Origin of the sequence: Paucihalobacter sp. (genome assembly GCF_036825875.1) — a bacterium.
GTDB lineage: Bacteria > Bacteroidota > Bacteroidia > Flavobacteriales > Flavobacteriaceae > Paucihalobacter.
In genome coordinates this window covers 1-49302 of record NZ_DAISXK010000018.1, presented here as the reverse complement: position 1 = coordinate 49302, position 49302 = coordinate 1, and the positions used below count along the sequence as shown (strand labels likewise).

The following is a 49302-nucleotide window of genomic DNA, read 5'->3' as shown; positions in this document are numbered from 1 at the left end:
GAGCAAATCATTACAGGCAACCAAAGAAGAAATAAAAAAGGCGAAGGCATAACAATGTATATAAAAAATAGGCGGAATAGTAATAAAATCAAGGTTTGTGGCTCGTGTCAAACTTTGTGCTTAACCGAAAGTTTCGTGCTTCGAAATCGCCTACTTTTCATATACTAAACGTTGTGCTTCATTGCTCCTACGCTGAAGCTGCTGAGTAGAGACTATAATCAACCAATAACAATGATAAAATTTTTTAGAGGGCCGAACGTTAAGCAATGGTCTAGTAGACCTTTGATAGTGAAGAGCCAGCTTGAGTGAGGACTTTAAATAACCATGATATGATTAAATTCTTTAGGCGAATTAGACAAAATTTACTAGCAAAAGGTAAAACGGTTCAGTATTTCAAATATGCTGTCGGCGAAATTGTTCTTGTGTTTATTGGGATTTTGATTGCTTTGCAAGTAAATAACTGTAATGAAGACCGAAAGACCAAAGCCTTAGTGCCATAGATATAAATAACAAAGACAACCACCTTAAAATAAAGTAACTTAAGATAAAAAGTTAGTGTGATTTTTAACACAAAAGCATTTAAAGTAAATGGCTAAAGTAATCCAATTTATAAATTACACGTAAGACCTTCACAACAATGTAATGCGTTTTAAAAATGGAATCCAGCTAAATGAATTATATTTATAACATCAACTTAAACCAATTATACTATGGGCATTTTTTTGGGATTTAAAACAACAAGATGAATTACAAAAACAAGAAAACAAAGCAAACAGCCTTGAAGAGCGCATAGTACTGCTTGAAACAGAGTTAGCCAATACAAGAGCATTACTGCGCAAAACGCTGGCAGCACTAGAAACACAACTCACTAAAGACATTGATGGTGATGGTAAAATGGGGTAACCATAAACAATAATAATGGATACAAAAAACAATTATCTTTATAGTGGCTGCCGCTTTAATACTACGTGTGATTATTAAAGTAATAGTGCGGTATCTCAAAGAGGTTAAAAATACAGATGACATGTTGTAATTGTGATGACTTAATGAGTTGTTGCAAAAAAATAAGATCTAAAATTCTTACTTTAGGTGTGGCATTACATTAAAAAAAGCCTGATACTTTAAATTAGTTATAATAAATAATTTAACTATGAAATATTTGATAACCTTAGTGCTTTTGTCAGTTATTAATACTGCATTTGCACAAAATAACACTAAAATCGACACACTAGATACCAATCCAAATTACGACAAAGCCTTGGCCGAAAAACTAGGTGCAGACGATTATGGTATGAAGCGTTACTTTTTAGTAATTTTAAAAACAGGCACCAATACCACCACCAATCAGGAACTCATCACCACCAGTTTTAAAGGTCATATGGAAAATATCAATCACCTGGTAAAAATTGGTAAGCTTATTGTTGCTGGTCCGTTAGGCAAAAACAACGATGGTTACAGAGGCATTTTTATTCTAGATAATGTAAACTCTATAGATGAAGCTAAAGAACTTTTGCTAACAGACTTGGCCATTAAAAACGGACTTTTAGATTACGATATTTATAACTGGTACGGTTCAGCTGCTTTGCCGGAATATTTGTCATTTTCTGATAAAATTTGGAAGTTAAAACCATAAGACATGGCTACATTAAAAACACAACCCAACAATGTTAATGTTCTTGACTTTTTGAATTCTGTAGAAAATGAACAACGACAAGAAGATTGCAAAATACTATTAGAACTTTTCACTGAATTAACAAACGAAATACCCAAAATGTGGGGAGAAAGCATTGTTGGTTTTGGTAGTTATCATTATAAATATGATAGCGGACGTGAAGGCGACTGGTTCCTAACCGGGTTTTCGCCAAGAAAACAAAACCTTACCATTTACATCATTGCAGGTTTTAACGAATACAATGATATTTTACAAAAACTTGGAAAGTTTAAAACAAGTTCATCCTGCCTGTATGTAAACAAACTATCAGATATCGATATAGATCAACTTAAAATGCTTGTTAAAAAATCTGTTGATACTATAAAAAAGCAATACAACTAAATAATTATCGTATTCAGTTTTTAGATACGCGTAATTAACAAGCCTTAAAAGAATTGGTTCCAATTCTATAATACTTTTAACAGCAATAAATATCAACCTGCATTGAGTTTGGAGACCTAAAATAGCCCATCGTCTTTATTTACAAATGCAGCTTCCAATAAAAGTTTTGTATCTTTATGAGCAACTGCGGGTTAACTAAAACCGAATGCTTGATGAAAAAGATATTTAAACGTCTTATCCTGATTGTAGTCATACTGCTCGTCACGATTTTTGCAGTCTTTAAGCTTTCACCCTATCCTTCCGTGTGGTTAATTAGATATGGTTTTGACAAAGAAGCCATTAAAGTAAATGCTGCCTTAGAACAACAGGTTCCCGATGGTATTGAAACTATTAACAATATACAATATGATATATCTGATAATGATGCTTTTTTAGATGTTTATTTTCATAACGATAGCATTACATCTAAAAAGCAATTACCAGTAATCGTGTGGACGCATGGTGGCGGATTAATTTCAGGAGATAAAAGTCAGATAAGCAATTATTGTAAAATTTTGGCTTCAAAGGGTTTTGTGGTGATATCTATAGATTATACCATTGCCCCTGCAGGCAAATATCCAAAACCCATACAACAACTCAATAAGGCATTGGCCTTTATTTCCGCCAATGCCAAAAATTTACATGCAGACACCTCCTTTTTTATTCTTGCCGGCGATTCTGCCGGTTCCATGATAGCTTCGGCCACAGCCAATATTATAACCAATCCCGATTATGCCAAAATAACTCAGGTTGAACCGGGTCTAGAACCCCAGCAATTAAAAGGCTTGCTGCTATACTGTGGCATTTATAATATAGATAACACAAGCACAGAAGGTGCTTTTGGCACTTTTTTAGAAACCGTTAAATGGGTGTATTTTGGAAAAAAAGACATCACAGATGATAACTATGCAAACACAGCTTTTGTAACCAATTTTCTTACAAGTGGCTTTCCTCCTACCTTTATTTCGGCAGGCAATGAAGATCCTTTGTTACCCCAATCCAAACTTTTAGCCGGCAAGCTATCTGCGCTCAATGTATCAATAGATACCCTATTTTTTCCAAAAAATCACGTACCGGCGTTGGGGCATGAATACCAGTTTACGCTTGATGATTCAGGTGAAATGGCACTCAAAAGATCTGTTGAGTTTATACAAAGCTTGAAGAATTCAACCGAAACATCAGAAACCAATGGCAGATAAGGAGTATTAATTAATTTAAACTGAGGTTTTATTTCTAACTTTAACCATTAACTTAATCAAAACATCACATCATGAAACATTATATTATTATTTTAATCTGTTTAGGTTCCTTTGGTCTCCTGAAGGCGCAATCCGTCATTGGCGCATGGGAAGGTAATTACACTGCAGAAGATGGTATTCCGTTAAAAAGCGTGGTAATTTTTGCTGACGGCTATCAAGTACTCACCACTTACAACGCCAGGACAGGTGAATTTTTAAATACCAATGGCGGTACCTGGAGTTTAGAAGATAACATAATGAGCGAACTGGTTGAATTTAATACCGAAGCTCCTGAAACCGTAGGTGAAACTTTTAGTTTTGAAGTATCAATTACAGATACCACCTTACAAATTGTTGGAACGGAAATGCAATTCAAACGCATAGACAGCGGTGCACCCGGAGCGCTGCAAGGCGCCTGGCTTATGAGTGGCAGAATGCGCGATGGCGAAACCGAGATGCGCAATACCAATACACCCAGAAAAACCATGAAAATACTATCGGGTACACGTTTTCAATGGATTGCCTACAACACCGAAACCAAACAATTTATGGGCACCGGTGGCGGTACTTACATCACCAAAGATGGCATCTATACTGAAAATATCGAATTCTTTTCAAGAGACATCAGCCGAGTTGGCGCCAGCTTAGAATTTAATTACGAACTAAAAGATGGCAACTGGCACCATTCCGGACTTTCAAGCAAAGGCGACCCTATTTATGAAATTTGGAGTTTGAGGGAGTAAGTCATTAACAATTAATACCTGATTACGGCTTTATTTTTTTATTTTATCGAAGTGCCTCATGTACTGTGCCTCAAGGCACATTTAAAAAACATGACGAAACAACTTTCTATTAATATATGACAAAAACACTGTGGATATTTAAACAGGAAGATCTGTTTTGTCTTTAGCCCTAGATCGTGTCTGATTTTCCTCGATTTACCCTTTAGGGCAAGGGCAAAATATCGAGGAACATATCTCAATTCAATTTTTGTCATTTACTAATCAATTCCCTAATTAATTTAATCTTCTCAACGTATAATGTGACCATTATCATTTTTAATGATATAATAATACCTACACCACCCTTTAAGCTTGGTTATAGTTCTACAAATTTGTAAATTAGTGGCAATATCAATGGCAGCCTGTTTTACTGTTATTGCAATTGATTGAGCTACTTATTTAACCGATAAATATTAAACAACTTGAAAACAAAACAAACCATTTTAGTCCCTACCGATTTTTCTGAAAGAGCCAATAATGCCCTCGATCAAGCTATTCATTTAGCAAGTAAAATCAATGCCGAACTCGTTATTTATCACGTCTATCATCGCCCATTGGCTGAAGAAAGTCACAAGTTCACCCTTACAGATTTGGAAAAAAAGATCGACAAGCAATTCAAGCAATTAGTCGAAAATATTCCGGGATTGAAAAAAATTCCGCATGCATTCAAAAAAGAATTAGGAGTGTCTGTCGACAATATTGCCAATAAGGTAAATAGTAATGGTATCGATATGCTAGTGATGGCCACAAAAGGCGCCAAAGGGATTAATGAAATTTGGGGCACTAAAACAGCGAAAATCATCAAAATGATTGAAACACCTGTTATTGTAATTCCCGATAACACAAGTTTAAAGCATATAAAGAAAGTGGCATTAGCTTGTGATTACAGTTTAAAGATCAATGATGATTCCATTGTATTTCTAACAAATTTGGGTCAAAAATTAGGGTTTTCAATAGATGTGGTTACCTTAAATCGTGAGGAAAAAACCATGACCAAAAAAGAACATGAAAATCGCGATCATTTAATAAAGCAAATGAGCAATGTAAAAACTTCTTTTGCATTTACTCAGCATCCTCATATTGATAAAGGTATTATGGAGTATTCTAAGGCAAATAATATCGATGCCGTTGTCGTACTGTCTAAAAACTACTCATTTATTGAGAGCTTGTTTCATGAAAGTCTCACCGATAAAATGGTTTTTAACAGCCCCATTCCTTTAATGGTAATTTAATATCAACAATATGAGCAGTAGTATTAATAATCTTGAAAAGCTAACCGATCAAATCTATCAAGAAGGTATCGAAAAGGCTGAGAAGCAATCAAAAAAAATGCTTCAAATAGCCGAAACTGAGAAGGCTGTAATACTACAAAATGCAAAGGCTGAAGCAGATGGTATTTTGGAAGAAGCCCGGCGCGCAGCAATCAGACTAAAGAAAAGCGTAGAAAGTGAATTAGAACTTAAAGCCAAACAATTTATTAGTGACCTTAAAGTAAAAATAGAAGGTTTACTGTCTAAAAAAATTATTGAAACTACCACGAAAGAAGCCCTTGCCGATGTGAGTTTTATGCAATCGGCTATTTCTGATGTTTTAAAAAATTGGAAAGACACCAATGACCTCGAACTCATTTTGCCCAAAGGCTTGGAAGATAAACTTAGTGGTGCTTTTACCCGAAGAATTAAGGAAGTTACGCCCAATATGACCGTTAGCTTTGAAGGTAGTTTAAACGGCGGTTTTCGAATTGCCAGAAAAGCCGACAATTATCAGATTTCCTTTAGTGATGATGACTTCATAGAGATTTTTAGAACTTACCTTTCTGAGCAAACCAATAAGGTTTTATTTAAAGTACCGGAATGAACTACTACTATCTCATATCTAGCCTTCCTGATATGTCTCCACAGATGGATTCGTCAAACTTAGACTTTGATGACCTTTTCGATATGATTAGACGAAACCTCACCAAGAAGGATAAAAAATTATTGAGGTACCTAATCTATCCGAATGATATAAATAACCTGTTGTCAATACTTTGTCAAGAGTACAAAGCCTTTCCAACAGCACCATTTAAAAAACCAAGCGTATTCAATCTTGAAGACATAAAAGCATACAAATTAAGCCGAAAAAACTTTCCCGATTTTATGAACGATTTTCTGGCAGAAAATGAAGATCGATTGGCGAACATGAATCCAAGAGACATGGAAGATGCCATAATAGACAGGTTTTACAATGAAGTATTTGGTTTAGATAATACCTTTTTATCCAATTACTTTACTTTTGTTAGGGAATTAAAATCACTTATTGCAGCGTTTCACTTCAATACCTATGATTTCCTTTCCCAACCCAACATTCATGATGCCGACAGGTTAATTTTGCAAGTTGGCCCGGATCGGTCACCTTCTGCTTTAGTCACAAAAGATTATCCTTATTTAAATGCACTTATTAAAGTATTATCCGAAAATAAACCTGAAAAAATAGAGCGCTTTATAGATACGGTGATATGGGATTTTTTGGAAGAAAAAACCCAAGGCTTGTTTGGTACTGAAGATGTTTTCGCCTATACCATCAAACTACAAATCATACAGCGTTGGGCAATTATTGATTCATCAAATGGCCAGGAATGCTTTGAAAAGCTACTTCATAAAATTATTAACGATGTAACATCTACAAAAACTCCAGCGATATGAATACAGGAAAAGTAACTGGCGTAATTTCCAACCTTATTTTTATTGAGGCTCACGGAGCGGTTACCCAAAATGAAATATGCCTGATTCACACCGAAAATAAACGGTTGATGGCAGAGGTGATCCGTATTACAGGAACACAAGTCTCTGCGCAGCTTTTTGAAACTAGCATGACTATTAAAATGGGTAGTTTGGTAGATTTCACCGGCCGATTGCTGGAAGTTGAATTGGGTCCGGGTATACTTTCTAAAAAATACGACGGACTTCAAAACGACCTCACAAAAATGAGTGGTTTGTTTATTGATATGGGCCAAACCACACCGCCTTTAGACAGCGACGTTTATTACAGCTTCACCCCTTTAATTAAAGCAGGAGAAACCGTGCATGCCGGCGATTGGCTAGGCAGCGTGAAAGAAAACTGGATTGACCATAAAATAATGGTGCCATTTACACTAAAAGGCACTTATACTGTAGAATCGGTTGTTAAAAAAGGTGACTACCTCATCAATGATGTTATGGCTGTCTTATCTTCGGAAAAGGGAGAAAAAATTGAAGTTACTATGGTACAAAAGTGGCCAGTTAAGAGAGCCATCAGAACCTTTCGACAAAAAATAAGACCCAACAAAATTCTTCAAACCGGTTTACGCGTTATCGATACACTCAACCCAATAGCCGAAGGCGGAACAGGTTATATTCCTGGTCCATTTGGAACCGGAAAAACAGTGTTGCAACAAGCCATAGCTAAAAACAGTAAGGCCGATATTTTAATTATGGTAGCTTGTGGCGAACGCGCCAATGAAGTGGTAGAAATTTTTACAGAGTTCCCCAAACTTACTGACCCCGATACAGGAAGAACTTTAGACGAAAAAACCACCATTATTTGTAACACTTCCAATATGCCAGTAGCCGCTCGGGAAGCTTCGGTTTACGTGGGAATGACGTTGGCAGAATATTATCGCGCTATGGGCCTAAAAGTATTGATTCTGGCCGATAGTACCTCCAGATGGGCACAGGCACTGCGGGAAATGTCCAACAGAATGGAAGAACTCCCTGGACCCGACGCTTTTCCTGTAGAACTTCCGGCTACCATAGCCAATTTCTACAGCCGTGCCGGACTTACCGAACTTAACAACGGCGCCTGGGGATCTGTTACATTTATTGGTACTGTGTCTCCGGCAGGAGGTAATTTTAAAGAACCCGTAACCGAATCTACTAGTAAAGTGGCACGATGCTTTTATGCATTGTCTCAGAAACGTGCCGATGCCAAAAGATATCCCGCTATTGACCCCATTGCCTCCTATTCCAAGTATTTAGATTATCCAGAATTTGTTGAAAACACCGATACATCTATACAGAAAGGCTGGGTGGCAAAGGTAAAAAAATGCAAAGACCTAATCCGTAATGGATTGGAAGCCAGAGATCAAATCAGCATTTTAGGAGATGATGCCGTACCAGTTGAGTATCATGTTGTTTTTTGGAAAAGTGAAATGATTGATTTTGCGCTCATTCAACAAGATTCGTTTGATGACGTAGACATGAACACCTCGCTAGAAAGGCAACAGTACATGTTTAATAAGCTCATGGAAATAGGATACATGGAATTTCATTTCTCTGAATTTGAAGAAGTAGGTACTTTTTTTAAACAAATCATCAATATCCTCAAACAAATGAATTATTCTCCTTTTGATTCCTCCCAATTTAAAAAACATCATAAGGAACTCGAGAAGGCTCTGCAAAACATGAGAGAAAAAACCCTAACAGAATTATAAAAAATATGGGATTTAAGCGTATTTATACTAAAATTTCAAATATCACAAAGGCCACCTGCACTTTAAAGGCTGAAGGTGCACGTTATGGTGAGTTAGCAAGAGTTAATGGTATGCCTGCGCAAGTTATTAGCGTGCTTGGAGACAATGTAACTGTACAGGTGTTTTCTGGAACAGAAGGTGTTTCCTCTCATTCTGAAGTGATTTTTAGCGGTTCGCCGCCTTCGTTAAAAGTAAGCGACTTGCTTGCTGGCAGATTTCTGAATGGTTACGGAGAACCTATTGATGGCGGTCCCGAACTTCGCGGCGAAGATAGAGTTATCAAGGGAAATGCGGTTAACCCCGTAAAGCGTTCACAGCCTTCTACCTTATTAGCAACAGGTATTGCAGGCATCGACCTCAACAACACCTTAGTTACAGGACAAAAAATACCGTTTTTTGCAAATCCAGATCAGCCTTACAATCAGGTGCTGGCTGAAGTAGCCATGCGTGCTGAAGCCGATAAAATTATTTTGGGCGGTATGGGCTTGTCTAATGACGATTACCTATTTTTTAAAAATACCTTTACCAAAGCCGGTGTACTTAATAAAATTGTTTGCTTTATCAATACTTCTGAAAATCCGCCGTTAGAGCGCCTTCTCATACCCGATATGGCCTGTACAGCTGCGGAATATTTTGCCAATGACCAAAAACAAAAAGTACTGGTTTTAATTACTGATATGACGCTTTACGCCGATGCTTTAGCGATTGTAGCTAATAAAATGGATCAAATTCCCTCTAAAGATTCCATGCCTGGTTCACTGTACAGTGACTTGGCCAGTATCTATGAAAAATCAGTTCAATTTGCCCATGGCGGTTCTATCACCATCATAGCCGTTACCACCTTAAATGAAGGTGATATTACCCATGCCATACCCGATAATACAGGTTACATTACCGAAGGGCAATTGTTTTTGAAGCAAGACGCCGATATTGGCAAGGTAATTATAGATCCGTTTCGCAGCCTATCAAGACTGAAGCAAAATGTGATAGGTAAAAAGACCCGTGAAGACCATCCGCAGGTGATGAATGCGCTGGTTAGACTTTATGCCGATGCTATGGATGCCAAGACCAAAAAAGAAAATGGATTTGACCTTAACGAATACGACAAGCGCTGTTTGGACTTCGCAAAGGAATATTCTAGGAAATTACTAGCTGTAGATGTTAATATTCCCATCGACCAAATGCTCGACACAGGATGGGAACTCTTGCAAACCTATTTCAAAAAATTTGAAGTGGGCATCAAAGAAGAATTTATAGAACAGTACTGGCATGAAGAGCAAACTATAAACGCTTCATAACATGGCATTAAAATTTCACTATAATAAAACCACTGTGCAACTGTTTAAGCGGCAACTTGCTATTAGGCAGAAGGCTTTGCCCATTCTGAAAAATAAAGAAACGGCCCTGCGTTTAGAGGTAGTGAAACTTATGAATGAACTAGAGAAAATAAGCCAGCAGAGAGAGAAACTCAAAGCCAGATTAGACAATTACGAGGCTTTTTGGGCGGCGTTTCCTGAAGTCCTCGTGATGGACAACATAGAAACGTTTAAGAAAAAAGTAATTGGCGTAAATGTTCCTGAAATTAAATCAATTAAATTTAGAATTGTTGATGTTAGCTGGTGGCGTATGCCTGCTTGGGTACCCGGCGGCATAGCCTTGTTGAAAGAGGTCATCACGCTCAATATAAAAGCTGATATTTTGCAACAACAAATTGACATTCTGGATTTAGCAAGAAAAAAAACGACCCAAAAAGTCAACCTCTATGAAAAAGTGCAAATTCCAGAATATGAAGATGCTATACTGAAGATTAAGCGCTTTTTAGAAGACAAGGAAAACATCTCAAAAGCTGCACAGAAAATTGTAAAGAAACGAAAAGAGAGCAAAGCCGCATGACAGCTTCATTTAAAAAATTGACCTTACTTGTCTTTCATCGGCAACGGCTGCAAATCACAGAAATGCTGCAGAAGATTGGTGTGTTGCATATTGAATTCAACAAAGATTTTCACAGCGACGCTTTAGATGTACTACAACAGGACAAGAATAGGCTCATTAAGGCGATTGACATCATCGAGGCACATGAGAGCAAAAAAACAAGTAAGTCTCACAAAGCGCAAGAACCAGTTAATTATGCAGTTAATGATGTACTTGATCTAAAGCATCGCATGGATGCTAATGTTCTTCAAAAAGAATCACTCTTGAAGGATAAGCTGCAACGCATACCATGGGGCGATTTTGATTTAAGTAAAATTCAACGTCTAAGAGCGAGCGGCATTAAGGTTAAGCTATGTATCGCTACCAAAAAAGAATACGACACCTATGATTTTGGTTCGCTAATTCATAGGTTGGTACAAATTACTTCCAATCAGGTTTATTTTGTGGTTATTGGCAAACCGGAGAAACCAATTCCATTTGAGTCGGTTAAAGTACCAGAACGCACATTATCAGAACTTATAAAGTTTGAAGAAACATTGCAAAAAGAAAATGAAAAGATACAACAAGAAATCGCATCCTATTCAAGTTGCTTAACCAACCTAAAAGCTGAATTAACAAACCTTGAAAACCAGTTGGCCTTTGCCATGGCACAAGGCAGTTATTACGAGCATAAAAAAGGAGCCATTTTATCACTCATTGGCTGGTTTCCTGCTGCCATGGAAACTGATTTAATCAAATACTTAAAAACCGAACAATTATCCTATGCCATAGAAACCCCAAAACCGGAAAATGAAGTGCCGGTAAAGCTTCAGAATAACAAGTATTCAAAGCTGTTTGAACCTATTACAAAAATTTTCGAGTTGCCCAATTACTACGAATGGGATCCAACACCGCTCATTGCTGTCTTCTACCCTATCATGTTTGCTTACTGTCTTGGCGATGCGGGTTACGGGCTCATTTTCTTTGCAGCTTCGCTTATAGGTTGGTTTGGCTTTTTAAAACTTACCAAAAGCTTGGCATTGATGGGCATGATACTGGGACTGATGACCACGGTTATGGGATTAGTAAAGTCCGGCAGCGTTTTTGGTATTCCCACCAATTCAGAACAATGGGAACTTTTTCAAATGCTAGGTAAATACGTGCTGATACCCGATGATCGTGATTTTATGTTCAATGCCTTTAATGTGGCTTTAATGATTGGTGTGGTACAAATCTTTCTGGGGATCTTCGTTTCAATTTATAATAAACTGCGCTTTGATCACTATACCAAGGCCATTTCCCAAATTGGCAAACTGTGCATCGTTACTGGTCTTATCTGGATTTTTTTGGCAGACATGCAAGAGATTACCGCACTGCAACACTTTGGAATGATGCGCAATATATTGTTGATAGGCGGTGTGCTATTGGTACTCTTTTTTCACGATATGGAGCAAGCTTTGCCAGCCAGAGCTGCCACCGGTTTGTTACCACTCTTTTTTATTTTCACGGGCGTATTGGGTGATGTATTGTCTTATGTGCGATTATTTGCATTAGGGGTAGCTTCTTCAGTTCTTGGCTTGGTGGTCAACCAAATAGGTATGCAAATTATGGAGAATAGCTGGTGGGGCGTTCTCATTGGGGTAGTTTTCCTATTATTTGGCCATACCCTTAATTTTTGTATCGCAGTGCTGGGATCGTTTGTGCATCCGCTTAGATTAACCTTTGTAGAATTTTACAACAATGCCCAATTTAAAGGCGGCGGCAAAGCCTACCAACCATTTAAAAAACAACCTATAGAATCTTAATAACACATTTATGGAAACATTACCTTTAACACTCGCATTTATTGGCATCGGACTCTTAGTAGGCCTATCAGGATGTGGTAGTGCCATGGGCACCGCCATTGGCGCACAAGCCACCGTTGGTGCTTTAAAAAAGCGTCCGGAATCTTTCGGTTCGTTTATTGTACTTAGTGCACTTCCTGGTACCCAGGGGCTCTATGGCTTTGCCGGATTCTTTATTTTACAGGATTTAATTAGTCCCGAAATGACCTTGTTACAAGGCGCCGGAATTCTTGGTGGCGGTTTGGCACTTGGTATTGCCGGATTGATATCAGGCATGTATCAGGGCAAAGTTTGTGCCAGCAGTATTGATAGCATTGGTTCAGGAAACGATGTATTTGGCCGTGCATTGATTTTGGCAGTTTTCCCAGAACTTTACGCCATCATCGCGTTTGCATCGCTGTTTTTGATTCGGGGGATATTATAGCGCTTATCTTGTTTTTTTATTTAGAGATGATAAAAGTGAATAGAATTTATTCAAATAGATGGTCGGGATTTAGAAAAAATCGAAAGGCAAAACTGAAATTACTATCTCTATACTTAAACCAATTAAAGCACTAAAAATGTGATTGTGTTAAACCTTTAGGGCACATAAATAACCATTATGCCTCTATTTTATTATTTTATAAATAGATCCAAAACGCGACTGTTAAACACCCCATTCACCGTTAAAACTTTAGCTTTTTTGCGTAACTTTCACTCCTATTAAAATTAACGAACCATGCTAAAATACCTATATCTATTAATGGCAGTGCTTTTTTGCAGCTGCAACAGTAACACCAGCAGCCCTGAAGCCGCCAGTTTAATTATCAAAAACGGCAGTATTTATAATGCTAACGACTCACAACCTAATGCCAAAATCATAGCCGTTAAGGATGATATCATTATTTACGTTGGCGATGACGAATCCCAAATTCCAAAGAATGACAACACACAGGTCATAGACTTAAATGGTAAAACCCTTACACCGGGCTTTATCGAAGGACATGGCCATATACTAGGCATTGGCTATAATGAATTAAATATTGATTTACTCAATGTTAAAAATTATGACGAACTATTAGAACTGGTAGAAGATGCGGTTGCCAAAGCAGAACCAGGCCAATGGATTGTTGGTCGTGGCTGGCATCAAAGTAAATGGACACCACAACCCGAAAATTTAGTGAAGGGTTTTCAAACACACAACAACTTAAGTGCTATAAGTCCTGATAATCCTATTTTGTTAAGTCATGCCAGTGGTCATGCCTCTTTTGCCAATGCCAAAGCAATGGAAATTGCAGGAGTTACTGCTTCAACAGTAAGAGAACTATCTGAAACACTTAAAGAAGGAGAAGGCGGTGAAATCATTATCGATACTGACGGAAATCCAACAGGTATATTTACCGAGCGTGCCACTGGATTGGTTGCTAAATTCATTCCTAAAAATGACCGTGATCAAGATAAAAAAGCGCTGAAAATGGCGCAAGAAGCCTGCTTAAAATTGGGTATTACAGGGTTTCATGATGCTGGACAAAATCGTCAGGTCATTGATTTACTTCAAGAACTTAAAGCGGAAGACGAATTACCAGTGCGTATGTACGTTATGCTAACTGGTTTTGATGAAAGTTTACTCAATGAGTGGTACCAAAAAGGCCCTATGATTGACAGTGCTAAACATACTTTGGACATTAGATCCATTAAACTAAATTGTGATGGTGCATTGGGTTCTCGCGGCGCGTGGCTATTGGAACCATATTCAGACCGAGAAGGACATTATGGACATGAAACCTTACCCATGACTTTTGTAGAAAGCACTTCAAAAAAAGCACTTCAAAGTGGGTTTCAAGTTTGTGCTCATGCCATTGGTGATCGTGCGAATCGTGAAATTCTAGATCGCTATGAAATCGCATTTAATAACTATCGAGAAAAAGCAAATAATCATAGATTTAGAATAGAACACGCTCAACACCTTAACCCAGAAGACATTGGAAGATTTGCTGAGTTAGGTGTTATCCCCGCAATGCAGGCCATTCACATGGCATCGGACAGGCCTTGGGCAATAGACCGTTTAGGCGAGCAGCGCATTATTGAAGGCGCTTATGTATGGCAAAAACTGCTTAAAACAGGAGTGAAAATTGTAAATGGCACAGATGCACCAGTTGAGCCATTAGATCCCTTACCAAGTTTTTACGCTTCAGTTTCTCGAAGAACTTTAGCTGGCACACCCGAAGGTGGTTACGAACCAGACCAAAAAATGACCAGAGATCAAGCCTTAAAGTCTTATACCATTTGGCCGGCTTACGGAGCCTTTATGGAAAATGAAAAAGGCACGATTGAAGTTGGTAAATTGGCCGATTTCACGGTATTTGATAAAGATATCATGACCATTTCTGAAGACGACATTTTGAAAACCAAAGTAAGTATGACCATCATTGGTGGTAAGGTAAAATACCAAGCTAATTAATTTAAAAAACACATCATGAGGCGATTGTCAATTTTTAACCTGATTCTATTTATCTCCTTCGGAATTTATGCCCAAACCGATGAAGCCACCGTTCGAGAAACCGTAAAAAAGGAAATAATTGAAGGTCATATATATTTTCTTTCTGACGACTTATTAAAAGGTCGGGAAACCGGAACAGCCGAAAATAAAATAGCAGCTTCATATCTGGCCAATACACTCAGGAGTTACGGTGTGCTACCAAATCCGAAAACCGGTAACTTTTATCAGGAAGTAAAACTTAAAAAGACATCGCCACCAAAGGATGTTAAGGTTTCTATAAACAATCAATTAATGGCCAATTACGCTGTTTTAAATGCAGCAAAACTAAAGGGAAATGAATCGGTTGCTTTTTTAGGATACGGTTTAGAAGCAGATTATAACAATCAAAATGTGAAAGGCAAATTGCTAATTTTAAAAAGTGGCAGTGCTGAAACCTCTGATTCAAGGGCTGCTTTCAGGCTAAGACAAAAAAAACAAGAACTAGCTCAAGAACATGGTGCCATAGGAATTGTTGAGTTACTAGATACAGGTGCGCAAATGTGGGGATATATTGAACATAATTTTAACACAAGCCGGTTGACCTTAGATGAAGCTGAAACCACAGAAAGTAATGATTTTGCCTATTTATGGATTTTAGATGAAGGGAGTGAAATTGCAAATTCCTTTAAACCAAACACCAGTGTAAAGGCTTCAGTTTCAATGAGTGCAGAAATCTCGGAAGCCATTGTTGATTATAACGTTATTGGAATGGTTGAAGGTACCGATCCCAAATTAAAAAATGAATTTATAATTTACTCAGCGCACTACGATCACGTTGGTATTGGCGACCCTGACGAAACTGGTGATACCATTTACAACGGTGCACGCGATAATGCTGTGGGAACGGTAACCGTATTGAGTATGGCTGAAAATTTAGCCAAATACCCAACCAAGCGCTCTGCCCTATTTATTTTGTTTACAGGTGAAGAAAAGGGTTTATTAGGCAGTAAGTTTTACGTTGAAAATCCCGTATTACCTTTAGAACAAATGGTGTTTTGTTTTAATAGTGATAATGCTGGATACAATGATACCTCATTGGCAACAATTGTAGGATTAAACCGAACCACGGCCACCGAGCACATTACAAGTGCTGCCGAAACCTTCGGACTCAGAGCAACCGACGATCCAGCACCTGAACAAGGTTTATTTGACCGAAGCGACAACGTACATTTTGCGAACAAAGGAATTCCTGCACCCACGTTTTCGATGGGATTTACATCATTTAGTGGCGATGTTACCAAATACTATCACCGTCCGAATGACGAAGCCGATTCCCTCGACTACAACTACCTTTATAAGTTTTTTCAAGCTTATGTGATGTCTGGTAGAAATATTGGCAATGCTTTAGAAACGCCGTTTTGGGTTGAAGGTGATAAATATGAGGCGGCAGGAAAAATGTTGTATAAAAGCGATTAATTAATTTGCTGAATTAATTATTTTTTTTAATTGTAACAGTTTGTCTTAGAGGTGAATTAAGCCAGTATTTATCTGTGTTTTCGGATAAATTTCTTTTTGAAAACTCGATTGGTATGTCATTCACCATCAAAGGTGTATTTTCGGGAATTTCTTTTTCAGGAAAAACTTCTTGTATAAATAGCTCTCTAAATTGATATGCTATAACAAGTCTAGGCTCATATATTTCTCTTCCATCTAAATCCTTAATTTTACGCATTTTAAAGCTAAGGTCTTTAGTATTAAAACTTCTTTGATCAAATCCATCTCTAAAAAACGGTCGGACAATTAATTCTAAGGATGCGTTACTTCTATTAATGATTTCATCAATGTACAACTTTTGATTGCCGTACTTAATGTTAAAACAACCCTTTCTAACCGAATTTAAATTAATATTTTTATTAAATGTGATTCGAAATTTATATTCGTCAGGGTAGAAACTTATATCTTCTTCACTCAATATATTTTTATCCATCATTATAAATCTATTGTTGAAGGTGATATAATTCAGATACATTTTGTCATTTTGGCGTCTGTATTCAATATTTAAGTTGAACAAGGCATTGTCCTTATCATCATCAAATACTTCATAATTAAATCTGTGAATGGAATAATCTTTAAGTGAAATTAAAATATTTCCGAATGCTTTATGACTTGATCCTGAAACTCTCGGATATGTTTCAAATCTAATTTGCACCAAGGGTTCATCATTTAAATAAATTATGCCGTTCCTCCTTGAATTATGATTATTTAAAAAATAAGATTTAAAAACGTAAACAAACGAAAAGGTGGCTACATTATAATTTCTTATAAGATTGTGAACATTTAAAATTGTTAACTCGTTGCCTCCATTCGGTCTGATAGCTGCATTTTGAATGAACTTAACTTCTCTATCGTATGGAACTGTGTAGGTGCTGTCTTGTTTAAATTCATTATTCTGCTGATAGGAATAAATGCTCGCCTTAAAGCTTTCATAAGCCTCATCTTCAAACCTAATGCCCCTATCAAACATTTCAACTATTCCTTCATTTAAGTTATAATACTCATCATTTACTATTTGATAGTCTCTATAATAACCTAGCACCGATGAAGGTAATGCACTCAAATTTGTTTGAATATTTTTTATTGCTAAATAAATAATTTCATCTGCCGTAAGCGTTCTAGCAGCTTTAACCAAAGCGGAAGCTTGGTCAACTCGCCTGCGTTTCGCTGGATCATTAGCTATGACAATAGCGTTTAATTCTTCTACATTGGGTTTCAAATAGAAGATATTGATTTGATTAGGTGTCAATTCAGAAACAATAAGTTCAATAGATTCATAACCAATACTGGTGATTGAGAATATGGCGTTGAAGTTCTTAAAAGCGAATGGTATTCTAAATTCTCCTTCAGCATCTGCAATTAAGCCTTGTTTGGAGTCTTTTAATCGAATTGTAGCAAAAGATATAGGTTCTTCATTGGATTGATCTTTAAGGGCGACTTCATAATAATCCTTGGTTTGTGCGTTTAGAGAAAAGCCTATTAAACTAAACATTAAAATTGCAAGGATAAATCTGTGCATGAACCTGTTTTGTGTTTAGTTGTTTATTTTCCCTGTGAAAAAACTAAGATTTGAATTAATTGGATTTCCTGACGCTCTCCGAAACGAAGCTATCTGCCCACTATGCCATATAGCATCGGAAATTGGACCGTTGATATTAAACCAAAACGGCATTTCTCTATTACTGAACTTAAGGTTGTGATTGGTTAAATCAGAAGTTTCTCTTAAAATATCAGCGGCAGTTTTAAGATTTATCAATGTTCGACTTCGTAAGGTTTTGTAATCTAAATCACTGGTATTAAAAATTTGGTTTTCTTTCCTCAATGCCGCATTCAGTATTGTGTTTGAAAGCGCATAAATATGTTCAATAGTTTGATAAGTGCTTCTTGAATCTTCTGATGGTTGGTAAGCTAAATCTGTATCGATTAAACCTTCAGTGGCCCAATAAAAACGAAATCCTAAACCGTCAATCATTCTTGCAACAACAGCACCTGCAGTATAGGTTTCGGGGTAGTCAGGTATTTCTTGATAAGGAAGACTAGTTTCGTTATTTTGTGCTTTCATATTACTCCCGAGTAAAATTAAAAGTATTACAAGAATTTTTAAATTACACATATGCTTAAAAACTTGAAGTAAGAAATGTTTCTATTTTATGCATCAAAAATCAGTCCTTAATCGGCGTCAAAGCTTCATTTTTTACAATTCCATACGCGTCAAACAAATAAACCAAAGCCGTCATAGTGGCTGCACCAAGTTCTAGTTCGCGTTTGTTAACATGCTCAAAAGTATCGTTGGCTGCGTGGTGGTGATCAAAATAGCGTTGCGAATCGGGTCTCAATCCTGCTAAAACATTGGTTTCTGATTTTAATGGGCCCACATCAGCACCACTACCTCCTTTTTCAAAAAAGTGAATGAGATAAGGCTTAAATAGCGTTTGCCAACTTAAAACCTGTTGAAAATTGGCTTCATCAGCCTGAAATGAAAAGCCTCGCGGCGTAAAGCCACCAGCGTCACTTTCTAGAGCAAAAATATGATTTTCACCTTTGCGCTTGGCTTCTTCAGCATATTTCGTTGCACCTCGCAAACCATTTTCTTCGTTCATAAATAATACAACTCTTAGAGTTCGTTTCGGTTGTAAATTCAAAACCTTCATCAATCTTAAAACTTCTATAGATTGCACCACACCAGCACCATCGTCGTGTGCGCCATCCCCTAAATCCCATGAATCGAGATGGCCACCAACTAAGATATATTCGTCCGGAAATTCGCTACCAGTAATTTCACCAATCACATTATACGATTCAACATCGGGAAGTTGTTGGCAGTTTTGCTTAAAATAGAATTCCAGTTTTGGATTCAAAGACAACATACCGGAGAGTTTTTCGGCATCGTTAGTACTTATAGCCGCCGAAGGTATACGCTGACTATTTGGTAAATCGCCATAACTCATGGTGCCTGTATGTGGATAATCATCCATACGTAGATTTACTGAACGCACAATTACACCAGCTGCTTTATATTTGGCTGCTTCCATGGCGCCTGCATAACGTTGGTCTACACAACCACCGTAAGCCTCAAAGGTTTGAATTAAATCGGGCTGCATAGGTCTATTGTAAAATACAATTTTACCTTCAATATTTTCAAGGCCTAAAGTTTCCAGATCTTCAAAAGACTTTACTTCAACAACTTGAGCTTTCAACCCTAATGCTGCCGTTGCAACAGAGCCACCAAGCGCACAAATATTAACGTCAATCCTATTTCCTGGAGAAGTTTCGATATAGGCATTTTCTTTGGCACCGCGTATCCATTTGGGTACCATAACGGGCTGCAGCCAAACCTTGTCTAAACCTAATTTTTCTAATTCTACTTTGGTATATTCAACCGCTAACTGGGCATTTACCGATCCTGATAATCTACCTCCTATTCTGTTTGATAAATGATCTAGCCATGCGTAACTTTGACCGTTTGTCAAGGATGTTGCATAAATTGATTTAAAAACGGCGTCATCTGTTTGGGCAGTTGCTGCAAATTGAAAATTGACAAACAGAGAGAAAATAAAGGCTTTGGCATAAAATGTTTTCATAATTTATTCTATAGCGAGTTGTTCTTTATAGTGTTTCAAATTGCCTTTGTCTTCATCACTTAATTCAGGATTTTGAATATCGGTATAGGTTCTCAGTTCATCGAGTAGAATTTTCGCAACAATATATCTAGCGGTTGCCTTATCGTCCGCCGGAATAGTATACCATGGTGCATGAGGCTTTGAAGTTCTGTTAATAGCATCTTCATAATAGGTTTGATATTGGTCCCAAAGTGCGCGTTCCTTTAAATCATCTGAAGAAAATTTCCAGTTTTTACTTGGTTTTTCCAATCTACGCAACAACCTTTGACGCTGTTCTTCTTTTGAAAGATGAAGAAAAAACTTGAATATAATAGTGCCATTCTGAGCGATGTGCTTTTCAAAATTATTGATTTGCTCAAATCGTTCATCCCAAAAAGCATCATCTATTTTTGAAACATCATCAACGCCAGGAATGTTTTCGTTCATAATATAATTTGGTCTCACACGTGTAATTAACACGTTTTCATAATGTGTGCGATTAAATACTCCAAATTTTCCTCGCGCGGGTAAAGCAATATAATGGCGCCACAAGTAATCGTGTTTAAGCTCTAATGGTGTGGGTACTTTAAAACTGTGTACTACAACACCACGGGCGTTAAAATCCTTAAAAACTTCTCTTATTAAACTATCTTTTCCAGAAGTGTCAATTCCTTGTAAACAAAACAACACCGAGTATTTTCCATGGGCATACATCACGTCCTGAAGTTCGCCTAACACTCGCCGAACTTTTTTAAGCTGTTTTTCGGTCGCTTTTTCGCTCATGTCTAAATCGACATAGGTTGGTCTATTCTTTAATTCTATTGGTTGGATGACTTTAAAATCTGGTAGTTTGATATCTTTCATTCTTCTATTTTGTATTCATTAAGCCCAATTTATTTACTAGCAAAAAGTTTTACATCTTCTTCAGAGACTTCATCACCACCGAGGATAATTAAACGTTCTACTACATTACGTAATTCTCTAATATTGCCGGTCCAATCATATTTTTGAAGTAGACTAATTGCTTTAGGCATGAATTTTTTTTGAGTAGAGCCTTGTTCTTCAGAGATTTTGCTAGTGAAAAATTCTATCAACAAAGGGATATCTTCTCGCCTATCATTAAGTGCTGGCACTTCAATTAAAATAACGGCCAATCTGTGATATAAATCCTCGCGGAACTTTCCAGCTTCAATTTCTTCCTTTAAATTTTTATTAGTGGCGGCAATAACTCTCACATCTACTTTAATATCTTTATCGATTCCCACTCGCGAGACTTTACTTTCCTGAAGTGCTCGTAATACTTTGGCTTGTGCTGAAAGACTCATATCGCCAATTTCATCTAAAAAAATAGTGCCTTTGTTGGCCGCTTCAAACTTACCTTCACGGTCTTTAACGGCACTTGTAAATGCGCCTTTGACGTGACCAAACAATTCACTTTCAATAAGTTCGCTTGGTATAGCTGCGCAATTTACTTCTACCATTGGTCCAGAGGAACGTTCACTTTTTTGATGTAACCAATGTGCTACCAATTCTTTACCAGTTCCGTTTGGGCCTGTTATGAGAACACGAGCATCGGTTTGGGCCACCTTATCAATCATTGATTTAATTTTTGAAATGGCTGGACTTTCACCGATCATTTCATAATTTTTAGAAACTTTTTTCTTTAGAATGGTGTTTTCAGTAACTAATTTTTTGGTATCAACCGCAATTCTAACCGTGTTGAGAAGTCGATTTAAGTCTGGTGGTTTCGATATATAATCAAAGGCGCCCAAACGCATTGTTTGAACCGCTGTTTCTAAATCGCCATGACCAGAAATCATAACAAAAGTTGTTTCGGGCTTTATTTTTTTTGCGGCTTCTAATACTTCAACACCATCCATTTTGGGTAGTTTGATGTCGCAAAGTACCAAATCGTAATCGTTATTTTTTATTTTCTCAATTCCTTGAAGGCCATCTTCGGCTTCTTCTACCTGATATTGTGCATTTTCTTCAGTTAAAATTTTCACCAATACACGACGAATGGCTGCTTCATCTTCAATAATAAGTATTTTTGACATGCTTGATTTTTGAGGTCTTTTAAATAATTAATTTGTTTGTTTTAAATATACATCACGTTGCGGGAATGGAATAGTGACTTTGTTTTGAATAAATAATTCGTTGATTCTAAAACGAATATCGCTTTTGGGTAAATTTACAGTGAAACTATCATCGACCGAAAAAACTAGTCTAAAGTCGAGAGAACTTTCCCCGAAATCCATAAATAACACCCCTGGTGGTGGATCTTTAAGCACCTTGGGATGTTCTTCGGCAGCTTGTAATAATATTTTTTTAACCAATACGACATCACTTCCGTAAGCAACGCCAACATCTATACTTTCCCTGGTTAAAATACCATTTTCTGTCCAATTAAACAGAATAGAAGTTAAATATTTATGATTTGGAATTACCAATACCTTATTACTAACGGTAACGGCGCGTGTTGTTCTTAAATTAATTTCAACCACGCGACCAATTTTACCATCAATTTCAATAATATCACCTACATGAACGGATTGATCTACCAAAATGAATATTCCCGAAATTATATCTTGAAAAAAGGTTTGTAAAGCCAAACCAATGCCTACCAAAAGTGCTGCTGAAGCTGCAAGAATTGCCGTTAATTCGGCTCCCATATTTTGAAGTGATATTAAAACAACCACTAAATAGATAAAGAACTGCGTGAAAGAAAAAACCGAATTAAACTTGAGTTTATCCTCGTGAAGAAGCTTTCTTGTGAGGAGCCGTTTTATAAACTTTAAGAAAATACTAATCGCAATGAATAGCACTAGAATTACAATAACTCCTTTTACGGAAATTTTAAAGCTTTCTCCTAACGATACTGAATAATTAAAAAATTCATTAATTGCGTCCATTTAGTACTTTAACCATTTGATGAGTTCTTTATAACTCGGTTTTTTACCATACATTAAAATTCCTACTCTATAAATTTTCGCAGCGAACCAAACTGTGAATATAAAAGTTCCTATTAAAAATAGTAAAGAGACTATTTGCTGCCAAATAGGAACACCGAACGGTATTCGCATAAGCATTACTACAGGTGAAGTAAAAGGAATAAAGGAAAATACTGTTGAAATGGTACCATGTGGATCTTCTATTACGGTGAATACACCCACATAGACTGCTAAAATCAACGGCATTAAAATAGGCATCATAAATTGTTGTGTATCGGTTTCATTATCAACTGCAGCACCAATTGCGGCATATAACGAACTGTATAATAAATATCCGCCAATAAAGAAAAACAGAAATGCAATGACTAAATTAGTTAGCGGTAAATTTTGAATGGCCAAAATTACATTCTGAGCCATATTATCTGCTTGGGGTGTTTGCATGGCTTCTTGCACAGCGGCTGTTTGTGATGCTTGCATTTCCGATATATTCATACCAAAAATGGCAGAACCAACACTTAAAATAATACCACCAAGAACCACCCATATTGCAAATTGTGTGACGCCCGCTAAAGAGGTACCAATTATTTTGCCCATCATTAGTTGAATGGGTTTAACTGAAGAAATAATAACTTCAATAATACGACTGGTTTTTTCTTCAATTACGCTGCGCATAATCATATTACCATAGATTATGATAAACATGAAAAGTAAGTAACCAGCGGCGCCACCAAAGGCCAACTTTAATAAATTATCTATTTTGGAGGATTTTTGTCCGGAAAAACTTTCTTGGTCAATTTCGACTGAAATTTTAGAGGACTTAATTTTTTCGATATCGACACCTTCATTTAAAAGCTGAATATCTGTAAGCGATTTTTCGAGCTTTCCTTCTAAAGAATTCATAATGGTAAGTGATGGAGATTCTTCTGAATAAAATTTAATTCCTTTTGAAATGTCTTTAATTTCAGCGTTTTCAGGAATATATAGCAATCCATAATCTTTGCTCAACTTCACGATTTCTAAAGCCTCATCTAAGCTCACAGCGCTTAAAATATTATACTTTGTGTATGTAGAATTTTCGAAGGCATTTTCTAACAAGCCAGAGGCATCTAATATGGCGATGGTACGTTCTTTATTATTATTGAGTTGTGACAAATACGCTACAACACCAAACAAGGCAACAAAAATGAGCGGACTTAAAATAGTCATAACAATAAACGACTTATTCTTAACCTTGGTGAGATACTCACGCTTTATAATGAGAGATAAATGGTTCATTTTAATTATTTTTTACAGTTTGAATAAAAATGTCGTTAGCCGAAGGGATCACTTCAACAAAATGGTGCACTTCTGCTTTACTAGTTAAAAAAGTCAGTAATTCGTTGGGCGATGATTGCGCGTTTAACCTAATGTTTAATTTTAAATCCTCATTTAGATTTTTAAAAGTTGCTGGAAGCACTTCAAAATGTTGTTCTATTTCGCGTATCACTTCAGATGCATTTGATGTTTGCAAGCCTACTTCGAAGGTATTGGTTTTAAAACTTCTTTTGATATCGGTTAATTTTCCATCTAACACTTTGTTAGATTTATGTATTAGTGCAATATGATCGCATAATTCTTCTACAGATTCCATTCGATGTGTTGAGAATATAACCGTTGCGCCTTCGTCACGCAGTTGTAAAATTTCATCTTTAATAAGATTGGCATTTATGGGATCGAAACCAGAAAATGGCTCATCAAATATCAATAATTTTGGACGGTGTAAAACAGTCACCACAAACTGAATTTTTTGAGCTTGTCCTTTACTTAATTCTTCAATTTTCTTATTCCACCAATCGGAAATATCTAACTTATCAAACCAATATTTAAGGCGTTCTTTGGCTTCCGATTTAGATAATCCTTTTAATTGTGCCAAATACAAAGCTTGTTCTCCTACCTTCATTGATTTGTACAAACCGCGCTCTTCCGGTAAGTAACCGATATCGCGTATGTGCATTGGACTTAAAGGTGCACCGTCTAAAAACACCTCACCAGTATCGGGCATCGTGATTTGATTGATAATTCTTATAAGCGTAGTTTTTCCAGCGCCATTTGGACCAAGAAGTCCAAAAATACTACCGTGAGGAACGGCAATTGAAACATTATTAAGTGCTGTAAATGTTCCAAATTTTTTAGACACATTGTTAGCAACCAAAAGATTGTCCATATATAAAGTTGAATTAATTGTAATATATAAGTCTTGTAAATATATTAATTGTTACTCACTTAACCTGACGAAAATTTAAAAGTTAATCAATTTAAAAAGTGCATAAAAACAAAACCCACCCTTACGTTAATAAGGATGGGAAAAAATTGCTATGAAAAAGAAAAATTACCACTAATTAAATTAGCGATAGTACAAATATACTATTTTTTAATAAATAAGAAGGTTTTAGGAAAACATATCTTTTACTTTTTCAAAAAAGGATTTATCGGTATTATCTGGCTTGGGTTGAAAATGCTCGTCATTTTGCATTTCTTCAAAAAATTCACGTTGTTTCTTGCTTAAGGTCTTTGGTGTCCAAACGTTTACATGAACCAATAAATCTCCCTTTCCGTAGCTATTGATACTACTGATGCCTTTACCTCTTAATCTCAAAATTTTTCCTGACTGCACACCTGGCTCAATTTTGATACGAACTTTACCTGAAACAGTGTCAATTTCTTTAGAGGTTCCTAAAATTGCATCGGGTAAACTTACATATAAATCGTGATGTAAATTATCGCCTTCGCGTTTTAAAGTTGGATGTTCATCCTCCTGAATAACCACTAATAAATCTCCTGCAATACCATTATTTCCTGGGGCGGCATTTCCTTTACCATTTACCTTGAGTTGCATTCCGTCAACAACACCTGCTGGAATTTTAACTGCAACTGTTTCTTCAGAAAAAACCAATCCTAATGCATCCGCATCTGCAGGTTTCTTGTCAATGGTTTGACCAGATCCACCGCAAGTTGTGCATGGCGAAGCAGTTTGCATCCGTCCCAAAATAGTATTGGTAATTCTTGTAATTTGACCTGTACCATTACAAGTTCCACAAGTTTTATAGGTAGTTCCTGGTGCTTGTATTTTGCGTTTAACCTTTAATTTTTTCTCAACACCATTGGCAATTTCTTCTAAAGTAAGCTTTACGCGTATTCTCAAATTACCGCCTTTGGTACGACGTTGTCCGCCTCCAAATCCACCGCCGAATCCAGAAAATCCACCACCGCCGCTAAAAGCGCCACCGAAAATATCGCCGAACTGGCTAAATATGTCATCCATATTCATACCGCCACCACTAAATCCACCTGCACCATCAAAAGCTGCATGACCATATTGATCGTAACGTGCTTTTTTGTCTGGATTGCTCAATACCTCATAAGCTTCGGCAGCCTTTTTGAACATAGCTTCAGCTTCGTGGTCATCAGGGTTTTTGTCTGGGTGATATTTTAGAGCCATTTTTCTGTATGCCCTTTTAATGGCAGTGGCATCCGCACTTTTATCGATTCCTAGAATTTTATAATAATCTTCCTTCATTTGTTTTTCTTATTCGTTTTATGTTTTAAGATTGGGATATCTAAATAAACATGTTCGATTTATTGATTTGGGAAATCGTTTAAATTTCTTACGAAAATTTTTAAATTTAATCTATTGACCAATCACTACTTTTGGAAAGCGGATTACCCTTTCGCCGAGTTTATAACCTTTTTCAACTACATCTACAATTTTACCTTTTAAATCTTCAGAAGGTGCAGGTATCTGGGTTATGGCTTCATGTATATCGGCATTAAAATCATCACCAGCGCTTAATTCAACGGGCTCTAAACCTTTTGTTTTAAGTGTATTGTTTAATTTATTCTTGATCAGTTCAACACCTTTAAGCAAGTCATTATCTCCCGTTTTGGAAATTTCGGCATAAGCACGGTCAAAATCATCTAACACTGGAAGCAAAGATTGAATAACATCTTGACCTGCAGTTTTGAACAACTCTAAACGTTCTTTATTAGTGCGCTTTTTATAATTTTCAAATTCAGCAAAAAGACGCATAAACTTGTCCTTTTCTTTGGCTAATTCTTCATTAAGCTTTGCTTCAATATCTATATTATTTGGCGCTTCTACTTCCTGTTGATTCTCTTCGGAAATTTTTGCTTTTTCTTCTTTTTTTGGCTTTGTTTTACCCATTTTTGATCGGTTTAAATCGTCTCGTTTTAATAGGCAAAAGTACTGCCAATATTAATATAATGTCAAAATGTCACAGCTATTTTTTTCAGCTGATTTTATTTGCTATCTTTTCACCATGCTTAAGCTGTACTTTATAGGTCTTGGTATTTTAATAGTCGCCATTATAGCGAACATAATTATTGGTAAAATTGGCTTAAAGTCTTGGTATGATTTTCTGGAATTATTGACAATTCAAGGTTGGGGTACTTTCAAAATTATCAATTTCTGGGATTATCTTTGGTTGTTTTTTGGATATCCGTTAATCCTGAGTTTAGGATATTTGGCTGGATTAAATTGCTACAAGTTTTTGTTTAATTAATAATGATATCTTTTTTTATGGAAAAATCAGTTTCTGATGCCATTGCTTACCGACGATCTACCAGAGTTTACAAATCTATTGATATTGACACCGAAAAAGTTAAGCAATGTATACAAAATGCAGCTTTGGCTCCTAACAGCAGCAACCTTCAGCTTTGGGAATTTTATCATGTAACCGATAGCGATAAGTTAAAGGCAATTTCAAAGGCTTGTTTTAATCAAAATGCAGCAAAAACTGCTAATCAAATGCTGGTCATTGTAACCCGCAAAGACCTTTGGAAACAACGGGCTAAAGCCAATATTTCATTTTTAGAAGCAGCGTTTGGCAAGACCGAATTAACAGAGAAACTTCAAAAAAGAAAACAGCAAGCCATAAATTATTACAAGAAAATAATTCCAACCATTTATTGGGATTTCTTAGGCATATTTGGATTTATTAAATACGTAATTTTCCAAATTATTGGATTGTTCCGCCCTATTTATCGCCAAACAAGATTAAGTGATATGCGCATCGTAGCGCATAAAAGTGCGGCCTTGGCTGCTGAAAATTTCATGCTGGGTATGGCTGCCATTGGTTATGACACTTGCCCAATGGAAGGTAGTGACACTTTAATGATAAAACGTATTTTAAATCTTCCCTTCGGAGCTGAAATCAATATGGTTATTGGGTGTGGCATTCGAGACGATGCGGGAATTTACGGGCCAAGATTTAGAGTGCCTTTTAAAGATGTTTACTTCAAAATTTAATTGTTTTTAAAATTTTCCAAACCAACTTTTAACCAATCTAAATAGGTTGACGCATTTGGTGTATAGGCCGTTGTTTCATTTAGCAATTCCATATCTGAATTTACCAACACATAAAACGGTTGCGAATTATTTTGAAAGTTGATAGTCTGCAAGGTTGCCCATTTGTCACCAATACTTTTGATGGTTTTCACTTTGCCATTTGCTTTTAAATAATCAAATTGCTCCTCTGGTTCTAGGTCGCGTCGGTCATCTATGTAAAGTGAAATAATAATGTATTCTTCATTTAGAATTTTGTAAACATCCGAGGTGCTCCAAACTTGCTCTTCCATTTTTCGGCAATTCACACAAGCCCATCCTGTAAAGTCAATCATAATTGGTTTGTTAGCTGCTTTGGCCACAGCTACGCCTTTGTCCAAATCTTTATAACATTCCAAACCTAATGGACAATCGGATTCTTTGTCGTAATAACTGTAAAATAATGGTGGCGGGAATCCACTTAATAATTCAAGATTTGCAGCTTTGGTATTACTCAAGCCAGGAATGAGATACACCACAAATGCCAAGGTTAAAATACCGACAGCCATACGACCTTTGCTTATTTTTTGTAAAGGTCCATCGTGTGGGAACTTTATTTTTCCAAATAAATATAAAACCAACCCTATACCTATCAAAATCCATAAACCGATAAAAAGTTCACGTTTTAGGAAGCCCCAATTTTCCACCAAATCGGCATTGGAAAGGAATTTTAGGGCAAGTGCTAATTCTATAAAACCTAATACTACCTTTACCGTATTTAACCATCCACCCGATTTTGGTAAGGAATTAAGCCATTTTGGGAACATAGCAAATAAGGTAAACGGTAATGCCAAGGCCAAACCAAAACCACTCATGCCTAAACTTAATTGTGTAGCACCACCATCGGCTGTTAATGAACTTCCCAAAAGTGAACCTAAAATTGGTCCCGTACAAGAAAATGAAACGATTGCAAGTGTAAGTGCCATGAAAAATATCCCAATTACGCCACCAACTTTGTTGGCTTTACTATCTAGGGCATTACTCCACGAAGCTGGTAAAGTTAATTCGTAATAGCCAAAAAATGAGAACGCAAAAACGAGAAAAATGACAAAGAAAATTATATTTAGAGTAACATTGGTTGAAATATTATTCAAAATTTCAGGATCTAAAGAATCTAATAAATGGAATGGCAAACTCAACAAAACATAAATCAGGAAAATAAAAAAGCCATACAGAACAGAATTCACAAGTCCTTTTTTAGGATCGGATGCGCTTTTGGTAAAAAATGAAACTGTTAGCGGAATCATTGGAAATACACAGGGCGTTAATAAAGCAATTAAACCACCGATAAAGCCAAAAACAAAAATCATAAAACCACTTTCTTGTTTGACGTCTTGTGGTTTAAAGGTATCCCAACCAGTAATATTTAAATTTAAGGCCTCGGAAAGCGCTTTGCTCCTGTCGTCGATATTAGCACTTCCAACTGCAGTGGCTACAAATCCTTCTTTTAAAGGTATGATAATAATATCATCGCCCGTTATGCATTTTTCATCATTACAAGTCATGTAAAATATTTCAACTGTAATACTTTCTAAATCTGAATTTAAAAGTGAAACCGACTGAACGAACTGGGCATCATTGCTAAAATATTTAACATTAACTGCAAACACGTCATCAAAAACGGGATCTGCATCTGGCTCTAACGTTTCTCCTTCTAGAACGTAATTAGTATCGGTATCTAGAAAGGTGAAGCCCGTTGGTAATGGACCCTCGGTAATATGTTGCGAATACAAGTGCCAAGCCTCTTCTATACTCGCATTCAATACAATGTTGTAACTATTTTCAGAAATTTTCTGGGCTGAAGCTGACCATTTAACAGGCTCTAAAATATTGTTTTGATTAAGATTATTACCGCCAAAAAGTGAATTGTTTTCGTTTGTAAGGGAAGTTTGATTTAAAATAAAAATCAATATTTCGGAGTCTGGAGGCAAACATCTTTCATCATCGCAAACCATAAATTCAACTTGGGCAGAAATTGATTCTAAGGCTGGATTGTTGATTTTGACGCGTTGTTTAAATTCAGCTTTGTTAGAAAAATAAGTGATGCGCATATTAAAAATAGGATCATCTATAGTTTCTCCTTCAGGCTCTTCCGTTTTACCGACAAGGGAGTATTCATTTTCAGTGTAAGTGAAATAGGTTGGAATAGGTCCGCCATCAGGCACATTTTGAGAATACAAATGCCAGCCTTTTTCAATCGTGGCTGATGAAATAAGGTAGTATTCGGTATCTGAAATTTTTTCTACTGAAGTCGTCCATTTTACTGGTTCTAAAATTTGGGCATTTAATGGACTAACAATAAAAATCAGGAATACTATAAATAGCTGAGGTAGTTTCATTTGTGATAACTTAAGGAGGCTTTCTGTTTTAATCAAAAATAGAACTTGCTATCTAAACAAGTTCTAAAGATTTCCTAAAATATGAAATAGTTTTAACTTGATGGCTTCTGTTTCACTAGGATTTAGTTTCTAAATCAAATCCCTCGTACTTCCAGCGTGAGATACCACCTTCTAATTCGTATATTTTTTTGAATCCCGCATCTTTTAATTTAGCAGAACATTTAGCGCTGGTACCACCGGAACCACAGTACAATAAAACCGGCTTATTTTTGTCTAGTTTTGAGACTTCTTCATCAAAATTGGGAGAATTAAAATCGATATTTTGTGAATTGGGTATCGATTCTATAGCGTGTGCTTCTGCTGACCTTACATCAACCATCTGAACGGATCTATCCTTTTGAAGCTCTTGCATTTCTTCCGGACTAACAAGTTGTATGTCGCCTTTTTGCTGGTTTAGACAACTGTTGAAGATGAGCATTGTCGAAAACAATAAAATGATTTGATTGATTTTTTGCATGATGATTTTATATTAGATTGATGATATCTCTCCTTGCCAATTCATAATACCGCCTAACAAATTATAAGCCTTGTTGAAACCAATCTGTTCCATGATGGTGCAAGCTTGGGCACTTCTGGCACCAGATCTGCAGTACACATAATACGTTTTTTCTTTATCCAAGGTTTCGAGTTCGTCAATAAAACCTTGACCATTGTGTATATCCATATGTATGGCATTTGGGATAATTCCTTGGTCTACTTCGTCTTGAGTCCTAACGTCTAAAATAACAGCATTATTGTTACTTTCTAATTGCTTTGCCCAATCTTCTTGTGATAAATCTGCCATAATAATTTCAAAATTTAAACAAAATTAAGGTTTTTTTTAACATTTAGGCGTAAAAAAACCCAAGACCTTACATCTTGGGCTTAGGTTTATCAACTATTTAGCTTATACTTTAATAGTACAACCAATAGCTCTTGTTTTAGTTTCCTTTATTTCTTTTCCTGCTAATAGTGCATCTATAGCATCTTCTACATATTTAACATTTACGGCTTTAGCATCTTGATAGTTATCATCTATCGCACCGATGTATCTTACTTCATTACCTTTTTGTGTTTTTTGTAATATATATACGTGTGGCGTTTTAGTTGCTCCATACTGAGGATAAATTTTTTGACCTTCATCCATTAAGTAAGGAAACGTAAAACCTTTGGCTTTTGCTCTGGCTCTCATATGATCCATATCATCTTCGGGTTTTACCGTAGTATTGTTTGGCATGATGGCTATAACTGGGTAACCTTTGGATGCGTACTTTTTATCTAAGGCTACAATTCTGTCTTCGTAAGCTACTGCATAAGGACAGGTGTTGCAAGTGAAAATCACAATAAATCCTTTGGCATCCTTGTAATCAGATAAAGACACCATACTACCATCAATATTTTCAAGATTAAAATTGGTTGCGATATCGCCGATATCATAACCTGGATTATTGCTCATACTCGTGAATGACAGTCCGGCCAAAATACCAATAACCATCAAAAAAGTTTTAATTGTTTTCATTTGTTATGTATTTAAGTTTAAAATTTTCTATTTATTTCTGGTTTAAAAATTGTTGCAACTCGTTTTGTAGTTCTCTCTCAGTAAATGATTTCTCGTAAAACTTGCGTTTTGTCTTGTTGTATATAATGGTGGCAGGAATGGCGCCAGACCAGCTTTCATCTACCTGGGGAATCCAAGTGTTCATATCCATATCGTTTAAGGCAATGACTCGAGATTGGATTTTCTTCGATACGATAAAAGGCTTCAACTTAGATTCAAATTGTTTTGGGAAATCTAAGCTTACTAAAATTACTTCTACTTGATTTGTATTATACGTTTTAGTGATGTCTTCAAAATAAGGTAATTCCTTGACACAAGGTGCACACCAAGTTGCCCAAAAATTGATGATGTATGTTTTGTCTTCGTTTTTATTTAAATAGGGTTTTAGTTCTTCAAAATCAACAATCGTTAATTCCTGCGGTTTATACTCCTGTGCTATCGTTTTCTGGTCGTTACAACCGTAAAAAACAAATAAGATTAAAAGAATTAAGTTTTTCATGAATACACAAAAGATTAGATCAGTAAGGGCTTTAATTTACAATTTATTATGGTTATAAAATTACAGTCTCCTTACCACTCTATTTAAAGTTTAACAAAAAATTATAGTCTCAATTATTTAAAGTCTTAAATATTTTAATACATTTGTATATACAATTGTTGTACATGAAAGAATTAGAAGATATACTAAAAACTAAAAAGATGATGCCGTTATCACGAAAAACGGTGTTAAACGTATTTCATTCTAATTCAATAATTAAAGAGAATTTATTAAATACATTAAAACCATATGATTTATCGATAGAACAATTTAATGTATTGCGAATTTTGAGAGGTCAACAAGGAAATCCAATCAATTTACAGGATATTCAAGACCGTATGATAAATAAAATGAGTAACACGACAAGATTGGTCGATAAATTGATAATTAAAAAATATGTTGAACGCTTTACTTGTGAAAAAAACCGAAGAAAAGTAGAAATTTTTATTACTGAAAATGGTTTTAACATTTTAAAAGAAATCGACCCTATCATCAATAATGCTGAAGAATTAATTACAGCATCCCTCAGTACAGAAGAATTAATTACTTTAAATAAATTATTAAACAAGTTAAAATAAATATTAAAATTAAAAACAATTATTATGAACAAGAACATTTTGAAAAGCGCCTTTGTAGCGGTATTAGCAGTAACATTTTTTTCATTCACTAACATGTTTGTGAAAGAAGTAAACGTAAAAGACAGTAAAATCGTTTGGAAAGGTTACAAAGTAACTGGAGATCACGAAGGCACTATTGGTTTAAAGTCTGGAACTTTAGTATTTGAAGGTGATAAACTAACCGGTGGTAATTTTACCATCGATATGTCATCAATTAACGTCACAGATTTAGAAGGAGATTCTAAAGGCAAATTAGAAGGACACTTAAAATCAGACGACTTTTTTGGTGTTACTACTTACCCAACAGCAAATTTTGTAATTACTGGTGTAAAAGGAACTGCTGGTAAATATATTGTTACAGGAGATTTAACTATCAAAAACAAAACAAATCCACTTACATTTAACATGACGGTTAAGGGAAATGAAGCTAACGCGACCTTAAAAGTAGATCGTTCTAAATTTGATGTAAGATACGGTTCACCAAGCTTTTTTAATAATTTACAAGACAAAGCTATCTATGATGAATTCGATTTAAACGTAACCTTAATGTTTTAATAGCATAAATGATTAATAGCATAAAACTTTAGCTTCAGATTCCTGCGCTTATGCAGGAATCTTTTTTTAAAATTTACTTTGAAAAACTAAAATTCGTTTTATCTTTGACTTTCTTAATTAAACAAATGAATTTAAAAACTAATAATACTTGGTGGTGGTCTTTGCGAAACAATCGTTCGTGAGGAACAGTGCTATGTAATATTTAATCATAAATATAAAGGCTTGTCAATCACGACAAGCCTTTTTTAATTTCAGTTCAATTGGGAATCTAAATAATTACGAAATACTTTCTAAGGTAGAAAGAATGAAAGCAAAATCAAATGAAAACATTTAGTCTTTATACACATCATAAACATATCTTGGCCGATACCATTACACCGGTAAGTATCTACCTAAAAATACGCGATAAATATCCAAATAGTATCCTGTTAGAAAGTAGCGATTACCATGCTAGCGACAATAGTTTTTCTTATATATGTTTCAATCCCATTGCCTCAATTCAGGTAAAAAATGATGTGATATTTCAAACCTATCCTGACAAGAGCACCAAAACATGTTACACTCGAAATGTTGATGTTGTTTCAGAAATTCACAAATTCACGCAACGTTTTAAGGTAAATTCAGACACCGAATTCAAATTTATCAACAATGGTATTTTTGGTTATACCGCTTACGATGCGGTTAAATATTTTGAAGACATTCACATCAGTAAAAAAGCCAATAGTATTGACATACCTGATATTTACTATGCCGTTTATCAGAATATAATCGCCATTAACCACTTCAAAAACGAAGCCTATATTTTCGCCCATTGTTTTGATACCGATCATAATTTAGAGGAAATTTTACAACTTATTCAATCTAAAAATTACGCCTCATACCAATTCGATACCCAAAGCGAAATCATCTCAAATCTCACAGATGAAGCCTATAAAGACAATGTGACGCTGGCAAAAAAACACTGCAATCGCGGTGATGTGTTTCAACTAGTATTGTCAAAAAAATTCTCGCAAAAATTTAAGGGCGATGAGTTTAATGTTTACCGAGCCTTACGAAGCATCAATCCTTCGCCCTATTTGTTCTATTTTGATTATGGCAATTTCAAAATATTCGGAAGCTCTCCAGAAGCACAATTAATTGTAAATAATGGCAATGCCGAAATTCATCCCATAGCAGGAACCTTTAAACGAACCGGCAACGACGAACAAGACGCGCAGTTAGCAAAGCAATTAGCAGCAGACGATAAAGAAAACAGCGAGCATGTGATGTTGGTAGATTTAGCGCGTAACGATTTAAGTCGTCACGGCTCCCAAGTTACCGTTAACACCTACCGAGAAGTTCAGTTTTTTTCGCATGTTATTCATTTGGTGAGTAAAGTAACGGCCAAAAAGCATAATGACAGTTCCACCATGCAGGTAGTGGCCGACACTTTTCCAGCAGGAACCTTAAGTGGCGCGCCAAAACACATGGCCATGCAACTTATTGAAAAATATGAAACCACGAGCAGAACCTATTACGGTGGCGCCATTGGTTTTATGGATTTCAACGGCAATTACAATCACGCGATTATGATAAGAACATTTCTCAGCAAAAACCATCAATTGCATTGGCAAGCTGGCGCTGGAATTGTTGCCAAATCTAATCCAGAAAACGAATTACAAGAAGTTTATAACAAACTAGGCGCATTAACCAAAGCTATTGAACTTGCAAAAAACATATAATATGGGCGTTACCACAAGGGTCGGGCTTTCCGCTATATCTTTTGCTTTAAGGCAAAAGGATGCCGCTGCAATCCCTAACGCAACAACAACCTTAACCCACAAAACAATATGAAGGTATTAGTTATAGATAATTACGACAGTTTCACCTATAATCTGGTGCATTACCTACAAGACTTTAATTGTCAGGTTACCGTAAAACGAAACGACCAACTCAGCCTAGATGAAGTAGAAGCCTTTGATAAAATCCTGCTTTCGCCCGGTCCAGGAATTCCAGACGAAGCTGGATTGTTAAAACCAATCATTGCGCGTTACGCCAGTACTAAAAGTATTTTAGGCGTTTGTTTAGGTCAACAAGCGATTGGCGAAGTTTTTGGTGGCACACTCAGCAATTTAGAAACCGTATATCACGGTGTTGCAACCAAAGTGCATATTACCGTATATGACGAACCGATGTTTAAAAATCTCGAAAAAACTATTGAAGTTGGACGTTACCACTCGTGGGTAGTCGATGCTAATTTACCAGAAGTTTTAGAAGCGACATCGTTTGATGAAAACGGACAAGTAATGTCACTACGACACAAAATCTTCGATGTAAAAGGTGTGCAGTACCATCCAGAATCGGTGTTAACGCCACAGGGTAAGCAAATTTTAAAAAACTGGGTTGAAAGTTAATTAAGACAAAGACAATGAAAGATTTATTAAACAGACTCGTCAACCAAGAGAGTATTTCATCTTCAGAAGCCAAACAAGTACTGGTAAACATTTCTAAAGGCGATTACAACCAAAGTCAAATTGCATCGTTTTTAACGGTGTACATGATGCGAAATATTACCCTTCAAGAATTAAAAGGCTTTAGAGATGCACTTTTAGAATTGTGTATTAGCGTCGATCTTTCGGACTATAATACCATAGATTTATGTGGTACTGGTGGAGACGGAAAAGATACGTTCAATATTTCAACCTTAGCCTCATTTGTAACTGCTGGCGCTGGAATTCTTGTCGCTAAACACGGCAATTACGGTGTTTCTTCGGCCTGTGGCTCTTCAAATGTAATGGAATATTTTGGTGTTAAATTCTCTAACGATGAAAGTTTTATCAAAAAAAGTATCGAACAAGCTGGAATTTGCATTTTACATGCACCGCTATTTCACCCAGCAATGAAAAACGTAGCACCCATAAGAAAAGATCTCGGCGTTAAAACATTCTTCAATATGTTGGGACCTATGGTAAATCCGTCATTTCCGCAAAATCAGATGGTTGGTGTATTCAACCTCGAATTGTTGCGCCTTTACGCCTATTTGTATCAAAACACTAATACCAATTACAGCATTGTTCACGCACTTGACGGCTACGATGAAATTTCGCTCACCTGCGATACAAAAATTGTAACCAACCACGAAGAGCATATGTTGTCTCCGGAAGATTTGGGACTTGAAATCCTAAACCAAAATAGTATTTCAGGTGGTAACACGATAAAAATGTCTGCAGCAATTTTTATGGATATCATTGAAGGTAATGGCACCGAAGCACAAAAAAACGTAGTTTGTGCCAATGCAGGATTGGCCATTGCGACTGTTAAAAAATGTTCGCACAAAGAAGGATTTGAATTGGCAAAAGAATCCTTAGTATCAGGAAAAGCCAAAAAAAGTTTAGAAACACTCATAAAAATCAGTCAAAATTAAATGACCATTTTAGACCGTATCATAAAGGATAAACAGCTTGAAATCGCCCTCAAAAAGCAACTCATTCCGATAAAACAACTCGAGCAATCGGTGTTATTTAATCGCGCTACTATCTCATTAAGGAATAATTTAAAGCAAAGCGCCACAGGTATTATTGCCGAATTTAAACGCCGATCACCGTCACGGGACGTTATTAACAATAATCCCAATGTTTTTGAGGTTGCCAAAGGCTATGAAGACGCTGAAGTTTCAGGCATGTCTGTTTTAACCGATGGCAAATATTTTGGTGGCAGCTTAGACGATTTATTATTGGCGCGGGCAAATTGTAACCTACCTTTATTGCGTAAAGAATTTATCATCGATAACTATCAAATAATTGAAGCCAAAGCCCACGGTGCGGATTTAATTTTGCTCATTGCCGCGGTATTATCTAAGGAAGAAATTGCACAGTTTTCTGCCTTGGCCAAAAGTTTAGAACTAGAAGTTTTGCTAGAAGTTCACAACCTAGAAGAATTACAGAAATCGATTATGCCAAGTATTGACATGATTGGCGTAAACAACCGAAATTTAAAAACCTTTGAGGTAAGTTTAGAAACCAGCAAACAGCTAAGCTCAGAAATCCCTGACGATTTCGTGAAAATATCCGAAAGTGGGATCAGCACGGTTGAGGCGATAAAAGAATTAAAACCATATGGTTATCAAGGTTTTTTAATTGGTGAAAATTTTATGAAAACGGATAACCCTGGCAAAAGCGCAAAAGAATTTATAAAAAGCCTGCTCTAACTCCTCTACAGTAAGAGAATGATTAACTCAAATGAAAAAAGAAAGAAACAAAAATAATGATAAACTTTTTCCCTCTGGGGAAAATGCCGATAGGCAAAAGGGGCAGAAGTTGAAAGTCTGCGGTATGAAATACCCCGATAATATACTTGAGATTGCAGCGTTGCAACCCGATTATATGGGCTTTATTTTTTATGAAAAATCATCCCGTTTCTTTAATGACAAACTACCAAATTTACCAGGCAGTATTAAAAAAGTTGGTGTTTTTGTAAATGCCTCGGCAGAAACCATTATCAAAAAATTAAGTGACTATCAATTACAGGCCATTCAGCTTCACGGTGAGGAATCGGTTGAATTTTGCAACGCACTTAAAACAAAAATTACGCAAACTTTTCCAAGTAAACATATAGAAATCATCAAAGTCTTTTCGGTAGGCGAACACTTTAATTTCGAGCAATTAAAAGCGTTCGAGCATTGCTGTGATTATTTTCTTTTCGATACCAAAGGCGCACTTCCTGGTGGCAATGGTTACACATTTGATTGGAATTTATTACGCGCCTATCCGTCTTCCAAACCCTACTTTTTAAGCGGTGGTATTGGATTAGAATCTATGCAAGCACTTGAAGATTTTAAACAAAACCCTATATCGAAATACTGTTATTCTATAGACGTAAACAGTAAATTTGAAAAAGAACCAGGATTGAAAAACAAAGAAAAATTAGAACAATTAAAAAAAATGCTATGAGTTACAATGTTAATGAAAAAGGCTATTACGGCGAATTTGGTGGCGCCTACATTCCAGAAATGCTCTACCCAAACATCGAAGAGTTACGCCAAAATTATTTAAAAATTACAGCAGAACCATCGTTTCAAGAAGAATTTCACGCGCTGTTAAAAGACTACGTTGGCCGCCCAACGCCTTTGTATTTCGCCAAGCGATTAAGCGAAAAATTTAACACCAAAATTTACCTCAAACGAGAAGACCTCAACCACACAGGAGCACATAAAGTAAACAATACAATTGGGCAAATTCTTTTAGCACAACGCTTAGGTAAAACCCGTATTATTGCCGAAACTGGCGCCGGACAACACGGTGTTGCCACTGCTACCGTCTGCGCACTAATGGGTATTGAATGCGTTGTATATATGGGCGAAGTTGATATTGCACGCCAAGCGCCGAATGTTGCCAGAATGAAAATGTTAGGCGCCAAAGTGGTACCAGCAAAATCGGGCAGTAAAACCTTAAAAGATGCCACTAACGAAGCCATGCGCGATTGGATTAACAATCCAGTAAACACACATTACATCGTTGGTTCGGTGGTTGGTCCGCATCCATATCCTGACATGGTGGCACGTTTTCAAGCAGTAGTTTCCGAAGAAATAAAATGGCAACTTCAAGAAAAAGAAGGCCGAAGCAATCCCGATTACGTCATGGCCTGTGTTGGCGGTGGCAGTAACGCCGCAGGTGCTTTTTACCATTATCTTGAGGATGAAAATGTAAAACTAATTGCGGTTGAGGCGGCTGGAAAAGGTGTGCATTCGGGTGAAAGTGCTGCAACCTCTATTTTAGGTCGTGAAGGCATTATTCACGGTAGTAAAACTTTATTGATGCAAACCAATGACGGACAAATAACGGAACCTTATTCTATTTCGGCTGGTTTAGATTACCCGGGCGTTGGACCCATGCACGCCCATTTGTATAAAACTGGAAGAGCCGAATTTATAGCCATTACCGATGATGACGCCATGACCTCAGGTTTAGAATTAAGTCAGCTAGAAGGCATTATTCCAGCTATAGAAACCTCACATGCCTTGGCGGTATTCAATTACAAAACCTTTAGACCAGAAGATATTATAGTGATTAATCTTTCCGGACGTGGCGACAAAGATTTAGATACCTATATTAAATATTTCAAATTATAAATTCATTATTTGTTTTAAACATCCATTACGATGAACAGAATTACCGAAAAACTAAAAGCTCCTGAAAAATTGCTTTCTATATATTTTACTGCCGGCTATCCAAAACTGGATGATACAGTTGGTATTATCCAATCTTTAGAAAACAGCGGTGTTGACATGATAGAAATTGGTTTACCTTTTAGCGATCCATTGGCTGACGGACCAACCATTCAGGATAGTTCTACGGCGGCTCTAAAAAACGGTATGTCTAGTGAACTGTTGTTTAATCAACTTAAAAATATTCGCGAAACCGTGAGAATCCCCTTAATTATTATGGGATATTTCAATCCCATTTTACAATTTGGTGTAGAAGCATTTTGCCAAAAATGTCAAGAAGTTGGTATAGATGGTTTGATTGTACCTGATTTACCAGCAGATGTCTATAATGATTCCTATAAGGAAATTTTTCAAAAACATGGTTTAATTAATATCTTCTTAATTACACCACAAACTTCAGATGAGCGCATTCGTTTTATCGATGGCATTTCAGAAGGTTTTATTTATATGGTAAGCAGCGCGAGCGTTACGGGTCGCCAAACTGGCTTCGGAACAGAACAAGAAGCGTATTTCAAGCGCATTCATGCTATGCAACTCAACAATCCTCAGATTGTGGGTTTTGGTATTAAGGACAAAGAAACGTTTAACCAAGCTACACAATACGCTAAAGGCGCTATTATTGGCAGTGCTTTTATAAAGCACCTCACAGAACATAAGGCCGGCGCTATTGAAAGCTTTGTCTCTACAATATTGAAATAGCCAAATTCCAAAGCATTGTCAAACTTAAACTTCGACAGCACTTTACATATTTATTTAATCAAAACTGTTTTAAATAACTGATATTTAGATGCTTTTAATTTGTCATCCTGCGTAATATGTAAAATATGTAATCTAACTTCAAGTTTTTGTAACATTATACAAGAGTAACCGCAGTAAATTTGCTTAAGTTTTTTAGAGTATCATTAATTTTATTAGGATTCTAATTTTTCAAATGGAAAGGGGACTATTTAGCTTACAAAGTTAGTAGAACATTTGATCAATTAAAAAAAGTACAGGGATCTCAAAACCTGTACTTTTTACTTCCTAATATAAATCTGAACTTTTTTAAATCAAAACGAACCTAAACATAAACATAATGAAACATCTACTTATTTACACAACAAGTTTTCTAATGATTGCTGCATTTTTATTGAGTTGTAAATCCAACGACAGTAAAGTTGATGATACAAATGATGTCTACGAAAACACTTCATCACAACTAAATGAGGAGCAACGCAAAATGAACGAAGAGTATCAAGACTTTAAGAAGGATGCTATGGAGGAAATAAAAAAAAATAACGAAAATATAGAGAAATTACAGAACAAAATCAACGAACCTGGTAAAACCTTAGATGAAGCCAGAGGTCGTCGTGTGGCTGACTTAAGAGAGCAAAATGCTGAATTACGCGCGCGTCTCAACAACTATTCATTAAATACTAGTGATTGGCAAAGTTTTAAAACCAAATTTAACGCTGATTTAAATAATGTAGGTCAATCGTTTCAAGATCTATTTTCCGATAATAATTAAAGCACCCAAAATCGTTTTATTATCAACATTTAAAAAGCAATCTTAAGCCATTAGATTGCTTTTTTTTTATATTATTACTAAAATACGCTACTTATTTATACTTAAATGTAACACATTATCCAATTTTTAGCCCCACCTTTACGTAGGTTGATCATAAATAAGTACTAAATGGGCAAAAGTTCTAAAATTTGTTTTAATCATAAAATCGCACATTGTTTTGGCACTATATGCATCAACATAAAAAAACCTATAACTGAGTAGTGCTCATTTAACCTTATAAGCAATTTAAAACAAAGATGAAAGATTCAACAACAAATATAGAATTAGAAAAAGCAAAGTCGCACATAATCATTGAAATCATTGAGTATTTGCCTAATGCTGTAGTGAGTAAAACTATCATAAAAAAAATAACAGGAAATATTACAGCAACATCATTTGATGCTGGAGAAGAACTTGAAGAAAAACTACTGCCCTTTGATACCTACATACAGATAATAGATGGCGCTGCCTCTTTAAACATGAATAAAAAAGACTTCAACCTAGCAAAAGGCGAAGGAATCATTATACCAGCACACACTAGACATCATTTTTCTGCTAAAGAGCAATTTAAAATGATATCTACAGTGATTAAAAGTGGTTACGAAGATTTATAGATCTTTTTAATTATTTAGGTGACACGCATGACGTATTTAATTTAAACCAAACCACAAGAACTATGAAGCTTTACATAAAATATATGGTAAGTCTTCGTTGTAAAATGGTAGTCAAGGATGAACTTAAAAAGTTAGGCATTCCTTATACCTCGGTGGAATTAGGCACTGTAGAATTACTTTCGAGTATAACTGACAGCCAACGTGAGAAGTTAAAACAAAATCTCGCAGTCTCTGGCTTAGAGTTATTAGATGATAAGAAAAATATTCTAATAGAAAAAATAAAAGGAGTCATCGTAGAGATGATTCACTATTCAGAAGAATTACCCAAAGTAAACTATTCCGATTATATCAGCGAAAAACTCAATTTAGATTATACATATTTGTCAAATTGCTTTTCGGATGTAAAAGGAATTACCATTCAACAATACATTATACTTCATAAAATTGAAAAAGTAAAAGAATTATTACTTTACGACGAATTAAACCTTACTGAGATTTCCTATAAACTCAATTATAGTAGCGTTGCTCATTTATCAAATCAATTTAAAAAAATCACTGGTTTAACGCCTACTTACTTCAAAAAATTAAAAGCGAAGAGAAAGCAAAACCTTGAAAATCTGTGAATTTTGTAATTTAATCATACTTCTTTATAATAATTCCCTCCTTAATAAGTGCCATCTTTGTATAACAAATAACAGTGAATCTGCACATCACAGATGATTGGTTTCAAATCTTATTAACCTAAAAAAATTAATCCAATGAGCACAAAAGAAGGCAACAAAAAAGAAGCACAAAACGATTCAAAACAAAATTCAAAAGTTGGTAACACAGGAACCAATAAGCACGCCTCAGTCTCGCGAAAAAGCGATGTAAAAGATAAACAAACCAAAAGAAACGGAAAAGAAAAGGTTGACAATAAAACTGTTCTTTCTGATCTTAACAAAAAAAATAATTAGTTGGTGGTTGGATAAGAAGAGTGGTGTCCCTCAAAAACACACTGCTCTTCTTTATTCTAATAACTAGGTAAACAACAAATAATTAATAAAACACATAAAAAATGGGAAATTTATTATACACAATTGCAGTTATTTTACTAATAATTTGGGCAGTTAGTTTTTTTGCCTTTAACGTTGGAAATATTATTCATATACTGCTAGTAATTGCCGTAATAGCTATTATTTTTCGATTAATCCAAGGTAAAAAAGTACTCTAAAAATCTACCAAAAAAAACAATTAAATAATCTACTTAAAATAAAAAAATGGAAAATTCAAATAGTTCAGGCAAGATAATTGGCGCGTTAATGATAGGCACTTTAGTTGGTGCAGCTATAGGAGTGTTATTTGCACCGAGTAAAGGGAGCAAGACAAGACACAACATTGCAAATGGAGCTAAAGACCTTGCAAATAGCGCCAAAAATCTTGCTAACGATGTAAAACACAAAGTAAGTGATGGATATGATGACTTAGTACATAAAGCTGAAAAAGCTTCCCGACATGTCGAAGAAAAAGCCAATGCAATGTCAAATCCGAATAAACACAATTTATAAAACGTAATTTTTAAACGTTATATCGAGTAACTTAACCTAAGTATTGGCAATAAGCCGGAAAGCCAAAAACTTTTCGGCTTATTTTTTTAATAGCAAACAATAATCAAAATGACTGGTACCACAAAATTAGAATCATTAACAGACGATTTTAAATCTTATCTACAAACTTCAAAAGAACTATTACAGCTTCAAATAACCGAGCGCATCGCTGTTACAAGCGCGCGAATAATTCAGTACCTCATTATAGGTATAGCCGTTTTGTTTATACTTCTTTTTTTGAGTGTCAGCTTGGGTATCTATTTATCCTATGTTTTTGAAAGCTACCTGTACGGCTTTTTAAGCGTAACCGGTATCTATATTATTATCACGGGGATTTTAATAATTGCCAATAAAGCATTAATTCTAAAACCAATAATTAATAGTATAGTTTTCAAAATATCTAACAACACATAAATTTCATTAACATGGCTCAAACAAAACTATCTCACCATGACACGCTACTTCAAAATATTGCGCAACTCAAAATTGATAAGCAAGAAAAAGAGGTGCTTTTAAGGCAATCATTTACTGATGTAGTAGATTCTTTAAATCCATTTAAAATTGCCAAAGATTCGCTAAATCATTTTGTGAATGATGACGAAGTAAAATCTAATTTAGCTTCAGGTGGTATTAAACTCGGCTATACACTTTTAAGCAACAAACTATTGGGTAAATACAATAGTATTAAAGGCTTTGTTGGTGCCATTATTTCCGAAAATGTGTTTGAAGGACTTATCAAAAATAATACGCCTGGAATTATTTTAGCGTTTGATAGATTCTTCTTTCCGAAATCAAGACCTAAATATTGAGTATATAATGCTTAATATCTATTTCTTTAAAATTGCTGTTCTGAGTAAAATTTATCAAACCTGAATAAATTACCAAACCAATTTTCTAAATTTTATTAAGTAATTATTAAATTCTTGCTCACTTATTTTAATTGGCTTATCTTGGAGTTATTTCAAAATCCTTATTAAATATATACATGCAAGAAATCGAAAATATCGAGTTAGAATATCTTAAAATTGAAGATTACAACGAATTTAAACAAGCTATGGTTGCTTCTTATCCCAATATGCCAGAGGCTTATTGGAAAGAACCACAAATTGAAAAATTAATCACCAACTTTCCCGACGGTCAAGTAGTTATAAAAGTTAACAACCAAATCGCAGGCTGTGCGCTGTCTATTTTGGTAGATTACAACCAGTTTGACGACCATCATACCTACAAAGATATTACCGGAAACTATACCTTTAGCACACACCGACCCGATGGCGACGTAATGTACGGCATTGATGTGTTTATCCGTCCCGAATATCGCGGTTTACGACTAGGCCGTCGTTTATATGATTATCGTAAAGAATTATGCGAGCGCCTCAATTTACGTGGCGTTGCTTTTGGAGGTCGCATACCAAATTATCACAAATTCTCAAACACACTTAGTCCGAAGGAATATATCGATAAAGTGAAACATCAGGAAATTCACGATCCGGTATTAAATTTCCAGATGTCGAATGATTTTCACCCAACCCGAATTTTAAAAGGTTATTTAGAAGGCGATACATCTTCCGAAGAATATGCTGTATTGCTGGAATGGGATAATATTTATTACGAAAAACCTGATAAAAAAGCGACCACTATTAAAAAAATCGTCCGTTTAGGATTGATTCAGTGGCAAATGCGTTTATACAAAAATCTAGACGACTTAATGCAACAAGCCGAATTTTTTGTTGATGCAGTTTCAGGTTACCGAAGTGATTTCGCGTTATTCCCTGAGTTTTTCAACGCACCGTTGATGGCTGATAATAACCATTTAGGCGAAGCTGCTGCCATTAGAGAATTAGCAAAGCATACTTCTGAAATCGTGCAGCGTTTTTCAAAATTGGCGATTTCGTATAATATCAATATTATAACTGGGAGTATGCCAGAAATCGTTAATGACCGACTTTACAATGTCGGATACCTATGCAGAAGAGATGGCAGTATGGAACGCTACGAAAAATTACACGTCACTCCAGATGAAGCCAAGGTTTGGGGTATGACAGGTGGAACGCAATTAAAAGCTTATGATACAGATTGTGGTAAAATTGGTATTTTAATTTGTTACGATTCTGAGTTTCCAGAATTAAGCAGATTACTAGCCGATGAAGGCATGGATATTCTGTTTGTGCCATTCTTAACGGATACCCAAAACGGCTTTTCACGCGTAAGACATTGTGCTCAGGCCCGTGCTATTGAAAACGAATGTTACGTGGCAATTGCCGGAAGTGTTGGAAACTTACCTAAAGTACACAACATGGATATTCAGTATGCGCAATCAATGGTGTTTACACCTTGTGATTTCGCTTTCCCGTCAAACGGAGTAAAGGCCGAAGCCACTCAAAATACCGAAATGATTTTAATTGCCGATGTAGATTTAGATTTACTGCGCGAATTGAACCAATTTGGAAGCGTTCGAAATTTAAAAGACAGACGTAAAGATTTGTTTGAATTGCGAAAAAAATAATTATTACAGTTTATGAGTTTATGCGTTAAGTGCTGAAAATGTTGTAAATACAACTTTTTTATTGACAGCAATAAGTAAACTCATAAACTATTTAATTTATAAATTACTTAACCTATGAAATACCATATAATTATTAACAGTGTCAAAACTGTTGAACAACTTCACAATGCTTGGACTAATGACGATTACATCGCTTTGTTAGACCGTTTTGGATTTCCAGATGCTGCCAATTCGAAACCTAGTGAGCTTAAAGAATTACTCACCATGGCGATTACCGATTTTGAACCCAGTGAAGCTGCGGCTATTGTACTAGATTATAAATTATCTGAAGAATTAGGTGAAGGACAAATTGACCAAATTTCACATGACATGTTGATAGATAAAGTATCTGAAGAGTACAGTGATATTTCCTTGCACCATCAATTGTTTAATATCAATCAGTTGTTGTACCAAGCCTATAACGGCACATTTTTTAACACCAAAGCCACGACGGTAGAATTTCAAATCACACCTAACGAAGATGTGACCAAAGAAAACGTACTGAAAGCCTTGGACAAAACCCTCGCAAAAAATAGTATCATTAAACGTTTGTATGCCGATCATTTAGCCGGCAAAGAAGCCTTTGATGACGCCGAGAGCATTATTTGGAACTTAGAACCAAAAGGCGATTATAGCTATGTGATGACCACTTCTGAATATTGGATGAGTAGAGATGAGTTTACTGAGGCAGAATATGATGTGGAAGTTATTCCTTTTGAGTCGGATGAAGAATCTGATTAACACCAGTTTTTCTTTATATTTAAGCCTATCATGATATACCTATGATAAACACAATAAACTAAACAAAAAGATTTTTCGCAATTTTTTAATATTGATACCAAGGAGTTAGAGCGTAAATACTGAAAATTAAATTTTCAGTATTTACGCTTCAACATTTTAATATACAACTGCTCCACCTTAGATCGTGCCCAAGGCGTTTTTCTTAAAAAAGTTAAGCTAGATTTTATACTTGGGTTGCTTTTAAAACAATTAATCCGGATGGTCTCACCCAAATACTCCCAACCAAAATGAGTCACCAATTCGTTTAGAATGGCTTCTAAAGTTTTACCATGCAAGGGATCGTTAGAGTGTTGCATAAGCTAATTTAACTCGTCAGATCGTCGATTGCTATTGCGACTTGGTCTGCGTTGGTTGTTTCTATTGCCAGAACCAGCAGTTTTCGCATTTCTGTCGCCTGTTGACCTAGCCGCTCTTGGCCGTGAGCGCTGCTGGCGCTGCGGTTTTTCAATTTCGGTTGGCGCGTTCGGATCTGGTAAAAATCCTGAGATAACATCACTCGGAATTCTTAATCCAACTAATTTTTCAATATCTCTTAGGTATGTTTTTTCGTCAGCACTTACCAGGGAAATGGCGATACCGCTTGCACCAGCTCGGCCAGTACGACCTATACGATGCACATAATCTTCTGAAATATTTGGCAATTCAAAATTAACTACATGTGGCAATAACGGTATGTCTAATCCACGTGCAGCAATATCTGTTGCTACCAAAACTCTAATAGTACCTTTTTTAAATCCTTCTAAGGCCTTCGTTCGTGCACCTTGACTTTTATTACCATGAATGGCTAAAGCGGAAATATTACTGCTTAACAATTTTTTGGTGAGTTTGTTTGCGCCGTGTTTGGTACGGGTAAAAACTAAAACTTGCTCCCAATTACCTTCCGAAATTAACTTTACCAGTACATCGGACTTCGCGCCTTTGTCAACGTGGTACACCTGCTGGTTAATTTTATCTACAGTGGTATTTTCTGGGGTAGCCTCAACCAACACTGGGTGATTTAAAATAGAGTTAGCTAGCGATTTGATATCCTTTGAAAACGTAGCCGAAAACAATAAATTTTGTCGCTTGGCCGGCATTAAAGCCATAATTTTTTTTATATCTCTCAAAAAACCCATGTCGAGCATACGATCGGCTTCATCTAAAACAAGTATTTCGATATTGTTTAATGACAGTAACCGTTGATTGTGTAAATCTAATAATCTACCTGGCGTGGCAATGAGCACATCAACACCTTGTCGCAAGGTTGATACTTGTGATTTTTGATTCACTCCGCCGAAAATAACCGCACTTTTGATATCTACATAAGCGCTATAATCTCTTACATTTTCATAAACTTGAGCCGCTAGCTCTCGCGTTGGCGTGAGCACTAAAGCTCTAACTGGACGATTGCGTAAAACAGGCTGTTGTGATAATATTTGTAGCATTGGCAAGGTAAATCCTGCCGTTTTTCCAGTACCTGTTTGCGCAGATGCTAAAACGTCTTTACGTTCTAAAATTAAAGGAATTGCTTTTTGTTGAATGGGTGATGGTTGCGTATAACCTTGAGCACTGACCGCTTTTAATAGGGCGTCAGACAAACCTAATGAATTAAATGACATATAATTTGTTTATAAAATGACTGAACAAATAGTGGTGTCATTTTTATATTAGTTGCAAAGGTAAGGCTATTGTAGACTAAATCTGTCATCACTGATACTATTTCTTATTTACTGTCTTTAAACTTACAAATTACGCATCTGCAATTTATATTTGAAATTATACCAATTAAGCCTTGTGTTTCAAGTTCTATAAAAAAAGCACCTGCCATTTGGCAAGTGCTTTCCTCCTTTTCATAGCAATTTTCTTTCGGCATGTCTATTATTCCCTTTTTCAGAGCAGCAAGATTGAAATTATCTAGCCACTCAATCAAATAATAAACAAGAATTGAAAATTACTTTGGCATCACAACGCTATTAATCACGTGAATCACGCCGTTACTTCCCATAACATCAGTAGCAACGATTTCGCTGTAATTCCCATTTTGGTCTTGTAACCAAATTTTACCATCTTTTTGTAAAACGGTTA

The 49302-nt window shown here is 35.9% G+C and carries 54 protein-coding genes; 36 read left to right on the top strand and 18 right to left on the bottom strand.

What is annotated here, in order from left to right:
- The first annotated feature begins 329 nt into the window (after positions 1 to 329).
- The 15 genes from V7Z48_RS07165 (at position 330) to V7Z48_RS07095 (ending at position 16290) form a co-directional block, all read left to right on the top strand.
- Positions 330 to 500: a hypothetical protein gene (locus tag V7Z48_RS07165; protein ID WP_334112721.1), complete on the top strand. Its 171-nt coding sequence runs from the start codon at positions 330 to 332 to the stop codon at positions 498 to 500.
- A 650-nt stretch (positions 501 to 1150) separates the two neighbouring features.
- Positions 1151 to 1633: a YciI family protein gene (locus V7Z48_RS07160; RefSeq protein WP_334112720.1), complete on the top strand. Its 483-nt coding sequence runs from the start codon at positions 1151 to 1153 to the stop codon at positions 1631 to 1633.
- A gap of 3 nt (positions 1634 to 1636) precedes the next feature.
- Positions 1637 to 2053, top strand: a complete 417-nt coding sequence (locus V7Z48_RS07155) for a DUF1801 domain-containing protein (protein WP_334112719.1) — start codon at positions 1637 to 1639, stop codon at positions 2051 to 2053.
- A 212-nt stretch (positions 2054 to 2265) separates the two neighbouring features.
- Entirely contained in the window at positions 2266 to 3291 is a 1026-nt protein-coding gene (locus tag V7Z48_RS07150) for an alpha/beta hydrolase (RefSeq protein ID WP_334112718.1), read from the top strand.
- Positions 3292 to 3362: 71 nt separating this feature from the next.
- Entirely contained in the window at positions 3363 to 4073 is a 711-nt protein-coding gene (locus tag V7Z48_RS07145; protein ID WP_334112717.1) for a membrane or secreted protein, read from the top strand.
- 461 nt (positions 4074 to 4534) lie between these two features.
- Positions 4535 to 5344, top strand: a complete 810-nt coding sequence (locus V7Z48_RS07140; RefSeq protein WP_334112716.1) for a universal stress protein — start codon at positions 4535 to 4537, stop codon at positions 5342 to 5344.
- A 10-nt stretch (positions 5345 to 5354) separates the two neighbouring features.
- Positions 5355 to 5969 carry a hypothetical protein gene (locus V7Z48_RS07135; protein WP_334112715.1) on the top strand — a complete coding sequence of 205 codons (615 nt, stop codon included), beginning with the start codon at positions 5355 to 5357 and terminating at the stop codon, positions 5967 to 5969.
- Complete coding sequence (locus V7Z48_RS07130; RefSeq protein ID WP_334112714.1) at positions 5966 to 6796, top strand: DUF2764 family protein; 831 nt, start codon at positions 5966 to 5968, stop codon at positions 6794 to 6796. Before V7Z48_RS07135 ends, V7Z48_RS07130 begins: the two co-directional genes overlap by 4 nt.
- On the top strand, positions 6793 to 8562 hold the full coding sequence (locus V7Z48_RS07125; RefSeq protein WP_334112713.1) for a V-type ATP synthase subunit A: 1770 nt from the start codon (positions 6793 to 6795) through the stop codon (positions 8560 to 8562). Before V7Z48_RS07130 ends, V7Z48_RS07125 begins: the two co-directional genes overlap by 4 nt.
- Positions 8563 to 8567: 5 nt before the next feature.
- Positions 8568 to 9899 carry a V-type ATP synthase subunit B gene (locus V7Z48_RS07120; RefSeq protein WP_334112712.1) on the top strand — a complete coding sequence of 444 codons (1332 nt, stop codon included), beginning with the start codon at positions 8568 to 8570 and terminating at the stop codon, positions 9897 to 9899.
- Between the two features lies 1 nt (position 9900).
- Positions 9901 to 10494: a V-type ATP synthase subunit D gene (locus tag V7Z48_RS07115; protein ID WP_334112711.1), complete on the top strand. Its 594-nt coding sequence runs from the start codon at positions 9901 to 9903 to the stop codon at positions 10492 to 10494.
- Positions 10495 to 10556: 62 nt separating this feature from the next.
- Complete coding sequence (locus V7Z48_RS07110) at positions 10557 to 12317, top strand: V-type ATP synthase subunit I (protein ID WP_334112710.1); 1761 nt, start codon at positions 10557 to 10559, stop codon at positions 12315 to 12317.
- 10 nt (positions 12318 to 12327) lie between these two features.
- Entirely contained in the window at positions 12328 to 12780 is a 453-nt protein-coding gene (locus tag V7Z48_RS07105) for an ATPase (protein WP_140988405.1), read from the top strand.
- A gap of 294 nt (positions 12781 to 13074) precedes the next feature.
- Positions 13075 to 14796: an amidohydrolase gene (locus V7Z48_RS07100; protein WP_334112709.1), complete on the top strand. Its 1722-nt coding sequence runs from the start codon at positions 13075 to 13077 to the stop codon at positions 14794 to 14796.
- A 15-nt stretch (positions 14797 to 14811) separates the two neighbouring features.
- The gene (locus V7Z48_RS07095; RefSeq protein WP_334112708.1) at positions 14812 to 16290 is read left to right on the top strand and encodes a M28 family peptidase; all 1479 of its coding nucleotides are present in this window, start codon (positions 14812 to 14814) and stop codon (positions 16288 to 16290) included.
- Between the two features lie 13 nt (positions 16291 to 16303).
- Here the strand turns inward: V7Z48_RS07095 and V7Z48_RS07090 are convergent, their stop codons facing one another.
- From V7Z48_RS07090 to V7Z48_RS07045, 10 genes are all read right to left on the bottom strand, one after another.
- Complete coding sequence (locus tag V7Z48_RS07090; RefSeq protein ID WP_334112707.1) at positions 16304 to 17887, bottom strand: carboxypeptidase-like regulatory domain-containing protein; 1584 nt, start codon at positions 17885 to 17887, stop codon at positions 16304 to 16306.
- 15 nt (positions 17888 to 17902) lie between these two features.
- On the bottom strand, positions 17903 to 18430 hold the full coding sequence (locus V7Z48_RS07085; protein ID WP_334112706.1) for a hypothetical protein: 528 nt from the start codon (positions 18428 to 18430) through the stop codon (positions 17903 to 17905).
- Between the two features lie 100 nt (positions 18431 to 18530).
- Positions 18531 to 19949: a M20/M25/M40 family metallo-hydrolase gene (locus tag V7Z48_RS07080; RefSeq protein WP_334112705.1), complete on the bottom strand. Its 1419-nt coding sequence runs from the start codon at positions 19947 to 19949 to the stop codon at positions 18531 to 18533.
- Positions 19950 to 19952: 3 nt separating this feature from the next.
- Positions 19953 to 20831, bottom strand: coding sequence for a PPK2 family polyphosphate kinase (locus V7Z48_RS07075; protein WP_334112704.1), 879 nt, complete (start codon positions 20829 to 20831; stop codon positions 19953 to 19955).
- Positions 20832 to 20860: 29 nt separating this feature from the next.
- Positions 20861 to 22024: a sigma-54-dependent transcriptional regulator gene (locus tag V7Z48_RS07070; protein ID WP_334112703.1), complete on the bottom strand. Its 1164-nt coding sequence runs from the start codon at positions 22022 to 22024 to the stop codon at positions 20861 to 20863.
- Between the two features lie 27 nt (positions 22025 to 22051).
- Positions 22052 to 22879: a mechanosensitive ion channel family protein gene (locus V7Z48_RS07065; protein WP_334112702.1), complete on the bottom strand. Its 828-nt coding sequence runs from the start codon at positions 22877 to 22879 to the stop codon at positions 22052 to 22054.
- Positions 22880 to 24193 (bottom strand): ABC transporter permease, encoded by a 1314-nt coding sequence (locus V7Z48_RS07060; RefSeq protein ID WP_334112701.1) that lies wholly within the window; start codon positions 24191 to 24193, stop codon positions 22880 to 22882.
- A gap of 1 nt (position 24194) precedes the next feature.
- Entirely contained in the window at positions 24195 to 25121 is a 927-nt protein-coding gene (locus V7Z48_RS07055; RefSeq protein WP_334112700.1) for an ABC transporter ATP-binding protein, read from the bottom strand.
- Between the two features lie 225 nt (positions 25122 to 25346).
- The gene (gene dnaJ, locus V7Z48_RS07050; RefSeq protein ID WP_334112699.1) at positions 25347 to 26474 is read right to left on the bottom strand and encodes a molecular chaperone DnaJ; all 1128 of its coding nucleotides are present in this window, start codon (positions 26472 to 26474) and stop codon (positions 25347 to 25349) included.
- Positions 26475 to 26585: 111 nt separating this feature from the next.
- Positions 26586 to 27119 (bottom strand): nucleotide exchange factor GrpE, encoded by a 534-nt coding sequence (locus V7Z48_RS07045; protein WP_334112698.1) that lies wholly within the window; start codon positions 27117 to 27119, stop codon positions 26586 to 26588.
- Positions 27120 to 27186: 67 nt separating this feature from the next.
- Between V7Z48_RS07045 and V7Z48_RS07040 the strand changes: the two genes are divergently transcribed.
- The gene (locus V7Z48_RS07040; RefSeq protein WP_334112697.1) at positions 27187 to 27477 is read left to right on the top strand and encodes a DUF7672 family protein; all 291 of its coding nucleotides are present in this window, start codon (positions 27187 to 27189) and stop codon (positions 27475 to 27477) included.
- Between the two features lie 17 nt (positions 27478 to 27494).
- Positions 27495 to 28223 carry a nitroreductase family protein gene (locus tag V7Z48_RS07035; protein WP_334112696.1) on the top strand — a complete coding sequence of 243 codons (729 nt, stop codon included), beginning with the start codon at positions 27495 to 27497 and terminating at the stop codon, positions 28221 to 28223.
- Here the strand turns inward: V7Z48_RS07035 and V7Z48_RS07030 are convergent.
- From V7Z48_RS07030 to V7Z48_RS07010, 5 genes are all read right to left on the bottom strand, one after another.
- A complete protein-coding gene (locus tag V7Z48_RS07030; RefSeq protein ID WP_334112695.1) occupies positions 28220 to 30637 on the bottom strand; it encodes a protein-disulfide reductase DsbD family protein in 2418 nt (805 codons plus the stop codon). The two genes, V7Z48_RS07035 and V7Z48_RS07030, sit on opposite strands and share 4 nt — an antisense overlap.
- Before the next feature lie 115 nt (positions 30638 to 30752).
- Entirely contained in the window at positions 30753 to 31154 is a 402-nt protein-coding gene (locus V7Z48_RS07025) for a rhodanese-like domain-containing protein (protein ID WP_334112694.1), read from the bottom strand.
- Positions 31155 to 31166: 12 nt separating this feature from the next.
- The gene (locus V7Z48_RS07020) at positions 31167 to 31481 is read right to left on the bottom strand and encodes a rhodanese-like domain-containing protein (RefSeq protein ID WP_334112693.1); all 315 of its coding nucleotides are present in this window, start codon (positions 31479 to 31481) and stop codon (positions 31167 to 31169) included.
- Between the two features lie 102 nt (positions 31482 to 31583).
- Positions 31584 to 32195, bottom strand: coding sequence for a thioredoxin family protein (locus tag V7Z48_RS07015; RefSeq protein ID WP_334112692.1), 612 nt, complete (start codon positions 32193 to 32195; stop codon positions 31584 to 31586).
- Positions 32196 to 32226: 31 nt separating this feature from the next.
- Positions 32227 to 32733, bottom strand: coding sequence for a TlpA family protein disulfide reductase (locus V7Z48_RS07010; protein ID WP_334112691.1), 507 nt, complete (start codon positions 32731 to 32733; stop codon positions 32227 to 32229).
- 164 nt (positions 32734 to 32897) lie between these two features.
- Here V7Z48_RS07010 and V7Z48_RS07005 point away from each other — a divergent pair, with 164 nt between their 5' ends.
- The 19 genes from V7Z48_RS07005 to V7Z48_RS06915 all read left to right on the top strand — a co-directional run bounded on the left by V7Z48_RS07005 (position 32898) and on the right by V7Z48_RS06915 (position 47178).
- Positions 32898 to 33350, top strand: coding sequence for a MarR family winged helix-turn-helix transcriptional regulator (locus V7Z48_RS07005; protein WP_334112690.1), 453 nt, complete (start codon positions 32898 to 32900; stop codon positions 33348 to 33350).
- Positions 33351 to 33374: 24 nt separating this feature from the next.
- Positions 33375 to 33944: a YceI family protein gene (locus V7Z48_RS07000; protein WP_334112689.1), complete on the top strand. Its 570-nt coding sequence runs from the start codon at positions 33375 to 33377 to the stop codon at positions 33942 to 33944.
- A 320-nt stretch (positions 33945 to 34264) separates the two neighbouring features.
- The gene (locus V7Z48_RS06995) at positions 34265 to 35665 is read left to right on the top strand and encodes an anthranilate synthase component I family protein (protein ID WP_334112688.1); all 1401 of its coding nucleotides are present in this window, start codon (positions 34265 to 34267) and stop codon (positions 35663 to 35665) included.
- A 108-nt stretch (positions 35666 to 35773) separates the two neighbouring features.
- Complete coding sequence (locus V7Z48_RS06990) at positions 35774 to 36337, top strand: anthranilate synthase component II (protein WP_334112687.1); 564 nt, start codon at positions 35774 to 35776, stop codon at positions 36335 to 36337.
- Positions 36338 to 36351: 14 nt separating this feature from the next.
- On the top strand, positions 36352 to 37347 hold the full coding sequence (trpD, locus tag V7Z48_RS06985) for an anthranilate phosphoribosyltransferase (RefSeq protein WP_334112686.1): 996 nt from the start codon (positions 36352 to 36354) through the stop codon (positions 37345 to 37347).
- Complete coding sequence (gene trpC, locus V7Z48_RS06980) at positions 37348 to 38130, top strand: indole-3-glycerol phosphate synthase TrpC (protein ID WP_334112685.1); 783 nt, start codon at positions 37348 to 37350, stop codon at positions 38128 to 38130.
- Positions 38131 to 38161: 31 nt separating this feature from the next.
- Positions 38162 to 38872 carry a phosphoribosylanthranilate isomerase gene (locus V7Z48_RS06975; RefSeq protein WP_334112684.1) on the top strand — a complete coding sequence of 237 codons (711 nt, stop codon included), beginning with the start codon at positions 38162 to 38164 and terminating at the stop codon, positions 38870 to 38872.
- The gene (gene trpB / locus V7Z48_RS06970; RefSeq protein ID WP_334112683.1) at positions 38869 to 40050 is read left to right on the top strand and encodes a tryptophan synthase subunit beta; all 1182 of its coding nucleotides are present in this window, start codon (positions 38869 to 38871) and stop codon (positions 40048 to 40050) included. Before V7Z48_RS06975 ends, trpB begins: the two co-directional genes overlap by 4 nt.
- Positions 40051 to 40080: 30 nt before the next feature.
- Positions 40081 to 40845 carry a tryptophan synthase subunit alpha gene (trpA, locus tag V7Z48_RS06965; RefSeq protein WP_334112682.1) on the top strand — a complete coding sequence of 255 codons (765 nt, stop codon included), beginning with the start codon at positions 40081 to 40083 and terminating at the stop codon, positions 40843 to 40845.
- 376 nt (positions 40846 to 41221) lie between these two features.
- Complete coding sequence (locus tag V7Z48_RS06960) at positions 41222 to 41653, top strand: hypothetical protein (RefSeq protein ID WP_334112681.1); 432 nt, start codon at positions 41222 to 41224, stop codon at positions 41651 to 41653.
- A 296-nt stretch (positions 41654 to 41949) separates the two neighbouring features.
- Positions 41950 to 42306 carry a cupin domain-containing protein gene (locus tag V7Z48_RS06955; protein WP_334112680.1) on the top strand — a complete coding sequence of 119 codons (357 nt, stop codon included), beginning with the start codon at positions 41950 to 41952 and terminating at the stop codon, positions 42304 to 42306.
- A gap of 62 nt (positions 42307 to 42368) precedes the next feature.
- Positions 42369 to 42929, top strand: coding sequence for a helix-turn-helix domain-containing protein (locus tag V7Z48_RS06950; protein ID WP_334112679.1), 561 nt, complete (start codon positions 42369 to 42371; stop codon positions 42927 to 42929).
- A 135-nt stretch (positions 42930 to 43064) separates the two neighbouring features.
- On the top strand, positions 43065 to 43262 hold the full coding sequence (locus V7Z48_RS06945; protein WP_334112678.1) for a hypothetical protein: 198 nt from the start codon (positions 43065 to 43067) through the stop codon (positions 43260 to 43262).
- Positions 43263 to 43363: 101 nt separating this feature from the next.
- Positions 43364 to 43519, top strand: a complete 156-nt coding sequence (locus V7Z48_RS06940; protein WP_334112677.1) for a lmo0937 family membrane protein — start codon at positions 43364 to 43366, stop codon at positions 43517 to 43519.
- A gap of 46 nt (positions 43520 to 43565) precedes the next feature.
- Positions 43566 to 43853: a YtxH domain-containing protein gene (locus V7Z48_RS06935; RefSeq protein ID WP_334112676.1), complete on the top strand. Its 288-nt coding sequence runs from the start codon at positions 43566 to 43568 to the stop codon at positions 43851 to 43853.
- Between the two features lie 108 nt (positions 43854 to 43961).
- Positions 43962 to 44306 carry a phage holin family protein gene (locus V7Z48_RS06930; protein ID WP_334112675.1) on the top strand — a complete coding sequence of 115 codons (345 nt, stop codon included), beginning with the start codon at positions 43962 to 43964 and terminating at the stop codon, positions 44304 to 44306.
- Between the two features lie 11 nt (positions 44307 to 44317).
- Entirely contained in the window at positions 44318 to 44701 is a 384-nt protein-coding gene (locus tag V7Z48_RS06925; RefSeq protein WP_334112674.1) for a hypothetical protein, read from the top strand.
- A gap of 176 nt (positions 44702 to 44877) precedes the next feature.
- Positions 44878 to 46398, top strand: coding sequence for a carbon-nitrogen hydrolase family protein (locus tag V7Z48_RS06920; protein WP_334112673.1), 1521 nt, complete (start codon positions 44878 to 44880; stop codon positions 46396 to 46398).
- A 114-nt stretch (positions 46399 to 46512) separates the two neighbouring features.
- Positions 46513 to 47178: a hypothetical protein gene (locus V7Z48_RS06915; protein WP_334112672.1), complete on the top strand. Its 666-nt coding sequence runs from the start codon at positions 46513 to 46515 to the stop codon at positions 47176 to 47178.
- Between the two features lie 134 nt (positions 47179 to 47312).
- Here V7Z48_RS06915 and V7Z48_RS06910 read toward each other — a convergent pair whose 3' ends face one another.
- The 3 genes from V7Z48_RS06910 to V7Z48_RS06900 all read right to left on the bottom strand — a co-directional run bounded on the left by V7Z48_RS06910 (position 47313) and on the right by V7Z48_RS06900 (position 49276).
- Positions 47313 to 47534 carry a VF530 family protein gene (locus V7Z48_RS06910; protein ID WP_334112671.1) on the bottom strand — a complete coding sequence of 74 codons (222 nt, stop codon included), beginning with the start codon at positions 47532 to 47534 and terminating at the stop codon, positions 47313 to 47315.
- Between the two features lie 3 nt (positions 47535 to 47537).
- The gene (locus V7Z48_RS06905) at positions 47538 to 48836 is read right to left on the bottom strand and encodes a DEAD/DEAH box helicase (RefSeq protein ID WP_334112670.1); all 1299 of its coding nucleotides are present in this window, start codon (positions 48834 to 48836) and stop codon (positions 47538 to 47540) included.
- A gap of 332 nt (positions 48837 to 49168) precedes the next feature.
- Positions 49169 to 49276 carry a fasciclin domain-containing protein gene (locus V7Z48_RS06900; RefSeq protein ID WP_334112722.1) on the bottom strand — a complete coding sequence of 36 codons (108 nt, stop codon included), beginning with the start codon at positions 49274 to 49276 and terminating at the stop codon, positions 49169 to 49171.
- Positions 49277 to 49302 lie beyond the last annotated feature (26 nt).

What these genes read in the sequence shown, in the direction of transcription:
- V7Z48_RS07165 (WP_334112721.1), top strand. Translation starts at nt 330, where the DNA reads ATGATTAAATTCTTTAGGCGAATTAGACAAAATTTACTAGCAAAAGGT.
- V7Z48_RS07160 (WP_334112720.1), top strand. Translation starts at nt 1,151, where the DNA reads ATGAAATATTTGATAACCTTAGTGCTTTTGTCAGTTATTAATACTGCA.
- V7Z48_RS07155 (WP_334112719.1), top strand. Translation starts at nt 1,637, where the DNA reads ATGGCTACATTAAAAACACAACCCAACAATGTTAATGTTCTTGACTTT.
- V7Z48_RS07150 (WP_334112718.1), top strand. Translation starts at nt 2,266, where the DNA reads ATGAAAAAGATATTTAAACGTCTTATCCTGATTGTAGTCATACTGCTC.
- V7Z48_RS07145 (WP_334112717.1), top strand. Translation starts at nt 3,363, where the DNA reads ATGAAACATTATATTATTATTTTAATCTGTTTAGGTTCCTTTGGTCTC.
- V7Z48_RS07135 (WP_334112715.1), top strand. Translation starts at nt 5,355, where the DNA reads ATGAGCAGTAGTATTAATAATCTTGAAAAGCTAACCGATCAAATCTAT.
- V7Z48_RS07130 (WP_334112714.1), top strand. Translation starts at nt 5,966, where the DNA reads ATGAACTACTACTATCTCATATCTAGCCTTCCTGATATGTCTCCACAG.
- V7Z48_RS07125 (WP_334112713.1), top strand. Translation starts at nt 6,793, where the DNA reads ATGAATACAGGAAAAGTAACTGGCGTAATTTCCAACCTTATTTTTATT.
- V7Z48_RS07120 (WP_334112712.1), top strand. Translation starts at nt 8,568, where the DNA reads ATGGGATTTAAGCGTATTTATACTAAAATTTCAAATATCACAAAGGCC.
- V7Z48_RS07115 (WP_334112711.1), top strand. Translation starts at nt 9,901, where the DNA reads ATGGCATTAAAATTTCACTATAATAAAACCACTGTGCAACTGTTTAAG.
- V7Z48_RS07110 (WP_334112710.1), top strand. Translation starts at nt 10,557, where the DNA reads ATGCTGCAGAAGATTGGTGTGTTGCATATTGAATTCAACAAAGATTTT.
- V7Z48_RS07105 (WP_140988405.1), top strand. Translation starts at nt 12,328, where the DNA reads ATGGAAACATTACCTTTAACACTCGCATTTATTGGCATCGGACTCTTA.
- V7Z48_RS07100 (WP_334112709.1), top strand. Translation starts at nt 13,075, where the DNA reads ATGCTAAAATACCTATATCTATTAATGGCAGTGCTTTTTTGCAGCTGC.
- V7Z48_RS07095 (WP_334112708.1), top strand. Translation starts at nt 14,812, where the DNA reads ATGAGGCGATTGTCAATTTTTAACCTGATTCTATTTATCTCCTTCGGA.
- V7Z48_RS07090 (WP_334112707.1), bottom strand. Translation starts at nt 17,887, where the DNA reads ATGCACAGATTTATCCTTGCAATTTTAATGTTTAGTTTAATAGGCTTT.
- V7Z48_RS07085 (WP_334112706.1), bottom strand. Translation starts at nt 18,430, where the DNA reads ATGAAAGCACAAAATAACGAAACTAGTCTTCCTTATCAAGAAATACCT.
- V7Z48_RS07080 (WP_334112705.1), bottom strand. Translation starts at nt 19,949, where the DNA reads ATGAAAACATTTTATGCCAAAGCCTTTATTTTCTCTCTGTTTGTCAAT.
- V7Z48_RS07075 (WP_334112704.1), bottom strand. Translation starts at nt 20,831, where the DNA reads ATGAAAGATATCAAACTACCAGATTTTAAAGTCATCCAACCAATAGAA.
- V7Z48_RS07070 (WP_334112703.1), bottom strand. Translation starts at nt 22,024, where the DNA reads ATGTCAAAAATACTTATTATTGAAGATGAAGCAGCCATTCGTCGTGTA.
- V7Z48_RS07065 (WP_334112702.1), bottom strand. Translation starts at nt 22,879, where the DNA reads ATGGACGCAATTAATGAATTTTTTAATTATTCAGTATCGTTAGGAGAA.
- V7Z48_RS07060 (WP_334112701.1), bottom strand. Translation starts at nt 24,193, where the DNA reads ATGAACCATTTATCTCTCATTATAAAGCGTGAGTATCTCACCAAGGTT.
- V7Z48_RS07055 (WP_334112700.1), bottom strand. Translation starts at nt 25,121, where the DNA reads ATGGACAATCTTTTGGTTGCTAACAATGTGTCTAAAAAATTTGGAACA.
- dnaJ (WP_334112699.1), bottom strand. Translation starts at nt 26,474, where the DNA reads ATGAAGGAAGATTATTATAAAATTCTAGGAATCGATAAAAGTGCGGAT.
- V7Z48_RS07045 (WP_334112698.1), bottom strand. Translation starts at nt 27,119, where the DNA reads ATGGGTAAAACAAAGCCAAAAAAAGAAGAAAAAGCAAAAATTTCCGAA.
- V7Z48_RS07040 (WP_334112697.1), top strand. Translation starts at nt 27,187, where the DNA reads ATGTCACAGCTATTTTTTTCAGCTGATTTTATTTGCTATCTTTTCACC.
- V7Z48_RS07035 (WP_334112696.1), top strand. Translation starts at nt 27,495, where the DNA reads ATGGAAAAATCAGTTTCTGATGCCATTGCTTACCGACGATCTACCAGA.
- V7Z48_RS07030 (WP_334112695.1), bottom strand. Translation starts at nt 30,637, where the DNA reads ATGAAACTACCTCAGCTATTTATAGTATTCCTGATTTTTATTGTTAGT.
- V7Z48_RS07025 (WP_334112694.1), bottom strand. Translation starts at nt 31,154, where the DNA reads ATGCAAAAAATCAATCAAATCATTTTATTGTTTTCGACAATGCTCATC.
- V7Z48_RS07020 (WP_334112693.1), bottom strand. Translation starts at nt 31,481, where the DNA reads ATGGCAGATTTATCACAAGAAGATTGGGCAAAGCAATTAGAAAGTAAC.
- V7Z48_RS07015 (WP_334112692.1), bottom strand. Translation starts at nt 32,195, where the DNA reads ATGAAAACAATTAAAACTTTTTTGATGGTTATTGGTATTTTGGCCGGA.
- V7Z48_RS07010 (WP_334112691.1), bottom strand. Translation starts at nt 32,733, where the DNA reads ATGAAAAACTTAATTCTTTTAATCTTATTTGTTTTTTACGGTTGTAAC.
- V7Z48_RS07005 (WP_334112690.1), top strand. Translation starts at nt 32,898, where the DNA reads ATGAAAGAATTAGAAGATATACTAAAAACTAAAAAGATGATGCCGTTA.
- V7Z48_RS07000 (WP_334112689.1), top strand. Translation starts at nt 33,375, where the DNA reads ATGAACAAGAACATTTTGAAAAGCGCCTTTGTAGCGGTATTAGCAGTA.
- V7Z48_RS06995 (WP_334112688.1), top strand. Translation starts at nt 34,265, where the DNA reads ATGAAAACATTTAGTCTTTATACACATCATAAACATATCTTGGCCGAT.
- V7Z48_RS06990 (WP_334112687.1), top strand. Translation starts at nt 35,774, where the DNA reads ATGAAGGTATTAGTTATAGATAATTACGACAGTTTCACCTATAATCTG.
- trpD (WP_334112686.1), top strand. Translation starts at nt 36,352, where the DNA reads ATGAAAGATTTATTAAACAGACTCGTCAACCAAGAGAGTATTTCATCT.
- trpC (WP_334112685.1), top strand. Translation starts at nt 37,348, where the DNA reads ATGACCATTTTAGACCGTATCATAAAGGATAAACAGCTTGAAATCGCC.
- V7Z48_RS06975 (WP_334112684.1), top strand. Translation starts at nt 38,162, where the DNA reads ATGAAAAAAGAAAGAAACAAAAATAATGATAAACTTTTTCCCTCTGGG.
- trpB (WP_334112683.1), top strand. Translation starts at nt 38,869, where the DNA reads ATGAGTTACAATGTTAATGAAAAAGGCTATTACGGCGAATTTGGTGGC.
- trpA (WP_334112682.1), top strand. Translation starts at nt 40,081, where the DNA reads ATGAACAGAATTACCGAAAAACTAAAAGCTCCTGAAAAATTGCTTTCT.
- V7Z48_RS06960 (WP_334112681.1), top strand. Translation starts at nt 41,222, where the DNA reads ATGAAACATCTACTTATTTACACAACAAGTTTTCTAATGATTGCTGCA.
- V7Z48_RS06955 (WP_334112680.1), top strand. Translation starts at nt 41,950, where the DNA reads ATGAAAGATTCAACAACAAATATAGAATTAGAAAAAGCAAAGTCGCAC.
- V7Z48_RS06950 (WP_334112679.1), top strand. Translation starts at nt 42,369, where the DNA reads ATGAAGCTTTACATAAAATATATGGTAAGTCTTCGTTGTAAAATGGTA.
- V7Z48_RS06945 (WP_334112678.1), top strand. Translation starts at nt 43,065, where the DNA reads ATGAGCACAAAAGAAGGCAACAAAAAAGAAGCACAAAACGATTCAAAA.
- V7Z48_RS06940 (WP_334112677.1), top strand. Translation starts at nt 43,364, where the DNA reads ATGGGAAATTTATTATACACAATTGCAGTTATTTTACTAATAATTTGG.
- V7Z48_RS06935 (WP_334112676.1), top strand. Translation starts at nt 43,566, where the DNA reads ATGGAAAATTCAAATAGTTCAGGCAAGATAATTGGCGCGTTAATGATA.
- V7Z48_RS06930 (WP_334112675.1), top strand. Translation starts at nt 43,962, where the DNA reads ATGACTGGTACCACAAAATTAGAATCATTAACAGACGATTTTAAATCT.
- V7Z48_RS06925 (WP_334112674.1), top strand. Translation starts at nt 44,318, where the DNA reads ATGGCTCAAACAAAACTATCTCACCATGACACGCTACTTCAAAATATT.
- V7Z48_RS06920 (WP_334112673.1), top strand. Translation starts at nt 44,878, where the DNA reads ATGCAAGAAATCGAAAATATCGAGTTAGAATATCTTAAAATTGAAGAT.
- V7Z48_RS06915 (WP_334112672.1), top strand. Translation starts at nt 46,513, where the DNA reads ATGAAATACCATATAATTATTAACAGTGTCAAAACTGTTGAACAACTT.
- V7Z48_RS06910 (WP_334112671.1), bottom strand. Translation starts at nt 47,534, where the DNA reads ATGCAACACTCTAACGATCCCTTGCATGGTAAAACTTTAGAAGCCATT.
- V7Z48_RS06905 (WP_334112670.1), bottom strand. Translation starts at nt 48,836, where the DNA reads ATGTCATTTAATTCATTAGGTTTGTCTGACGCCCTATTAAAAGCGGTC.